The sequence below is a fragment of the Streptomyces sp. NPDC046939 genome (assembly GCF_040644575.1).
GTDB lineage: Bacteria > Actinomycetota > Actinomycetes > Streptomycetales > Streptomycetaceae > Streptomyces.
Map to the genome: position 1 here is coordinate 1 of NZ_JBEYWV010000047.1, position 56,318 is coordinate 56,318.

Below are 56,318 nucleotides of genomic sequence, written 5' to 3' on the forward strand. Positions count from 1 at the left end.
CGACGGCGCGTCGTTCTCGCGGAGCGAGACGCGCGCCGTCGCTACGCGACGGATAGGCAGTCCGCTCCGCGGACTGCCGGCCACTCCGTGGCCGGGGTGCTCCACTCCGTGGAGCACTTGGTGGGTCGGTGATGGTCGATCGCTCCGCGATCGACCATCACCTTAGGCTTCAGTAACCTTCAGCTCTGCTAGTGACAAGGACGGTTGGGAAGTTGCCCGCTCCGCGGTCATCTTTTGGCTGGCAATGGGTCGCGGGGGTGGCGCTTCTTGATCCCGTGTTTCTCACTCCGCTCCTCCAAGGAGTGAATGACGCACTTAAGGAAGCAAAAAACTATGGGATCTTCGAGGGATCGGCCTCCTCCTCTTCAGGAGGAGCGAGCGGCTTCAACCCAGTTTCTTCCGAGGATCTCTTGCATCAACTGTCTGTGTTCTTCTGCTAGTTGACCGGATGTCTGCTTGGTGCGTGTCTTGCAGAGCCACGGGCCGATCATGATGCGCTCGTCGTCCACCTCGATCCACTCCCGGGCGCCTGGTGGGCGTCCGTGACGCTCGACGAAGGCGCGCAGCAGGGTCGTTGTCTGTTCGAAGGTACGGCGTGTTCTCCGCCTGGGCTGGCTCGCGTTGAGTGTGGGCTTGTGGGCGGGCAGCGGGATGCGGTCAGGGGTCAGGCCGAGGCGGGTGAGGAAGTCGCGCTGCTGTTGAGCGAGTTGGTTCCAGGCGGTGAACTGACGATGGAGCCAGCCGCCGGCCTTCGCTCCGTCGATCACGGTGTCGCGGTGCAGCGTGGCGGGGTCATGGCCGGCTTCGATGTAGCGGCGCAGCAGGTGGTATTTGCGGTGCCAGTCGGGGCCGTGCGGGAGTGTCCAGTGGGGGTCGAGGGCGGTGAGTTGGGCGTTGCGGTCGGGCGGGAGACGGTCTTTGCGGGCCAGGGCACGTTGGTCGGTGAGGAATTGGCCGCCGGGCTCGGTGGTGGGGATGGCGAGGTGGCCGTGTTCGGCGTGGAAGGCCTCGACGGTGGTCATGTGGCCTTGCCAGGCGGCTTTGCTGTCGTCCCAGACCATGCCGAGGTTCTCGAGCTCGGTGATCCAGTCGGGAAGGAGGGCTCCTTGGTGGTAGGCGGTGCGCTGGCCAGTGATGAAGGTGCCGAGGCGGTAGCCGTAGGCGTCTTCGTAGTCGAAGGGGACGCGGAGGTGGCCGTGTTCGGCGTGGTAGCGCAGCGCGGCGGCGAGGCCGGCGCGGCGGGGAGCTGAGAGGGTCGCGCCGTCGGAGGGCCAGGCAAGCAGGTCCATGGCGCGGGCGATGGAGTCTGGGTCGAGGGTGAAGTCGAAGTGGAAGCGGCGGGCGAGGAGTCGGTGGGTGTCACGGTCCAGCCGTCGGGGGGTGGTGTTGCGGGGGGCGCGGGCTGCGATCGACTGGTCGTGGTGGCGCAGCGCCGCGGTGACCAGCCAGAGTGCCTCGTAGGGGGTGCCGAGCAGGTCGGTGGGGTCGGCGCCGGGTGGGACGTAGGCGGGGATGATGAGGCTGGCGGTCTTGGTGTCGAGGGTGGGGGGTTTGCGCAGCGCCCGGCCGAGGGCTTGGACGATCTTGCGTACGCTCGCCGTGCGGTCTGCGAACATCACGGCGTCTACGGCGGGTAGGTCCACTCCTTCGCCGAGGACTTGGGCGTTGGTGATTACGCTGCGGTTGGCTTGGGCGAAGCGGGTCAGGATGCGGGAGCGTTGGTCGGGTGTGTGGGTGCCGTTGATCGACTGCACGAGGAGGTCTTGGGCCCAGGCGGGGCGCTGCTGGGCGGGGAGCGTGCGCAGGGTGTGGCCGAATTGGCGGGCGAAGTCGGCGGCGTCTGCGATCTGCTGGAAGTAGACGATCACGTGCTTGAGGTCGTGCTCGGTCATGGACCTGAGGACGGCCAGGTGCAGGGCAGTGGTGCGGCGGGTTATGGCGGTGTGGGCGTCGGGGTCGGTGAGGTGGGTGCGCAGGTCGGTGTCGGTGATCGTGGGCACCAGCAGCTGGTAGTCGGCCAGGACGCCGTCGTCGATCGCGTCCGCGTGGGAGTAGGTGTGCAGGCGGGGGCCGAAGACTCGTCGGTCGTCCATCGACGCGATCAGGGAGGGTGCCTCCCACTGTGGTGCGGTGGCTGCGGTCCGCTTGGACAGCGGGCGCGTGTCGGGGGCCTCGGTCAGGCGGGGAGCTTCCCACTCATACGGTGTGGCCGTCAGGTACAGGCGCCGGGCGGCCCGGATGCGGGCCTGGTCGTGCAGCATCGTCCAGGCCTTGTCCCAGCTGCCGGCCGTGCGGTGCGCCTCATCCACTACCAGGAGATCGAAGACGGGCGCGGTGAAGACCGAGTGCTGTGTCTCTTCGATCCTCGGCAGGGAGTCGAGGGTGACGAACACGGTCGCCTTCTTGTGGCGGGACAGCCAGTAGGCCAGGTACTCCCCCGAGCCCGTGCTCACCGCCCCTGCTTCGGCGAGCAGGGGGTGCTTGTCCGCCTGCAGTGAGGAGACGGCCATCAACGGCTCTGTGCGGCTGTCTGCGCGGACTGCGGCTGCCCACTGGGCGATCAGGTCCAGTGACGGGACAGCGACCAGCAGATGGCGGGCGCCCAGGGCCTCGGCGGTGCGCAGCGCGGTCAGGGTCTTGCCCGTGCCGCAGGCGGAGACGATGTGGCCGCGGGTACGCGGGCCCTTCAGATGGCGCACCGCCGCATCCACCGCGTGCTGCTGGTCAGGGCGCAGCGTGCGGCGAGCAGCAGACGTCAACGACATCGCAGCCGCAGACTCAGAGCTGGTGGACATTCGCGTACAACCTCAGGCTCGCGGCAGATGGGCTTTTGCCATCCTTCCGCACGGAAACGGGACGAGGGCGTGGGCCGTCGGAGCGGATGCGTCAGGGTGATGCGGGGCTGGGCGAAGGCTGGGCGGGTACCGGTTGGTTGGCGGCAGAGGTGGTGGTCTGTTCGGCGAGTTTGCGGTAGCCGGTCACGGTGAGAGCGCGCCAGGCACGGTAGAAGCCGAAGGCGGTCACCATGCCCAGGGCCGTGGTGGCTCCCAGGATGAGCAGGCGGTGGTCGAAGGCATAGCGCAGCATGGCCAGGTCTGCGGTAAGGGTCAGGGCCAGGGTGTTGAGGGTCCATCCGCGGCAGATCCGCATACGAGAGCGCGCGTAGTCGGCCCGGGCGGCCAGGACCGGGAAGTCGGCCAGGCGCAGGCGGGCTTGGGCGTAGGCGGTGCTGGAGGGGAAGAAGCGGGTGCGCAGCCGGCGCCGGTGAGGTGTCAGGGCGGCGTCGGCTGCTCGGTCGATGAGGATGCCCAGGGCGTAGGCAGTGGCGAGTCCTACTCCTGCGGCCGCGGACGTGCCTGCAAGTGGGGCGAGTTTGGCCGTGGTGGCTGGGCCGACAAGTGCGATGAGGAGCAGTACGGCTGCGGTGAGTGCGCCGATGCCGACGACGAGGACCTCGACGAACATCGCGGTGGCAGCTGCCAGGGCTGGGGGTTCTGGCTGCGGTGGGTTGGTCATAGTGCAATTCCCCATGCTTGTGCCATGTCGGTGAGCATGGTTTCTGGTAGTTGGCCGTCCCAGGTGCCTTCCAGGAGGAAGCGGGCGTTGGTCAGCCGTTCAAAGATGATCAGGCTTTCTGGCTGGCTGGCCAGCAGGTAGCGGCCGTGTTCCAGGAAGTGATCGCTGGTAGGGCCGTAGTCGGCGTAGGCCCGCTGGAGACGGTCGTGGAAGCGTTCGGCGAACTCGGTCAGTTGCTCACCGTAGGCAGTGTCGTCGTCGATGGTCTCTGATAGAACATCGACGACGTCGTGCGACAGTTCTCTGCTGTAGGGGTGATCGGTGAAGGTGCGATAAACCTGTTCGGTCATGTCGAGGAGGTGGTTGCTACGGGCGAGTTCGGGGTGCTGTGCCATCGCTTCTACCCCCCGTTCAACCTCGAGGTCGTATAGCTCAACCAGGGCAATCAGACGGTACAGCGAGCGACTGACATTGGCAGGAGGGGCGACACCGGGTTTGTACAAGAGCTTGTGGGACATGCGCGACCACAAGTCGACTGCTTCGGTGCGCAGTTGGATCTCGCACTCGTACGGGGTGCCGTCCGGGTCTTTCTCTCCCCCGACCATGCGCGCCTGGATGTGCAGACGTGGGTAGCGCAGACGGTCCTCGTGGCCGGGAGTGTGGCGGTCGTCCTGCACCTCGACGACATCGAGGCACTCCTTGATCACTTCTAGAGCAGGGTCGAGCAGTCCTGTGTGGGGCACGATGACGCGTACCCCGGCTTTGTCGGTGATCTGTTTCCAGGGGTCGGTGTAGCCCTTGCGGTACACCTTGGCCGTGAAGCTGCTGACCTCTTTGGCGCGCGAGGTCACCTGGCAGGTGACTCCCTTGCGGGCGGTACGGCGAAAGAGGTGGGCCGCAGTCACCTCGGCAGCTTTGCCGATGCGAGGCTGTTCCTGGCGGTAGCGCTGGAAAGCCTGGTCAGCGGTCAGCGGCATGAAGGCCTACCGAGAGTGTGCGGAAGGCGGCTCGGCCGGGAGATCACGGCTGTGCCGGCGGCAGCTCATTACCGCTGCGCGCCTGCACTGCGCGCGGAGGGTCGAGCGCGACGGCCAGAGGGCCTGAGTGTCCGAGCGTGTCCGTTGCAGGCTCTGCGACGGGCAGCTCGTTCTTGGGTTGGGGACGGCGCCCTTGCACAGCAAAGCTGCTGGTCTTGGTGAGGGTTCCAGTGACGGTGACGGTAGTTCGTCCGTCCCCAAGGTCCTCGACCGCGACGGTGCCGTCTTGTACGGCTTCCAGCGGTGCGACGAGGAAGGCGCCGCTGGAGAGCTCCACTCTCATCTTCTGGAGCCGATTGCCGACCAGTTCGGTGTTCTTGTCGAAGGTACGGACGGGAACGTCGTTCTCCGTCAGGAACTCGGCGAAGTCGTCGCGGTGCGGGGGCCTCAGATGGGTCCGTATGAACGTCGCGGGGTCCAACGTCGCAGTGGAGCTCTGGAGCTCGACCAAGACGGCCATGACGTAATCCACGCGCACATCGGGGTCTGTGAAACGGTTGTTGACCCACTCCATAGCTGTGTCGTGGAAGCGTCGGGTGAGCTCTCGGGGGTCGTTCTTGTGTCGGCAGCCCAAGAACTTCTCAAGGAAGAATCGGGCCACGGTCTTGCCGGACATTTGGGCGTCCGCGGCCCAGCCTTCCAGTCCCTGCTCGGTGACTCCTTCTTCGGAGAAGAGCGCCACCTTGTACACCTTGGATTTTTCGGTGAACAGCAGATTGGCGAAATACTGCACATCAAAGGTCCGCAGGCCGTCGGTGACGATCTCGTTGGCCTGCATGCCGGTCTCCTGCTCCAGCTTGACCATGAGCAGCGCGCGCTGGTCGTCCAGGCGGGCAGTGGCAACCAGGAGAAGGCCGGCGGGGCTGGATCCGGTCTGGTTATCGCGGAGCAGATGGGCCAGTTCCCCTGAGACCTGCACAAGGTCCTGCTCGTCGCTCAAGAAGCTGCGGACAGCGTCGGGCAGGTCAGATTTAAGTTCGGGATCTTCCACGACCTCGCGGCCCAGACGAGCGAGCACCTCGCGCAACTTGGCCTGCAGCGCTGTGCGCACGGCATCGTCGAGACGGCACACCGTCTGGCTGAGCTGAAGGGGGCCAAGATCCTCTCCACGAATGCGCTTGGGCACCACATGGACGATGGCCTGTTCAACGACAAGATCACCGAAGTCGGTCCGCACTTCCCACCCCACGCATCCCCGCCCGCACCCCCCAAGGCCGGACGCACTGTCGCCAGACGTGGTCCGCGCAGTAGTCCGTCCCTGTCCGCGGCGCACATCTGTGCTGCATCGCCTGGCACACAACATGACGGAGGCCCACGGGCCAACTTGTCTGTGTCACATGCCAAAACCGTGTCGCTCATCGTAATAGAACGCATGAAGGATGCGGTTGGGTTCCGACGAGTGGTGGCCGAACTTCAACGGTGAGCGGGGCGCAGGGCCTTCCCTAGCCCAGAGCAGCCCTGGTCACGACGACCACCGGGTCGGCGCCCGCACAAGGACTCTGTAAGCGTGACTGCTCTGGTCGGCCGACTACTTCAGCCGGCCTCGGCCACACACTTCTGGCACGATCTGCCCGAACAGGCCCCAGACGGCGCTTCGATGACCGATACTGGTGAGCAGGTCTGGCGTGCCCGCAAGAGGATGCACGCGGCCGACGAGCAAGAGAAAGGTGGCGCGGAAGAGGCTAAATGAATTGGCTTAAGGGTTTTATCAGCAGTCTTTTTGTTAACTGCGACAGTTGACCCACCCTGCCCAAAAAGCCGAAGAAAAGCTCCTCCGCAAAAACCGCCGAGCCAAGCCTTTGAACCACCCCACGGGACCACCGAACCGGTTTCCAAGGGGGCTAGCAAGCCTGCCGTAAAACACCACCGGCCCGCCCCGATGCGGCGCCGGACCTCGGCATGCCCTCACACGGCGCACCTGTGCCGCCTCACTCCGTCCCAGCCGCTCTCCTGCGGCTCGTTCAGGCATGAGGCGGCCCAGCCGTCACGTGCTGGAAGGGCATCCACGCGATGAACTCGTCCTCCCTCGGGCCCATCGGCGGCATCCTGGCCGGACTTCCCGCTGTCCTGGCCGGTGCCCTGGGGGGCGCACCCTGGTGGGCGGTCGGAGCGATCGTCATCGCCGCGTATCTCGCCGTCCCCCTCACCAGTCTGATCCTCGACCACAACCGCCAGCGAAAAGGAAATCTCGTCGACGAGAAATTCGCGGCCACCCTCGATCAGATAGCAGACCCGGAAAAAAGAATCCAAGCCATCATCAACTACCGTCAGGCCGCAGCCTCCACGGCCGTTCCGCAGCCACCACCGGAACCGCCACCGGGAGCGCTGCCGCCCCCGGGCCCGGACGGCACCAGCCAGTCAGCGGCATCCGCCTAGACGACCGGGGAGGGGCTGGCGGGGCGCGTCGCTCACCGAGCAGTCTGCGGGACGTCTCTCCTTGGCCTTGGTCGAGCACGGGATGAACTGGGCTTGTCGGTCGGCGTGGTGGCGGGCAGGTGTCGGCAGCAGGCGGTGGCGTGCCAGTCCTGTGCGGGGTGCGGGTGTGTGACGGCCGGGATGTCGAGGCCGGCATCGCGAATCAGGTTGTCGAAGCGAATAGGGGTGCCGAAGCAGCCGGCGAACAGTCCGAGGTGGTCGGTGGTGCGCGGGGTACGGCGGCGGAAGGCGAGCGCGGCGTCGAGCAGGGGGCGGGCGCGGGGTGGGATGGCGTACATGTGCCTCGGGCCGGGCGGCATGCCGATGTGGATCCGCGAGTCACGGTCGATGGCCAGGCGGGTGGTGTGCTCGTCGACGCTGACGATCTGGGTCATGGACAACAAGGACTGATCGGTGCCGGTGAACAGCAGGGCGGCCGCTGCGGCGGCGCGCAGCGGATTGGGCAGGTGCGTGGACAGGACGTGGGCCACGTGCGGGGTGATCGGCACGGTGGTGATTCCGGGGCCGCCCCGTTCGTTGAGGTCTTCAGGGACGTCGAGTTGGAGGTGGCGGCTGAGGAACCCCCTCTGGGCTCCGCGTATGCGGGCGAGTGTGTGCTGAGGGCTGGGGCTCGAGACGGTGAGGCGGGCCAGGAACAGGCGCACCCCCTCCATGTCCGGCCCGGCCTCGGGTTCTTCCTCGGCGGCACCTGTGGCCAGTGGCCAAGGCGTGTCGGTCGAGGCATGGTGGCGGGCGAGCCAGGTGCGGGCGGCGGCGCAGCCCGCCTGGTACTGGCCGTCGATGCGGGCGAAGTCAGCGTCGTTGAGATGGACTCGGCACTCGTCGCGGAAGGCGGCAGGGTCGCCGCCGGGCAGGTCGGGCAGCGGATGGACCTGGTCGGGCGGAGGCGGGCGCAGGGGCGGGGTGGTGACAGGCGGGCCGATGGCCTCCGCGATGGCCGATGTGCCGGTTGCGGTCCGTAGATCGGTGAATCGGGCGGCGGTGAGTAGGTCGCGCAGGCGTTGCTCGGCGGCCTGGTGGGGTGTGTGGGCGATGAGGACGAGGCGGATGCCGGTCTCCACGCGCCAGGTGGCAAGACGTCTCAGTCGCTCGGGCGTGAGGCGGTGGGTGCGCAGCACGATGGCCTCTTTGAGTCCTGTGGTCAGGGTCCAGCAGGTCACCGCGCGCCAGGCCGCGTCGGTGGACATGCGCTCGGCGTCGGGGTGGGCGAAGCTGTCGCGGCCCATGGCGCGCAGCAGGTCCAGAGCCAGGTAGGCGAGGCTGTTGGTGTGCGGGGTGGGATCAGCGGTGATGCGGCCGCCCTTGGGGTGAGCGCGCTGGCGGGCGGCGTGCTGGATGGCACGGTCGTCGCCCTCGTCCAGGAGCAGCAGGACGGGCGGCAAGGTGGCCGGTGTGAGGGCGGCGGGGGCGCGTTGGATCATGGGCGGCGTGAGGTGTCGATGCGGTCGAGGGTCTGCCGCAGCAGATCAGGGTCCGGCTGAGCGCGCCCGGTGGCGGACAGGGATCGCTGCACGTGATGGGTGAGCAGGGCCCAGCGGCGCAGGCTGCCCTGGGCGAAGTGGCCGTCCAGGACGCGGATTTGGTCAGGAGCGACGGTCTGCCACACCGGGTGCAATGCCCGGGCGGCACTCGGAACCGACACACGGGCGAGCGGTCTGAGGGTCAGCCACTGGGCGGTACGGGTGGCCAGCATCTGCCAAGCGCGCAGGGCCTTCTCGCCGCGCTGGCCGGCGATCAGGACCACGCACAGGCCGTCAGGGGTGTCGTCGTGCAGGAACCGCAGGTACTCCAAGCACGCCTCGGACATGCGGTCGGCTTCGTCGACGACCACGATGTACGCCTGTGCGGCGAGCGCGCGCCGGATGAGCGCATCGGCGAGGGCGGGCGCTGCAGGCAAAGCGTCGTGGAGGCCGAGAGCGTCGTGCAGGTGGGCGCGCAGATCGGCCGGTGTGGGCCTGGCTCCCAGACGCAGCGGAACGTGGGAGCGGGGGAAGCGGGTACGGGCGACATAGTGGACGGCGAAGGTCTTGCCGACCCCCGCGTCGCCCAGCACGCACAGAAAGCGCCGCTGCTGGTGGGCGGCGGCGAGGGCGTCATCGGCTGCCCTCAGGCCGGGAGTGACCACGGTGCGGGCGCCGGCCAGGTGGAGGAAATGCAGGTGCCCGGGCGCGGCTGTCCCGGCCAGGGACACCAGCTGCGTGGCAGCACCGCCGGGCGGCCCTGGACCGGTCAGCACCGGGCCAGGGCCCAGTCGACGACCTCGTCATCGACCTGTTCGGCGCCGAAGTACTCTATGCCCTTCAGGACGTGTTTGGTCACCTTCACCCACTCACGGAAGGAGCCGAGTGCGTACTGGGTGTCGATCCGCCTGAGCAGCGCCTCGTCGGCACCGCGCCACACGGGGTGGGAGTCCGGAACCGTCTTGAGGATCTCGTCCTCGGTCATCGCGAGGATCTCCAGACGGATGTAGATCCTGGAAGCGAGTGCCGGGTCGCTCTGCAGCGTCTCGTAGGCCTCACGGCCGCCGACGAACACGATGGCGGGCTGAGGAGCACAGTTGTCCCACAGCTTGCGCAGGAACTCGAAATTCTCCCTGCGGTACTGCTGCGCCTCGTCGCACACGATCACGTACGGGCGGCGCGGCAGGGCTTCGCGCAGCAGCTTGTCGAACGCGGTCGGTGTGCCGGGCATCCTGCAGTTGAGCCGCATCTGGTGGAACAGCTCCTCGCGCAGGTCCTTGGGTCCAGGACGGGAGCGGGCGAAGTCGAGGGGGAGGATCAGGTCCGGGTTCATCTCCTGGATCGTGGCGCGGGTGGAGAAACTCTTGCCGAGCCCCGGGTCGCCGTAGATCACGGACATGGCCCTGGACTCGACGGTGTCGATGACGGTGTCCTTGATCTGCAGCAGGGTGTCCGTGGCGACCAGCGTGGAGTCCTTCAGGCCGAGAAAGTGCTGCGGGTACAGGTCGGGACGGCGCCTGGACGTCTCGCTCGCCGGCGCGGCCGACTGACGGCGCTCACCAAGATGTTTGCGCTTCGGGGCAGTTGTCACCAGGTGCCGTCCTTGGGTTCGGTGTCAGTGGATTCCCTGTCGGTGCGGTCTTGGCCGGGGCGTTTCCAACCAGCCGGGACGGGAGTCAGGGGCCGGTACGGCTGGGTGCGGCGCCGCGGCGTGTCGGGCGCCTTCGTGCCGTCGAGTTCGGCACGCGCCTCCTGCTCGGTCATCCGCAGAGCCCGAACAGGCACTTCGGGCCGGGTGGACGGCAGGTGGCGTTCCCGCCGGCGCTCGCCGGAGCGCTTCAGGGCCGCTCGCAGCGCCTTGCTGTGCTCGTCGCGTTCGCGGAGCACCTTGGCGCGCAGGTCCTCGCTGGCCTCGTTGCTGAGGAAGGCCCGGCCGAGGTAGCGGTTGCCGCGGAAAGTGTACAAGTCGATCTCGTGGGTGTGGTGCGGCATCCACCGCACCCGCACCTCAAGCCCGATGCGGCCCACCCCGTTCTCGGGCATGTAGGCGCGGCCCGCGAACTCCACCCCGTGACTGGTGATCTTGTGGACCTTGTGGTCGCTCTCCAACATGAAGGCGCGCAGCTCGGAGGCGCTTGGCTCGGGCCGGATCTCGGTGGGATCTCTCTGCCAGGCTTCAAGCGGCGTCACCCCGGTGCGCTCGATGACGTGCTCGGTGTTGTGCTTGGCCACCCACTCCCCCAGCACAACGACGAACGCCTCGAACGTCAGCGGCGGATCCGCATCACCGAGGCGATGGCGGTGATCGATCCGGGGCGCCTTCGTGTAGCGGGGCAGGTCAGCAAAGAACCGGGTCATGCTCGTACGGTTCAGGCGTTCGATGCCGCCCTTGTGCCGGGCACTGCGCACCCGGTGCACCGGGACACCGAGGAGCCCGAAGGCCCGTCGGACGGTTTTGGACAAAAAGTCGGCGCCGCCATCCACGCGCACCAGGTGCGGCAGCCCCCCGGTCGGGCCGTAAGGATCCTCGCGCAGCACCGACATGCGCACCGCGGCCAGGACCGACCCCCGGTGCGCGGACCCCGCGGTGACCGCCCAGCCCATCACATAGCCCGTGCCACGGTCCTCGAACCACGTCACCCACACCCTCGACGGCTTACCGTCCGGCATCATCACCACGATCTCGGCCTGCTTGTGGTCGCCCTCCCACACCGCGTTCCGCGCCACCTGCGGCCGCTGAAAGCACGGGTCGAAGCCGCGGGCCGCCGGAATTCCCTCACGCAGGCCCGCCATGAAACCCGGATCGAGATCCCGGGCGATCGCATCATGCAGCGTCGTCAGCCCCGGCGGCTTCTCCCCTGCCGCCACCGCCATCTCGGCCAGGCGCTCGTGAGCACGCTTCACGTTGCCCTGAAAGTCAGCGAGGACATCAATGACCTCGTCAGTGACCCTGAAGCGGCGGCGTTCCGGCTTCTCCGGGCTACCGGTCTCCTCCGCACGGGCCAGCCAGCTCCACACCGTCCTCTTGTGCACACCCACCGCGTCAGCGACCAGCCGCACATGCGCCGTCGTCAACTCCCCCGCCCCGCGCAGCCGCAGCAACTGGGCCACCGCAGCGGGCCGCAGCTCATCCCGATGCCGCCCCAACCCGTCCACGGCCACGGCGTCACCCGCCGTCACCGGAGCCGACAGGCGCACACAGAACAGACCGGTATCCGCGCAGCGATCACAGCACCAACCTCCAGGACGTCAACTACCGCCCCACACAGGGAAGTTCACAATGACGCCCGCGACACAGGGCGACGGATAAGGACGCTAAAGCCGACACCCCGACACAAGCCCCCTCGACCACCTAGACGGATGACAGATCCCCCGCCCCGCCACCATCCCGCACCCCCATCCGCTATAGAGCACACCGCGAAGGAGGATCGAGGAACCCAGCACCAAGCGATCCGGGACCACGCCACCACAAATCCGGAACACCACCACCAAGATCAACCATCCGAAATACCCACCCACCAGCACAACAACGAACTCGCATCAATGGCGAGAAACCCCGAACACCTCAGTGACCCCCTCCCCGAACCTCACATCTGATACGGATAAGGCGCCCAAATATGGGTGGCGTCTACTCTGGCTCAGCCGCGTACACGGATTTCTGTCGTACTTACTACCTTTTGCGCGCCTTACTCACCAGGAAGGCCACCCCGACGATTACGACCAGGATGATTGCGATGATCCAGAAGCTAGGGGTTCCCTGCCCTGCTCCCTTAGCCAGAAAGAGCGCGTCCATCTTGCCTGTCTCCTCTTCTCATGAGTGGTCCTCCGTATTAATTGAGGACGCTGCTGGCAGCCTTTTCGCCGAATTCACCGGCCGCGTACCCGACTCCGAAGCAGGTGGCGCCGACCGCCAGTCCGCCTACTCCTGCGGTCGGTGCGCTGACCGCGGCGGCCACTGCGCCGCATCCGGCCTCGGCGGCGGCGCCGGCGGCCATGCCGACTCCCGTGGCAAGGGCATCCTTGTAGTTGCCCTCGTCGATGTCCTTCGCCATGCTGCCTATGTCGTAGATGTCGAATCCCTTGCCGACAACGTCGAAGAACGACAGCCCGCTCGGATCGGCATTGTTGACGGGGTCCCCAGCCACGTAGGCGTACAGGTTGCGCTCCTTGCCCGACGGGTCGGGCTGGGTGAAGCGGCCGAGTTGGGGGTCGTAGTAGCGGGCGCCCATCTTGTACAGGCCGGACGGGTCGAGGTAGGTGCCCGTGTAGCGGTAGGGCTGGTCGGTGCCGGTCGACGTGCGGGGTTCGCCGTAGGGGCCGTAGCTGTAGGTCGCGGTGCGCTTGCCGGAGGCGTCGACCAGGCCGATGACGCTGCTCTGGACGTCGGTGAGGTAGTACTGGCTGCTCCCGCCGGTCGTCATGGCGGTCAACGTGCCCGTGGCTTCACGGACGAAACCGGTGGTGTTCTCGCGGGTCATGCCGGTTGCCGCGTTGGTGAAGGTCGAAGTTCCGCGGGTGAGGCGGTCGTTGTTGTCCACGCCCGCGTAGCTGTACGACGACGCCGTGCCGGATGCCGTCAGCTCGGACAGTTGCGTGTACGGGGTCCACGCGCCTCCCGATCGGGTACCGGTCGGCGAGGCGGCGGAGGTCTCGTTGCCGTCGCCGTCGTAGGTGAAGGCGGTGTTGCCGCCGAGGGAGGTGAGTTCGTTCGCGTTGTTGTACTTGCGGACGGACTCGGCGTTGTCACAGGCGGGGAGGGTGGTGCCGGTCGAGCGGCCAGTCATGTTGCCGGCCTTGTCGTAGCAGTAGGCCCAGCCGGCCGTGGTGGAGCCGTCCTTGGTCTCCACGGCCTTGGTCAGGCGGCCCTTGGAGTCGTAGGTGTAGGCGAGCGCGGCGCCGTCGGACGTCCGCTTGTAGATCTTGTCGCTGTCCTTGCCGGACTTGTTGTAGTCGTAGGTGATCGTGGACAGGACGGTCGAGCCGTTCTTGACCTCGATCTTCTGCGTGCGGCTGGACTTGTCGTAGTCCGTCTTCTGCACCGTGTTGCCGGGGTAGGTGGTGGTGGTGCGGTCGCCGTTCTTGTCGTAGTCGTAGGTGGTCTTGGCGCCGCCCGGCTGGGTCAGGGTGGTGAGCTGGTTGGCGTCGTTGTAGTCGTAGGTGAGGGTGCCGCCCGTGTCGGTGGCGGTCTTCACGTTGCCGGACGCGTCGTAGGTCACCGAGCTCGCTCCGCCGGCGGGCAGGCTGCGGGTGCGTTCGCGGCTCTGCTCGTCGTAGGTGTACGTGCTCGTTCCGGTGGGTGACGTACGGGTTCTGATGTTGCCGTCGGCGTCGTAGACGAAGGTCGTGACCTTGCCGTCACTGGTCTGCGTCTTCAGTCGGTCCCGCTTGTCGTACGTGTAGACCGTCTTGACACCACGGCCGTCTGTGACGGTGTCGGTCCGGCCGAGGTCGTCGTAGGTGTAGGTGATGTCTTCCTGCGCCGAGGGGCGGTCGACCTTGGTCAGGTTGCCCTTGGAGTCGTAGGTGAAGGACGTCTTGTTGCCTTCGGGATCGGTTGCCGCGCAGCGCTGGCCGGGCAGCCCGTCGCAGTCCATCGTGCCGGACTTCGGGTTGTAGTCGTAGGTCCACTTGGCGCCGTCGGAGCCGGTGGTGGTGTCGGCCTGCGACGTCATGTTGCCCGAGGTGTCGTAGCCGTTGGTGACCTTGTCCCCGCTCGCGGAGGTGAGGGTCTCGGGGTAGTGGCCGCCGGACTTCTGCGTCCAGGCCGCGGTCGACTGGGCGCCGGTGGGCTGGGTCGCCGACTTCGGGTTGAAGGAGTCGTCGTAGTCGAACTTCACCGTATTGCCCGGAGTGGAGCCCGTGCCCATGCCGTCGACGGCGCTGGTGACGTTGTTGTCCGGACCCCAGGTCTTGGAACGTTCCCGGTCGAGAGGGTCTTTGGTCTTCGTCACGCGCCAGCGGGCGTCGACCGTCTTCTCGGTGTTCTTGCCGCGCGGGTCGGTGATCCGGGTGACGCCTTCGCCCTCGCTGCCGGGCTGCGGCAGGATGTAGCGGAACGCGGTGGTGGCGCCGGTGCCGGCGGTCTTGTCGACGACCCTGGTGATCGACGCGAGGAGGTTGGTGTTCCAGGTGAACCGGGTCTCGCGGCCCTCGGCGGTGGTGACCTTGGTGAGCCGGTGCGAGGTGTCGTATTCGAAGGCCGTGGTCTTGCCGTCGGTATCGGTGAACGTCTTCAGGTCGTCGCCGGACCACGTGTAGGAGACGGAGCGGCCGGTATTGTCGGTGACCTTCGTGATGTTCTTGGCGTCGTTGGTGAAGGTCAGCGTACGGCCGGACGCCGCGGTGATCTTCGAGGTGAACGCGCCCGAGTACGTGATCCTCGTGGCGTTGCCGTTTTTGTCCTCGACCTTGCTGACCTTGGCGTCACCGGTCGTGCCGGAGCGGGTGAAGGTCGTCTTCTGCCCGTTCTTGCGGGAGGTGAGCGTGAAGGACTTCTTGTCGTCCGCCTCGGTGAGGTCCTGCTTGTAGCCGGGCGCGGGCGTGAACTTCGAGCCGTCGCGCTCGAACACGGCGATCGTGCTGGAGGGGCCCTGCACATAGACCGAGGTGGTGTTCGGCTCGTGGATCAGGTAGTCGCTGCCGGTCGTCGCCTTCCAGCTGGTGTTCAGGCCGTTGTAGGCGTGGCCGAGGGAGAGGCCGGGGCCCGCGTCGGCGATGTCGAAGGCGTTGACGCTGATCAGTAGGTTGCCGTTGCCGTAGTTGACCTGGGCGCCGACCGAGTCCGACAACGGCGCCTTGTGGAACTCCGACCAGGGCACCTGGCCAATGCCCAGGCCCTGGAAAGTGGACTGCAGGATGCCGGGCTGCACCAGCTTGCGGTCCTTGCCGGCGGTGCCGATCGGGGTGCTCTCGGGGGCCTTGGTCTGTCCCACCGGTGATGCGGACAACCGCGACGGGGAGGGGTTGTCATCGGCCGGCGCAGCCGAGGCGGTTGCCGGGATCATGGTGACGAGCAGTGCTGTTCCCGCGGCCGTGGCGACGGCGGCCGCGGTGGCGGAGCGTTTGTTACGTCTGGTCCGCCGGTTTTCGGGCATGACAGAGTGCACGAGGAAGTCTCCTTGGATCGATCAGGCTTCGGAGGCCGTTCGGTTGAGGAGCGGGAGCTGGCGGGTGGCGGCCGGTGGGCGGCCGCCACCCGCACTCGCATATCGGTGACGTGCACGACGGACGGGCGCGTCATCCGGTGCGTGAAGCTGCGGGGCCCATCAGGTCGGCCGGTGCGGGGTAGGCCCGCACGGGCGCTGGGTCAGCAGCGCTTGGACGTCCTGGCGGCGTAGCTGCCCTGTTCGTCGGCGATGGTCAGGGTGCCGTCACCCGAGGTGCAGTCGGCGACCGAGTCGGCGCCGTTGCCCCAGAACTCCTGTGCCGATGAGTCGTATTCACGGCGTACGCCCTGCAACGTGGACCGGTCGTAGTTCCAGACGCCGACCTGAAGATCGAACTTGATCTTCTTGTCCAGGAACGACTTCCACACCCACACGTAGCCGTAGTTCTCCTTGCACTTCGGCGAGTAGAACTGCTTCACCGAAGCGATCTTCTCCGTGCCCCGATAGGCGTACGAGGTGGTGCCGATCTGGTAGGCGTCCGAACACACTCCGGCCGCCAACGCCCGGGCTGTCAGCGGATTTCCGTCCTCGGACGGAACCGTGGAGGCCGGCGGCTGCTGCTCACCCGGGACGGGCGAGGGGCCGGAGCCCGCCGCCGCCGTCCCCGCGCTCATCAGCGTCAATGTCGCGGCACCGACCGCAGCCGCGGCGACCAGGGTGGATCTGACCTGCTTCTGGGCGCGCGGAATCCGCGCACCGATGGTGCGTCGCTTCAAGACTTCCCCCCACAGGAAGACAGACCTCGCAGACCCCAGCGGTCACGAGGAGCCCACAACCTGTCACGAGAACCACACAACTCGGCCGCGGTGCCCGCGAAGACGCGCACTATACGGGCCGGAACAAGCCCTTCCGTAAGGGATCGCTTAGGCACCCCTCGCCACATTTGATCCCTTGGGTCAACAGTTTCCGGCGGGAAACTGAATGACGGTTCCGCAGAAAGTGACCGAAACTGATCGCTTGTCGCGACACTCTTGCAATTGGCCGCGTTCAGCCGCATAGTTCACGCCAGGTTTAGACCATCTAAAAGCGCCGTTTGCCCGTTAAGCCATCCTCTTTTTGCCGTATGCGGCCTATGCCGCGAGGACAGGAATGGCGCCCGCAATCGGTCGCGGCCGGAATACAGTTGACAAGCGCTTTCCGTACGTGGGCATGGCGGACGAGGCCGCGGGGACCGGCGGACGGGTCACCCTCCTCGTCGCGGCCGACGACTGAGCCGACGGCACGACGGCCACGCCGGCGCAGGAACTCGCACGGGCCGCGCAGTAGCCCGCGGCCCAAACCACAGTTGCTTACCGCAGGTGCGGATGGCCTGCCTGGTGGAGACCGGCACGCGTCTGGTGCTGGACGCGGAGTCGGCCGGCTGCCGCACCGGGGCGACCCTGGTTGGCCGCCTGTCCCGCTCCTGCGGCCCCGGTCAGCTGGTGCTGGCCGACCGCGAGTTTCTCGGCGTGCCGTTGTGACGGGCCTTCACCGGCAGTCGCGTCGATCTGTTGTGGCGGGTGCCCACCAACCGCGTCCTGCCGGTCGACCGGGTATTGCGGGACGGCTCCTGGTTCTCCCGCCTCCATGCCACGACCGACCGCGCGAGGCAGGATCCGGTCACCGTTAGGATCCTGGCCTACCGGTTCGAGCACGCCGGGCGGGCGGCGGCCGACCACCGGCTGGTGACCAGCCTGCTCGCTGCCGGCCGCTTCCCGGCCCGGCAACTGGCCACGCTCTACCAGGAGCGCTGGAAGGTGGAGTCGGTCCTCGCCGAACTCAAGACCTGCCGGCGCGGTGCCCACGCCGTGCTCAGCAGCAAGACCCCGGACGGGGCTGCAGCAGATCTGGGCCCACCTGCTGGTCCACCGGTGCCCTGCGCGAGCTGATGTTTCGCACCGCCGCCTTCGGCGGCCTGGATTCGGACCGGATCTCCTTCACCGAGCGCTGGTCATGCTCGAGCGCGACCTGCTGAAGCCGCTCCTGCCGCCCAGACGCCTGCGCAGCCAGCCGCGCGTAGTCAAACGTAAAGATCACCGACTAGACAGGACGTCACATGGCTCTGCTCGCTGAATACAGCGTCGCCGCCACTCCCGGCCGAGGTGTGCTTGAGGTCTATGACGCCGACGCCTATCTCAGCGATTCAGCAGCCCTGGACGCCGCGGAGCGGCAGGTGGTGGCCGGCAACGGCTACCACCTGTATCTCCTCAGCCTCCAGCCCGCCATGCAGGCCCAGGTCACCATCCGGGTCTGGGACAGCATCCCCGAGGTGCCCGCCCACGCCGAGGGTCACGTACCGGTCAGCATTGAATCCGAGACCGGCATCCTCGTCGTCAACCAGCTCGAGTCCGGCCCCGCCGGTGAAATGACCCTGCCCCGCCCCGGCGTCTACGAAGGCCATGCCTGGTGGGGCGGCCGCCGAGCCGCAGCCGACTACTACGACAGCTACCTCCGCCAGGACATCGCCGACTGGACTCCCGAACAGACCGCGCACTACCTCGCCCAGTGCCCCGCCCAGGAACGCTACGTCCTGGAGTTGGCCTACACCCGTGAACCGGAGCCCCTCGACGAGGACGACGTCGATCTCTGACCTGTTCACGGTGACAGCGAACACGAGAACGGTGGCTGCACCAGTGCCGTCCAGGCCGGACGTCAGGCGCGGTGGCACGTGTGCGGCACGGCAATTGGCCAGCACACCCGGCCACATCCCTCCCATGGGTGAGGTTTGTCGCAGCGGAGGTCGACTGCCAGGGTTCGTGGTGCGGCGCCGCGAGGGCGTCGGGGGTTTCGTAGAGTCGTCTGGCGGTCGGAGGGAGGACCATGCGCGTCGTCATTGACGGGGAACATGTCGGTAGCCAGGCGGATTTGCACCGGGTTCTGGCCGGGTGTCTGGACTTCGGGCCGTACTACGGGCACAACCTGAGCGCCCTGTGGGACCGGCTGAGCAGGGATGTCGAGCGCCCGGTCGAGATCGTCTGGGAGAGCGCCGAGGCGAGTCGCAGTCGCATGGGTGACGCCGCGTTCGAGGCGGTCGCGTCCGTACTGGTGCGGGCAGCCAAGGGAGATGAGTCGAGTGCGTTGGACATGAGGCTGACCGTGCGTTTCGCGTGATTCGTAGTCCAGCCGGGAGGGGCGGCGAGCGAGAGAGTCCGGAGGCTGCTGCAGCACGCCGCGGTCACGCTTATCACGGGGCGTGTGGTTTGGTCCGTCCCGTTGTTCAACACTGCCACTTTCCCTAGCCCTGCGTCCCCATCCGCTTCTGCGCGCGTGGCCCGTTCTTGAACCGGCCATCTTGCGTCGCGGGGTGGCCTGTTATGTAGGTGTCGCCTCTCCGGCTCCTTGTCGCCGCGGCAAGTCTGCGTGTGGCGCGTTGAGTTGCTGAGCTGCGGCGTTTCGGAGGTTTGGCCTCCGCTTCGGGCGGGGCGCGGGGTGTGTGCTCCGGGTCTCCACCTCGCCTCCACATCGCCCTCACTGTCATGGACACGAGTTTCTCGCCAACGTTGCAACGGCGTGGCGGACTTGACAGAGGCTCATGATCGTCTGGTGATACGCTCTCGTGCACATGCCACATGAGCTTTCGCCTCGGCATGACAACAGCCAGGGGGGCTCTCCGGGCGGTGAAGTCTGCCCACAGCGAGGGTCCGCTTGGACAGATTCCGAGAGCTGGACTCCAGCCGCTCAAAGAGAGTCACATGACGAATTTTTGGCAGAATCCGGCAGTTTGGGCGCTTGTCGTCGGCGTCGCTGTCGCCATCTGGGTAATCACTCGCCAGCGAAAAACGATCAATGCGCTGCGCCGCGAGAAGCTGAGCGTGCAGGGTGAGCTGACCGAGTCGCAGGGCACGGTCGCTCACCTCGAGTCCACCGTCACCGATCTGCGCAACGGCTATGACGAGGTGGTCCGTCAGGCGAAGGAAGAGGCGGAGGACGCCACCAACACCGTACTGAAGTCCGCCATGCGAACCCTCCAGGGCCTCGCCGCCGAGCAGCAGCGGGCCATCTCCGGCCTGCAGAAGAAGTACGGCGACTCGGCCGTGTTGCGGGACATGCTGGACATCGACCACATGAACTCGCAGTTCAACCGGCGTGCGCAGTCCATCGCCGTGCTGTGCGGTGGGTGGCTCGGCCGGCAGCGGGAGGCCGCGTCGGTCTATGACGTGATCCGGGGCGCGCAGGGCCGTATCCGGCACTACCAGCGCGTCGACATCGCCTCGCGGGTCGACTTCGCGGTGACCAGCCGTGCCGTCGAGCCGATCGCGCTGACGGTGGCCGAGCTGCTGGACAACGCGACCAGCTACTCCGAGCCGTCCACCACCGTCGACGTCGAGGTGCGGCCCGTGCCCACCGGCATCGTCATCGTGATCGACGACGCCGGTGTGGGCATGAGCGAGGAGGAGAGGACGCACGCCACCGCTCTGCTGTCCGGCGGGTCCACGGTGAGCGTCTCCCAGCTCGGCAATCCTCCCGCGTTCGGTTTCGCGGTGATCGGTGCCCTGTGTGCCCGGTTCGGGTTCACGGTCACCATCGACAGCACCTCTCCCTACGGCGGCGTCCGCGCGGTGGTGAGGGTGCCGAAGGAGTTGCTGACCGAGATGCCGGAGCCCAAGAGGCCGACCACCACGCAAGAGGTCAGTGCCGCCGCGGTGAGCCGTGGTGCGGCTCCCGTGACGACGGACGGCGGGCTGCCCAGGCGGCGCAGCAAGCGCGGCATGGCGCTCGTGGCGGACAGCAACAGCAGGACCGACGAAGCGCCGCCGGCCCGGTCGGCCGAGGCGCGGGTGGCGGCCATGGGCGCTTTTCAGCGCGGCACTCTGAGCGGCCGAAGTGCGGGGGTACCGGCCGCCGATCGCGATACCACTGCCGATTCACACGAAGGATTCGATGCCCCGTGAGTAGCGACGAGCTGTCCTGGATGCTCGAGGACGCGCTGAAGATCCCGCACGCCCTCCACGCGGTCCTGATCTCCGCCGACGGTCTGCAGATGTCCCGTACCGCCGAGATCGGCCGGGACGACGCCGACAAGGTGGCCGCCGCCGTGAGCGGACTGCAGTCGCTCAGCCGGTCCGTCTCCTTCTTCTGCGGGGACGACGCTACGAACTGGCGCCAGACCCTCATCGAGTTCGACGGCGGCTGGGTGTTCCTGAACGCCGCGGGCGGTGGCAGCTACCTGGCCGTGGCGGCGTCGGCCGAGGTCGACATGCAGGACATCACCTACCGGATGCAGCAACTGGTCAGCAGGCTGGGCAAGGCCATGTCGACCGGCCTGCGCAGCGACGCGGTCACCTCATGACGGATCCCGGCCGCGTCGAGCCCGAGTTCGAGTCGGAGGCCGGCGAATTAGTACGGCCCTACGTCATCACCCGTGGCCGTGAGCTGCCCGATGAGGGCGAGTTCGCCCTCATCACCCTCGTGACGACGTCCACCGACGAGCAGCAGCGCTCTCAGCGGCTGTCGCCCGAGGAGCAGCAGATCCTGGACATGTGTTCCAGCGGCTACCTCTCGGTGGCTGAGATCGCCGCGCATTCCCAACTGCCGCTGGGTGTCGTCAAAGTGCTGCTCAGTTCCCTCGCCGAGGGGGGCTATCTCGTCACGCGGGCGCCGGTGCCCTCGGCCCGTCTCGCCAATAAGGCCTTGCTCCAGGAGGTGCTCGATGGCCTCAAGGCTCTCTCTGTCTGAGGACGCCTATGTGCGCAGCGGCGCACAGCAGACCGCGGTGAAGATCCTGGTCGTCGGGCACTTCGCCGTCGGCAAGACCACCCTGATCGGCTCGTTGTCCGAGATCACTCCGCTGTCCACCGAGGAGCAGATGACGACGCTCTCGGAGCGTGTCGACGACCTCAAGGGGGTTCAGGGGAAGACCACCACCACGGTCGCCCTGGACTTCGGTCGCCTGACGCTCAGTGAGCGGATCGTCCTGTATCTGTTCGGCTCGCCGGGCCAGCAGCGTTTCGTGAACCTGTGGGACGACATGGCCCGCGGGGCGCTGGGGGCCCTGGTCCTGGTGGACCCCGAGCGCCTGGCCGATTCCTTCGAGGTCATGGATCTGGTCGAGAGCTACGGCCTCGACTTCGCCGTGGCCATCAACCAGTTCGACGGCGGTACGGTCCACACCCCGGAAGCCGTCCGGGAAGCGCTCGACCTGCTGCCCGACACCCCTGTCGTCACCATTGACGCGCGCGACAAGAAGTCGAGCGTGGATGCCCTGATCACCATGGTCCGCTATCTGCAGAAGCGCGCCGCCCTGGAGCACGCATGACAACCCCTCCTCCCGTACCTCCGCCCGGCTGCCCCGCGCACGGCAGCGGGCAGCGCATACCCCTCGACACACCGGAGTTCGCGGCCAATCCGCACGCGTACTACCGCTACATGCGCGAGCTCGGCCCCACCGCGCCGGTCACCATCGCCCCCGGCGTGGAGGCGACGCTGGTGACCGACTACAACGCCGCCCTGGAACTGCTCCAGGACTCGACCACGTTCCGCAAGGACTCCCGTCGCTGGCGTGCGTTGAACGAGGGCCGCATCAGCCCCGACAGCCCGGTCCTGCCGCTGCTCGCCTACCGGCCGAACGCCATGTTCACCGACGGTGCCGAGCATGTGCGGCTGCGCCAGGCCATCACCGACTCCTTCGCCCGCGTCAGCGACAAGCGGCTGTCCCGGATCGTCTCCCAGGCCGCGCAGTTCCTCATCAACCAGTTCAGCGGGCGCGGCAGCGCCGACCTGCTCAGGGACTACGCGCAGCAGCTCCCGCTGTACGTGTTCAACGAGCTGTTCGGCTGCCCGGCGGAGATCGGCGACCGGGTGCTGTTCGGCATCTCCGGCATGTTCGACGGCGTCAACGCCGAGCAGGCCAGCCAGGTCTTGCTCGGGGCGGTCGGCGAACTGGTGGCGCTCAAGCGCGCGCAGCCCGGGGAGGACATCACGTCCTACCTGATGCAGCACTCGGCGCAGCTCAATGACGAGGAGCTGGCGCACACGCTGGTGCTGCTCCTCGGCGCGGGCGGTGAGCCGGAGGGCAATCTGATCGGCAACGCGTTCTACACGATGCTGACCAACGAGGAGTTCGCGCGCCTGGGCCAGTTCGACAGGGCCCTGGACGACACTTTGTGGCGCAATGCGCCGATGTCCAACTACGCGCCTCACTATCCGGTGGTCGACACGGACGTGGCCGGTGACAAGGTGCACGCCGGTGAACTGGTGCTGGTGTCCTTCGGCGCCGCCAACACGGCGCTCGCGGACCGTGGCGCCGACACCCGAGGCCACCTGGCCTGGAGCGCGGGCCCGCACGCCTGCCCGTCGAAGGACCCGGCGCGGCTGATCGCCCTGACCGGTCTGGAGACGCTGTTCAACGCGTTGCCCGATGTCGAACTCGCGGTCCCCGCCAGCAGTCTCGCCTGGCGTCCCGGCCCCTTCAACCGGGCCCTGGCCTCCCTGCCCGTCCGTTTCAGCGCGGTGACCCCGCGCCCCGCGGCCGCGCCGGAGCCGACCGCCACGCCCCGCGATCAGGCGCCTCCCGCGGCCACCGCCGCCGCGCCCGCGGCCTCTCAGCCCGCCGGCAAGCCGGGGCGCTGGAGCAACTTCATGAGGTGGCTGACGGGCCAGTAGCCCGCACCCCCTGTGACGCATGTGACACAGGCAGTTGATGTAGTCTGCATGAAAGATCAACTTCCTGGGTAGGACGGCGCGGAGTGTCTGGAGTGACACAAGTTGAAGGAGAGGCAGTGGACCTCGCAAGCACCTCCGCGCCCCGTTCCACCGGCGACCGGCCGGGCCAACGACGCACCACCCCCAGCAGACGCAACCTCTGCGGGGGCGGTGATCCCGAGCATGCGCCGGACCGAATACCCGCCGCACTCGACGGTGTTACGGCCCTCGTATCCGCCCTCGACGGCGGTCCGGCCCTCGGTTTCCCCCTCGACGGCGGTCCGGCTCTCGTCCTTCCCCTCGACGGTGGTTACGTTCTGGGCTCCTCCCTTGTCGGCGGAACCCATTCCCGTACGCCCGCACCGTCCGGACGCTCGCCGCGCCGCACCATGCGAGGTTCGCGATGACCCCCCGGCCGGGCCCCGGTACGCCGGCAGCCGGGCCCGGTGAGAACACGCTCGGCGAGCACGTGCTCGGTCAACTGCGGCGCCTCGGTGCCACGGTGGGGCTGAGCGAGGCGGACACCGCGCTGTACGGCGAGGTTCTGCTCGACTCGCTCGCGGGCGCCGCCCACCGGCCGCTGTCCCTGCCCCCGGCCTCGCCCACCTTCCTGAGCGACGACCACAGCCCGGTGGAGTTCTCCCTGGCCAGCACCCCGGGCGCCGACCCGGCGCTGCGCGTGCTCGTGGAACCCGGGTGGGCCCACGAGGACATGGGCGACAGCGGGCGCGCCGGACTCGAAGCCATCCGGGCCATGGCCGCCCGCTGGGGCTTCTCCACCGGGCAACTCGACGCCCTGGCCGACCTGTTCTTCCCCGCCGACGCGCGGGGCCCCCTGGCGCTGTGGTACGCGCTCGACCTGCGGGCCGGAGGAGTTCCCGGGGTCAAGGTCTATCTGAACCCCTCCGCCTCCGGCGAGGAACACGCGGCCCGGACCGTGCGCGAGGCGCTGCGGCGGCTCGGTTACGGGGAGGCCTTCGCGCATCTGCCCCCGACGGCGGCCGGTTACCCCTTCCTCGCCCTGGACCTGGGCGCCTGGAAGTCCCCGCGCGTCAAGGTCTACGTACGGCACCCGCGGATGTCGGCCGACGACGCCTGCGCGCTCAGCCGCACCTCCGAGGCCGCGCCGTCCGACATCCGCGCCTTCTTCCACGCGGCCGCGGGCTCCCTGGCGCCGTCCGGGAGCGGCGGGGACGACACCCTGCGGCTGGTGCGGCGGCCCGCGCTCACCTGCCACTCCTTCACCGGGGGTGACAGCGCCCCGAGCGGCTTCACGCTCCACATCCCCGTCCGTGACTACGTGCGCGACGACGAGGAGGCCCTCGCCCGCGCGACAGCGCTGCTGACCCGGGTCGGCATCGACCCCACTGTGCTGACCCGGAGCCTGGGAGCGCTCACACAGCGCCCCCTCGCCGACGGCGTGGGGCTGATCGCCTACCTGGCCCTGGTGTACGAGCGGGGCCGGCCGCCGCGGATCACCGCCTACCTCAGCTCCGAGGCCTACCGCGTCCGGCCGCCGCAGGAGCAGTACCCGCGGGGCACCTGGATGCCCGCACAGCGCACCCAGAGCGTCCTGAACCCCGGGCACCAGGCCGCAGGCCACGTCAGCCCGCACACCGCACAGAAGGAAGAAACGTGGAGCCGTACCGCATCAAAGTCGTAGAACCCATCGCCTTCACCACCCGGGAACAGCGCGAGGCCGCGCTGAAGCGGACGGCCTACAACCCCTTCGACCTGAAGGCCGACGAAGTCACCATCGACCTGCTCAGCGACTCCGGGACCGGGGCCATCTCCGCGGACCAACTGGCCGCGGGCATGCAGGGCGACGAGTCCTATGCCGGCAGCCGCAGCTTCTACCGGTGGCACGAGGTCGTCTCCGAGCTCACCGGCTACCCGCACATCCTCCCGGCACACCAGGGCCGCGCCGCCGAGCGCATCCTGTTCTCCGCGTTGCTCAAGCCCGGCGACCGCGTGCTGTCCAACACGCACTTCGACACCACCCGCGCCAACGTCGAACTCACCGGCTGCACGGCCTACGACATGCCCTGCGCCGAGGCGAGCGACCTCGACAGCGACTACCCCTTCAAGGGCAACATCGACCTGGTCGCCCTCGAGGAGGCGCTGCGGAACGCGGACCAGGCGCCGGTGGGCGCCGTGCTGATGACCATCACCAACAACGGTGGCGGCGGTCAGCCGGTCAGCATGGAGAACCTGCACCGCACCGCCGAACTGTGCCGTCGCCACAACGTGCCGATGATCCTGGACGCCGCCCGGTTCGCGGAGAACGCCTGGCTGGTGACCCGGCGCGAACCCGGCTACGCCGACCGCACCCCGCGCCAGGTCGCCGAGGAAGCCTTCCGCCTCGCCGACGGCTGCGTCATGAGCGCCAAGAAGGACGGCATCGTCCACATCGGCGGCTTCATCGGCCTGAAGGACCCCGACCTCGCCGAGCGGTGCGGTGGCCTGCTCATCGCCACCGAGGGGTTCACCACCTACGGCGGTCTGGCCGGTCGTGACCTCGAGATGATGGCCCGCGGCCTCCTCGAAGTCACCGAGCCGTCCTACCTCGCCGAGCGCGCCGACATAGCCGCCTACCTCGCCGCGCGGATCCGCGAGGCCGGGGTCGACATCGTGGAACCCGTCGGGCTGCACGCCCTCTACGTCAACGCCGGCCGGCTCCTGCCCCACATCCCCCCGCACCAGTACCCCGGCACCGCCCTCGTCTGCGAGCTCTACCTGCGCGGCGGCATCCGCTCCGCCGAGCTCGGCTCGCTGTACCTGGGCGAGGAGGACGAGCACGGCAACCCCGTCAAGAGCGCGCCGTACGAGCTCGTACGGCTCGCGCTCCCGCGCCGGGTCTACACCCGCAGCCACTACGACCACGTCGCCGCCACCCTGGCGGACATCGCCAAGAACCCTGAGTCGGTCCACGGCTACCGGGTCACGGGCCAGTCGCCGATCCTGCGGCACTTCAGCATCAGGCTGGAGCCCGTGGGGGCCGGGGACTGAGGTCCGGGGGCTGAGGTCCGGGGGCTGAGGTCCGGAGGCCGAGGTCCTGGTCGCGATCCTGGATCACTATGGGTCCGTCCTCCGCTGTGCCGGTTCAGGGGCAGTGCGGGGGCGGGCCTCCTGGCTGCGTGGGGGCTCCCAGCGTGGTCGGCCTGGCGCGGTCGAGGCGGGCGAGGGTGAGACGGGCGAGGGCGCGGTCGTGGGCGCGGGTCAGGAACAGCAGGGCGCAGGTGGCGCCGATCAGGGCGCAGAACATGTCCCACTGGGTGTCCCAGACGTCTCCTTGCGTGCCCAGGAAGGCGTCCGCGGCATCGCCTCCGGTGACCGCCGCGAGCCACTCCAGCATCTCGAAGACGGCGCTGAAGGCCAGGCACGCACACACGGTGAGCGGGGCCAGCCAGCGGCTGCCGCGCAACGGGGAGGTACGGACGAGGAGTTCGCGTACCAGGACCGCCGGGACGAAGCCCTGCATGAAGTGGCCGAAGCGGTCGTACGGGTTGCGGTCCCAGCCGAGCCAGTCACGCACCCAGTCCCCCACCGGTACCTCCGCGTAGGTGTAGTGACCGCCCACGATGAGGACCAGCGCGTGCGCGGCCAGCAGCCCGCACAGCAGGCCACTCAGCGGGAAGCGACGGCGCAGCAGTATCGCCAGCGGCAGGCCCGCCATCACCCACGCGGTCTCCAGCACCCAGGTCGTCGGATCGGCCGCCCCGAAGCGTGACACGACGAGCGCCGCGCTCACCGTGACGGCGAGGGCGGCAGGCAGATGACGTCGAGACGACGGGCTCGCCTCCCGCGTCGGGGCGGGGGCTGGGTGGGTACAGGTCATCGCCTGCTCCTCGTGCTCGGGGGCGGACCTCCACCTTCGGGCCCCAGCGGGGCCGGGCCCATGAGTACGCGTACTCAAACCAGTCGCTGGGTCACCCTGGTCGGGGTGGGGGCCTTGACCCTCGTGTTCTCACCTTGTTCGCACCGCACTCAGTGGGGGGCGGTCGAGGCCCGGGGCCGTGAAGCTCCGCGCGCGTGGGGCTAGCGTGGCGGTTTTGCGGGCGCGGGAGGGGTTCGTGGTGCTGGTCATGCCTGGGCGGCGGACGTCGACGATGGAGCTGTTGGCCGTGGAGGCGGCGGGCCGGGGGATGTCGGTCAGGGCGGCGGAGGAGCCCGGCCTGACCGGCCCCGTGCACTGGTACGGCGGGCCGGTCGCGGGGGCGCGGCTCGCGGGACGGCTCGGGTTCGCGTTGCTGGAGCCGACGGACGGCTGGCTCGCAGAGTTGCCGCGCGAGTTCACCGGCCGCCAGGTCAGGGCGGGGACTGTCGCGGACGCGCGGTCGATCGACCGGCCGACGTTCGTCAAGCCGCCCCGGGACAAGTCCTTCCCGGCCGGTGTGTACTCCGACGGGTCCCGGTTGCCCTCCTCGCTGGACCCGGCAACGCCGGTGCTGCTGTCCGAGGTGGTGACCTTCGCGGCCGAGTACCGGCTGTTCCTGCTGGAGGGCCGGATCGCCACGGCGAGCCGGTACGCGGTGTTCGGCCGGCTCGATCCCCGGCCGCTCGGCAGCGACCGGGCGGACCGGATCACTGCCGCCCGGATCACGGAGTTCATCGACCGGCTGGTCGCCGCGGCCGGGGACACGCTGCCCAGCGCCGTCGTCGTAGACGTCGGTCAGCTGCTCGATCCGCGGCGTCCAGGCCGCCGCTGGGCCGTGGTGGAGGCCAACATGGCATGGTTCTCGCACGCCTATGCCTGCGACCCGGCGCGGGTGCTGGACGTGGTCCTGCGGGCGGCGGGCCCGCGTGACTACATGCGGCCACGAGATGCGGTGTTCGAACGGTGCTGATCCGCACTGTTCGTACTGCTCACGGCGTCGCGGGGGCCGGGACCGGCTGCTGACAACCTGCGCGGTCTGGCACGGCGATGTACTCCCAGCTCCCTCGTCGAACGGGCACCTTGCTTCCGTGTCGCGTGCGTACTGTGCACGATCTGGGGGTTCACGGTGCGCGCATTGGTGCCCCTGGAACGCCGCTCCCGCCTACGGTCGTCGACGAGCGATGCACCGCCTGAGCGTGCGGGAGGTATGGGGGAGGTACCCGGCCCGCTGCTCAAAGGTCCTGGCACCACTCGAACACTCATCACGGGGGAACTCCATGAAGTCATCACGTCACCTCGCCTCGGCCGCTGTCCTGGCCGCCGTCACGCTTGGCGGGGCGGTCGCCCTGGCCGCTCCGGCGGGCGCGGCGCCTCGTACCGCCACCGCCGTCGCCTCGGCGGAAGCCGCCTACAACGGAGTCTGTGGCTCCGGCTACACGGTCATCGACTCCACGCCGGTGGAGGACAAGGGCACCGTCTACGTCACCTACAACAGGTCGACCGGCAAGAACTGCGCGGTCACCATCCGCAACACCTCCGGTGCACCGGTACGGATGGCCGTGACGCTGGCCATCGACGCGGGCCGCGGCGCCCCGTCCGTCATGGACAACGGCCTCTACACGTCGTACGCCGGTCCGGTGTACTTGTCCGCCCGCGGCCAGTGCATCCTCTGGCTCGGCTCGATCGACGGTGCGCTGGGCAATGGGCACGGTCACTGCGGCTGAGCCCGCCCGCACGGTTTCCGTGCCCGTGAAGGGCGTCGATCCCGAAGTGGCGGGCGCCTCAGTCACCTTGACGTGCGGCGGCCGCGCGCGAACGCCGTAACCGGTGCTGCGGCCTCGGCCGGGATGCTGCTCAGCGCACCGGCTCAGCGGCCAGGACAGGAGCGCTCGCCCTCGTAGGGCCGGCCAACGTGAGGAACGGCGCCCAGTACACCTACACCACCGGTCGGAGCGACCCTGCGCTCCGACCGGCAGGGACCGTGCCGCGCGCCCCGCGTGGCGGGGTCAGAACTGGTTTTCGCCGCCGTTGACGTGCAGGGTGGTGCCGAGCATGAAGCTGCTGTCCGCGGAGGCGAGGAAGGCCACGGCGGCGGCGACCTCCTCCGGGCGTCCCCTGCGGCCGATCGGGACTCCCGCCGCGAGTTCGGCCTTGATGGCGTCCGCGTTCTCCTCGCCGATGGCGATGTCGACGCCGGGGGTGTCGATCGCGCCCGGTGCGACCGTGTTGACCCGGATGCCCCTGTCCTTCAGCTCGTTGGCCCACGTCCGCGCGAGGGACCGGATCGCGGCCTTCGACGCCGCGTACAGGCCGAAGGTCTCCCGGCCGTCGTCGGCTCGGATGGAGTCGTTGATGATCACCGAGGCGCCCTCGTTGAGCAACGGCAGCGCCTTCTGCACGGTGTGCAGCGTGCCCCGGACGTTGATGCCGAAGATCTGGTCGAACTGTTCGTCGGTGGCCTGCTCCAGGGGTGCGAGCGTGGCCATGCCCGCGTTGGCGAAGAGCACGTCCAGGCCCCGGCCGTGGTCGCGGACCGCTCCGTACAGCCGGTCCAGGTCGGCCGGCTCCCTGATGTCGCCCGGCACCGCGGTGACGGAGCCGCCGATCGCCTCGACGGCCCTGTCGAGCGCGTCCTTGCGCCGGCCGGTGATGAACACATGGGCGCCCTCGGACGCCAGCCGCTCCGCGGTCGCCAGGCCGATTCCGGTGCTGCCGCCCGTGACGACGGCGATCTTGCCTTCTAGCTGTCCCATGACGTGAACTCCCCAAACTTCGATACCGGTCGGTGCAGAAGTAGACCGTAGCACTTCTGCACCGATCGGTATCGAAGGTAGGATGAGATCGTGGAGAATCCCCGGAAAGCACCTCTCGGCCGGCCCAGAGGCTTCGACGCCGACGAGGCCCTGGAGCGGGCGATGGTCGTCTTCTGGGAGCAGGGCTACGAAGGCGCCAGCCTGACCGACCTGACCCACGCCATGGGCATCACCCGCAAGAGCATGTACGCGGCCTTCGGCAACAAGGAGGAGCTCTTCCGCAAGGCCCTGGAGCGCTACACCGAAGGCCCCGCCTCCTATGCGGCCCGCGCCCTGGAGAAGCCGAGCGCCCGCGAGGTGGCCACCGCGTTCCTCGCCGGCTCGGTCAACGCCACCACCCGCCCCGGCTGCCCCGCCGGGTGCCTCGGCGTACAGGGCTCGCTGGCCGCGGGCGACTCCGGCCGGGTGGCCCAGGACACCCTGATCGCCTGGCGCGACGACGCCCGTGCCCGCCTCCGTCACCGGTTCCAGCGGGCTGTCGACGAGGGCGACCTGCCGCCCGACGCGGATCCGGAACTGCTCGCCCGCTACCTCATGACCGTGGCGAACGGCATCGCCGTCCAGGCCGCCGGCGGCGCCACCCCCTGTGAACTCCAGCGGGTGGCCGACGCGGCGCTGCGGAACTGGCCGCCCCTCTGACGGAGGGCGGTGTCTCGACTCAGCCGCGCTCCCTCGACGCGTCGCCCTCGACGGCTTCGACGACCTTCTTCGCTGTGGCCTTGGCCGAGGCCGGGTTTTGGCCGGTGACGAGGTTGCCGTCGGTCACGACGTAGGGGACGAAGGGCAGGGTCGCCTTCTCGTAGAGCGCGCCGCGCCGCTTGGCCTCCTCCTCGGCGTTGTATACGCCCAGCTCATCGGCATCGCAGGCGAGGTCACCGGCCGCAGGATCGGCTACACGGTGCTGCCCATGCCCGCCTTCCGTCTCGGGCGCCGCTTCGTGAAGCCGCTCGACGAGATGTACGAGCTGCTCGCCCGCTACCGGGACGACAACGTCTTCGACAGCTCGAAGTTCGCGGCCCGCTTCCCCGACTTCCGGGTCACCGGCTATCGGGAGGGAGTGGAGCGGATCCTCGCCGGATGAGTCGTGCCGCGATGCCGAACCCCCGATAGTGGTGGGGTCAGGTTCCCGCTTGCAGGCGCAGGCCCGCCAAGGTGAGGTCCAGCGCGGCGAGGAACTGATCCCGGTCGTCGTGACCGGCGAACTCGTCGGCGATCTGGCGTACGAAGGGGAACTCCTCCGCGTCGAGGGAGCGCCAGGCCTCGGCGAAGCGGTCGAGGTACTCCTCGCGGCCCACCTCGCCGTCGAGCAGCTCCTGGGGGATCTCCGCGCCCAGGTCGGCGGCCGTCCCGACGACGACGCCCGTGATCGCCGAGACGGCGTGGAAGCGCTGGCGCGGGGTGAGGTCGAGGCGCAGCGTCTGGCGGCCGAGGCGCTCGTACAGGCGCAGCGAGTTGCCCTGGATGTCGGTGTTGCGCATGAAGTACGCGGACAGCCACGGCCGGTCCACGATCGCGTCGAACAGGGTGACGGCCATCGCGCGGAGGTCGGCGATGGGGTCGCCGCTGTCCGGCAGCTCCTCCACGGCGGCCAGGACGCCGCTGATCGCGTGGTCGGTGGCGCGGTCGAGGAGCTCGTCCTTGTTCTGTACGTACCAGTAGATCGTGCCGACGCCCGTGCCGAGCCGGGCGGCGAGGGTGCGGAAGGTCAGCGCGGTCCCGCCGGCTTCGTCGAGCACGGCCACGGCCGCGTCGAGGACGGCCTCCATCGAGTGCGAAGCACGTCGGCGTCCCCGGGAAGGCCTGTCGGCGGCGTCGGAGCGTGCGCGGGTCGGGGGCGGTGTCATGGCATCCATCCAAACACAGCTTGCCTCACTATCGAACGACGTTCTATGGTGGAACAGCGTTCGAGAGTCGAACCATGTTCTATGAACGAACGCCGTTCCATAAGTGACGGCGTTCCCCGTTCAGAAAGGAGGCCGGTCATGACTGCCACCACCGACACCGGGCCCGTTTCCAACCGCACCTACGGATCACTGCGGGCGGCGTGGATTCCGCTGGCCGCGCTCTGCCTGGCCTTCTTCGTCGAGATGGTCGACAACACGCTGCTGTCCATCGCGCTGCCCACCATCGGCCGCGACCTCGGCGGCGGCACGACCGCCCTGCAATGGGTCACCGGCGCCTACTCGCTGACCTTCGGCGGCCTGCTGCTCACCGCCGGGTCCATGGCCGACCGCCTCGGACGCCGGCGCGTGCTGCTCGTCGGCCTCGCCGTCTTCGGCCTGCTGAGTCTGGCCGTCATCGCCGTCGACTCCACCGGGCAGCTCATCGCCCTGCGGGCCGGGCTCGGCATCGCCGCCGCGGCCATGGCCCCCATCACCAACTCGCTCGTCTTCCGCCTCTTCGACGACCAGGCACTGCGGATGCGCGCGATGACCCTGATGATCGTCGTCGGCATGTCCGGGTTCATCCTCGGTCCGCTGCTCGGCGGCACCGCGCTCGCCCACGTGAGCTGGCAGTGGCTGCTGCTGATCAACGCGCCGATCGCGCTGATCGCGGCCATCGGCGTCCGCCTCGGCGTCGCGCCCGACCGGCGCCAGGACCTCACCGACGACAAGCTCGACCTGCCCGGCGCCGCCCTCAGCGTGCTCACCATCGGTCTGGCCTGTTACGCGCTGACCAGCGGCGTCGAGCACGGCTGGCTCTCCGCCGCCACCCTCGCCTCGGTCCTGGGCGCCGCCGCCGCGGGCATCGCGTTCGTAGGGCACGAGCGCCGCAGCAAGGCCCCCATGCTGGACGTGAAGATCTTCTCGAACGGCACCGTGCGCGGCGCCACCCTCGCCCAGATCGGCACGTCCGTGGCGATGGCCGGCGTGATGTTCGGGCTGATCCTCCACTTCCAGTACGCCTACGGGTGGAGCCCGGTCCGGGCCGGCCTGGCGAACCTGCCGCTCATCGTGACCATGCTCGTGGCGACTCCGCTCTCGGAGGGGCTGGCCAAGAGGTTCGGCCACCGCATCGCCTGCCTGGTCGGCGCGGGCTGCCTGACCGTCGCCCTCGCCGGCCTCGCCTGGGGCGTCGGTCACGGGTACGTCGCCATCGCGGCCTGCATGGTCGTGATGACGATCGGGCTGCGCACCGTCATGACCATCTGCGCGATCGCCCTGGTCGAGGCGATGCCGGCCAACCGCACCTCGATCGGCACCGCGCTCAACGACACCGCCCAGGAGGTCGGCTCTAGCGTCGGCACCGCCGTCGTCGGCACCCTGATCGCCGCCCTGGTCACCAACCAACTGCCCGCGGGCGTCTGGGGCAGCGGCCTCGTGCAGTCCTTCTTCCACGGCGAGCGCATCACGTACGCCGTACTCGCGGTGCTCGTCGGCCTGATCGCCACCGGCGGCGCGCTCACCCTCACCGACTCCCACTCCACCGAGGAGCCGGCCTGAGGGGAGCGCGGCGGGCATCGAACATGCGGGTGCGCTCTCGCGCAGGCCGCCGGCCACCTCCAAGAGCAGTGGCCGAAGCGCGATGCACCTCGCTGTAAGTCGGTCCTCCCGCCACGCCAAATGACCCGTCCAACGGACGGTCGCGGGGCCGTAACGGGGGTCCGGGATGCTCCCGTCGTGGACGGGTGGGTTCAGCACGTCTTCCGATAGGGGACGTGCGGAAGGTACGTCTGCCAATGCGGACGCGACAGTCCGGAGCCGACACGTGCACAGACTCGGTGCACCAGGCGGTCGGGTTCCAGATCAATGTGCTCGACGGGGGCCCTGGAGCCGGCCACGTATAGGCTTTCGCCGTCGTCGGAGAAGGCGACAGCGTGCACGTCCTGACCGGATGTGGGCAACTGGGAGCCCAGGCGACGCCCGGAAGCGACGTCCCACAACTGGACGGAGCCGGACGCACCCGCCACGCCGAGGGTCCGGCCGTCGGGCGAGAAGGCCAGCGCGACCACGGCCTGCTGTTCGGTCTCACGTTCTCCTGTGTAGGCGCCGTTGAACACGCCGAGACGGTGACGCAGATCGCCGTCCCACACGGTGACGCGTCCGGTGATGTCGCCGACGGCGAAGCGGGTGCCGTCGTCATTGAACGTTCCGGCGAAGAGAGTGTCACTGTCGCTGAGCATCAGCGGGCGCACCCGTCGTGTTCGCAGTTCGGAGACCTCATTGTCACTGGATACGAGGATGTCGTCGCCGGCACGTGTGTCCAGAATCGCGCCCGAAACGCGCGTCAGGGTACTCGTCCCTCTTCCGGTGCTCAGGTTCCAGCGCTCCAGTGGCGAGGCCTCAGAGCTGCGCGTCAGCAGCAGGGCGCGGCCGTCAGCGCTGAATGCCATGCTGCTGATCTCGCTCTCCAGGGTCCTGCCGGCATCGAGGGAGGCCACCTGGCGGTGTGCCGCGATGTCCCAGACGGTGATCCGCTGCCGGTACCCGCTGACTCCCCAGACCCGCACGAAGGCCAGGCGGCGGCCATCGTGGCTGAACGCCATCAACTCTGAGCAGTCCAAGGGGTCCGAAGGGCCGGAGGCCCCGTCGGCGATGTCGGAGGCTGAGGAGCCGTTGTCCGGGGGACAGGGCTGGTCGGGCAGCGTGGCGAGGGTTCGGTGGCTGCGGGTGTCGAGCAGGCGAAGGTCCGTCCGGCCCGGGCCGCGCCGGATCACAGCCGCGGTGCGACCGTCGCGGGTGAGGAGGGACCGGTCGGCGGCGTACTGCTGCCAGTTGGCGCGGGTGTACGGCTTCAGGTCGAGCGTGGTGACGGAGGTGCCGCTCCATCGCACGTACCGTACGGCGCCGGTGTCCGGGGTGAGAGCGAAGCCAGTGATCATTTCACCGATGAGCCGGTACCGGAAGACGGGTCGGCCGGGCTGGCTTTGCCGCCACAGCACGATCTCCTTGCCGGACGTGGCGGCAAGGAAGTCGCCGTTCGCGCTGAACCGCAGGAATGATGTCTCCGCAATGTTCAGCCGAGGCAACTCGCGGCCTGTGTCCACCGCCCAGCGGCGAATCGCCCCACCGGGCGTGACGGCTGCCAGGACGTCACCCCTCGGCGACAGCTCGAACATCCCAGCGGAGTCCTGACCCTCGCCGGGGCAGGCCACCGTTGCGGCCCGGTCGATCCGAGGAAACTGACGGGACCGCCCGGTGCGGAGGTCGCGGAGCTCCAGGCGATGGGCGTCCCGGCACAGTGCGAGTGTGCGGCCGTCTGCGCTGATGCTGGTGAGTCGTTCATCCCGTACGGGAGTGCGCACACTCACCAGCCGCTGTCGGCTGCGTAGATCCCAGACCTGTGTCTGCTGGGATTCCTCCCGGACCCGGTTGGCGACCGTCAGATGGTGCCCGTCCGCGCTGAACTGCGCTGATATCGCGGTGTCGCCGGGCAGGGTGGCCCTCACCCGGCCGCCCCTGACGTCCCACAGCCGGACGCCTCCTTCCACAGGCAGGGCGAGCATCCGTCCGTCCGGGCTGATGTCCCAGTCCGGGTCCGTTCCTGGGCCCAGATCCCCCTCTGGCAACAGGCTGCCGGGTCCCGGGTAGGAGCCGACATGCCGATGGGTGTGCATGTCCCGGACCACCACGCGCCGCGCGGAGACGGTCAGCAGGGTGCGACCGTCCATCGCGAGCCGGTTCAGGGCCCGGCCGGACCGCGGTGCGGGGATGGGGAAGACGTCCTGCTCCGGCTGGGCCATACCACTCAGCAGCGCCGACCGGCTCTCGCTGGTGGGCGCCAGCCGCCACGCCGCGACGCTGAGCCGCATGGCCATCGCCGGATCGGCGGACCGCATCGCGTCCGCGACGGCGGCGATACGCCGCGCCTCGGCTTCGACGTGACGACGTGCGCTGGTCAGGCTCTGTTGCCACGCGGCAACGCCGGCGACCAGAGCGAGCACCACCAGCACGGCCACCGCCGCCAGCACGCCGCGCCGTCGGCGCACTGCGGAGGCGCCGGCGGCGCGGCTCGCGGTGAGGAAGTCCCGTTCCAGATGGGTGAGTGCGTCCTCCACCAGATGTTCGCTCGCCGCGGCGAGCCGCGTCCCGCGGTACAACGCGCCGGGCTCGCGGCCCAGTTCGTCCCAGGCGCGGGCGGCGTCGGTCAACCGCCGGTGGATGAGCAGGCGCTCGCGGGCCTCGTCGATCCAGGCCCTCAGCCGGGGCCAGGCGGTGATCAGAGCCTCGTGGGCCAGGTCCACCGTCTCGTCGTCCAGGATCAGCAGCCGGGCGGAGACCAAGCGGTCCAGGACGGCGTCGACGTCCCTCGCGGGCGCGAAGTCCAGTTCTGCGCGGTGCGCGGGGCGGCGGGTGTCCTGCGCGCCCTCGCCGGGCGTGACCAGGCGCAGCAGAACGTTCCGGGCCACCTCGGTGTCTTCGGGCGCAAGAGAGGAGTACACGTTCTCCGCGGTCTGGGCGATAGCGCCGTGCAGCCCGCCCGCTGCCTCGTACGCCTGCACCGTCAACGCCCGCCCTCGGTGGCGGCGCCAGGTCTCGTGCAGAACGTGCGACAACAGCGGCAGTCCGCCCGGCTCCCCGTCCACCTCTCGGACCAGCCGAGCCGTCAGCTCCCGCTCGACGATCAGTCCGGCTTGCTGTGCCGGCTTGACGATCACCTCGCGCAACTCGGATGCACTCATCGGCCCGACCAGCAGGCTGGACGCAGACACCGCCGCGGCCAGGGCACGGTGCTCCGCCAGACGCCCGTAGAAGTCCGCCCGTACGGCGATGATGACACGCAGCCTGCTGTCCGGCTCCCGGGCGGCCAGCAGCCGGTCGACAAACCCAGCGCGCTGCGCGGGATCGTGGCAGAGAGTGAAGAGTTCCTCGAACTGGTCGACGACGATGACGGTGTCACCGTCCGCGTCCTTCGCCCGCAGCACGGCGGCATGGGTGCGCAGGGGCTGTTCGCCCGGCGTCAGGATCCGGATCGCCGCCACCTGTTCCGGTCCGTGCGCGCGCAGCACCGGTATCAACCCGGCGCGCAGCAGTGAGGACTTCCCGCTGCCCGAGGGGCCGAGGACCGCCGAGAAGCGGTGCTCGGCCGTCATCCGCCGGACCTCGGCGATCAGTTCGTCCCGGCCGAAGAAGCGGTCGTGATGGTCAGGCTCGAACCGCGCCAGTCCTTGATACGGCGACTGGCCCGTCTCGTGCAGACCCAGGGACGCCGACTCCTCGCTCGCCTCCTTCCAGCGCCGTTCCCACTCCTCCAGGTCGCCGCCGCAGGCCTTCACATAGGCCAGGGCGACAGCGAGCGAGGGCAACTGCTCTCCCGCTGCCGCCTGTGACAGCGCGGTCGCCGAGTAGTGGGCCCTGCGGGCCAGCTCCCGGTAGGTGAGCCCTCCCGCTTCCTGCCGCAGTTTCCGCAACTCGTAAGCGAACCTCTGCACCGGGCCCTCGTTCGGATCAACCGGCCGCTCACGACGCCCCACGACTCCCCCGCTCCCCCGCACTTTCCCTCGCGCAAAGTCCGCTGCGCTCAGGGCACGCTACGAGCACGTCCAACGGCCTCACAAGGCGATCTTGCGCCGACGCCGCCCCCGCAACCTGGGCGCGCCTGACTGTTCAGTGCACGACGGATGGCAGGGGCGTTCTCAGGTGCGGCCGTTGAGCGTCGCGGCTGTTTCCAGTTCTGTGACCGAGCCGGACATGATGGTCCGTACATGGGCGGTGATGTGTTCGGCGGGCCAGTTCCACCAGGCGACGGCGAGGAGCCGGGCGATGGTCGGCTCGTCGAAGCGGGTGCGCAGGAGGCGGGCCGGGTTGCCGCCGACGATGCCGTAGTCGGGGACGTCGGAGGTGACGACGGCGCCGGTGGCGATGATCGCGCCGTGCCCGATGCGGACGCCCGGCATGACGGTGACGCCGTGGCCGAACCAGACGTCGTTGCCCACGACGGTGTCACCGCGGCCCGGCAGTCCGGTGATGAGGTCGAAGTGGTCAGCCCATGAGCCGCCCATGGTCGGGAAGGGGAACGTGGAGGGGCCGTCCATGCGGTGGTTGGCGCCGTTCATGATGAACTTCGTCCCCGTGCCGAGCGCGCAGAACTTGCCGATGACGAGCTTCTCGGGCCCGTAGTGGTAGAGCACGTTGCGTGTTTCGAACGCGGTCGCGTCGTCCGGGTCGTCGTAGTACGAGTATTCACCCACCTCGATCAGGGGGGACGTCACCAGCGGCTTGAGCAGGACGACGCGCGGCTGGTCCGGCATGGGGTGCAGGACGGTGGGGTCGGCGGGGACGGGCGGCATCGGGAGGAGGGCGATGGCGGTTCCTTACGGCGGGGGCGGACTTCTTTTGGATGGGGTGCGGCTGCCTTACGGCCGACAGTTAGTGCGACAGACGTTGCGTTAAGATGCTGGCACGGACGGGGACCGCGATCAACCGGATACGGGGATCTCGATGGCAGACGCGACGACTACGACAGCGGACCGCCGCCGCCCGGGTGGCCGGTCCGCCCGCGTTCGCGCGCAGGTTCTCGACGCGGTGCGCGCCGAACTCACCGAGAACGGTCATGAGGGGCTCACGGTGGAGGGCGTCGCGACCCGCGCGGGCGTGCACCGCACCACCGTCTACCGGCGATGGCGCGACGTGGGCGGTCTCCTCGTCGACGTCATCGATGCCGCCGGTGAGATCGACTGGCAGCCGCCCGACACCGGTTCCCTGCGCGGTGATCTGACCGCCCTCAACGAGGAGATCCAGGAATCCCTGCTCGTACGGCCGTCCCTCGCACTCGCCCTGATGGCCGCCTCGTTCCACTCCGAACAGGCCGCGCGAGCCCAGACACGGCTGTGGGACGAGCGGTACGCCCAGTGCGAGATCGTCGTCGAACGCGCCGTCGAACGCGGCGAACTCCCCGCGCGGCACACGGATGCGCGGAGTCTCCTGGTGGCCGCCACGGCGCCGGTCTACCACCACCTGGTCCTGCAGCGCGCCGAACCCGACCCGCGGCTCCCGGAGCGGTCCGCGGTGGCAGCGGTGCGGGCGGCCGCCGCCGGCGCCTTCTCCGCCGACTGACCGGAAAGGATGGTTCTGCGGCTCCTCCACCGCCACACCGCGCACCGCACGTGATGATGGCGGCACGGGCGGGCATCATCCGGGCAGCACCCGGCACGCACGGCGAGGAGCGCCCGCATGCTGCACGGCCTCGACCTCAGCGCCTACCAGCCCACCTCCTACCCCACCGACAACGTGGCGTTCGTCTTCCTCCAGGCCACCGAGGGCCGCACGTACACGAATCCGCGGCTGGAGGCGCAGGCGCGCACCGCCCGTCTCGCCCACCTCGTCACCGGCTTCTGCCACTTCCTCCTGCCCGGTCATCCGGCCACCCAGGTGCACCACTTCCTCTCCCGCATCCCCGACCAGGACGGGGACGTGCTGATCGTGGACTGGGAGGCCACCGCCGACGGGCGCCGGGCCACCAGCCAGGACAAGGACCGCTTCATCCGCCGGCTGAAGAAGCTCCGGCCGCGTCGCCGGATCCTGCTGTACGCCACGTACGACACCTGGTCGCAGACCAACTCCGGTGCCTACGACGCCGACGGGCTCTGGATCGCCGACCACACCACCCCCGGCGCGCCCCGCATCCAGAGCCACTGGCTCTTCCACCAGTACACCCGCTACCCCTGCGGCAAGAGCGTGGCCCGCTTCGACGACGTCCAGGCCCTGCTCCACTGGGCCACCACCCCCGGTCCGCTCGCCGTGCCGCCCACCAATCCACGGGCTCTGTGACGTTCGATCACGATGCGGCGCAGGTGGTCATGGCCTGCGGGAGCGGCGTGCGCCGGGAGCGCGCGGAAGCACACGTCTGGACGCGGGGCGTGCGGCGATCAGACAGTGGGCAGGGGTCGAAAAGCCGTCCGGCGCTCAGCCCTCTACGGGCTGCCGGACGGCCACACCCGCATGCCGGTGGCACCGGGACGCAGCAACCGCACGCGGGACATCCGCCCCGGACGGGCAGCACGTCCGGGGCGGGCTCATACGCCTGAGGCGCCCTGCTGCGTGGGCCGGGGCCGGTGCGGCCCGCGCACACATCCCCGTACGCCCCGTACACGGTCAGGTGTTGGAGCCCGCGTCGGAGTGCCGGCGGCCCGAGTCGCTGCCGTGCCAGTCCAGCACCATCACCGTGGCGTCGTCGGGCAGTTCGTTCCGGTTGGCCTCGCGTACCGCCTCGATCAGCGCCCGGACCGCCTCGCGCGGATGCTCGTCAGCGGTGTGCTTCAGGAGGGCGAGCAGGTCGACGGCGGCGCTGTCGCGCTCCTGCATCCCGTCGGTGAGCAGCACGAGACGGTCCCGCGTAGCCAGGCGCAGGGGTTGGACGGCGTAGTCGGCGGGGACGGGGATGCCGAAGGGCCGGTTGATGGCCAGGGGCACCTCCCGTACGTGTCCGTCGCGCAGCAGCAGCGGCCAGGGGTGGCCGGCGTTGACGAGGTGGCACTGCCCCGTCTCCAGGTCGATGCGCAGGAGTTGGCCGGTGGTCAGGCCGCGGTCGTAGGAGATGAGCGCCTGATGGGCGGCGTGCGCCTGTTCGAGGAGGGTGGTCTGGGCGCGGCGGGCCTGGCGCAGGGCGTTGACGGTGAGCGTGGCCAGCAGGGCGGATTCGGTGTCATGGCCCATCGCGTCGGTGATGGACAGGTGCAGGGTGTCCTGATCCAGGCTGTAGTCGTAGGTGTCGCCGCCCACGCTGTCGGCGGGGGCCAGCGCGCAGGCCAGGGTGAACTGGGCGGCCTCGCAGGACGACGCCGTCGGCAGCAGTTGGTGCTGGATCTCGGCGGCCAGACTGGTGTGGGTGGTGCGGCGGCCCCAGTGGTAGAGGTCGGTGAAGCGCTGGTCGGTGACCACGATGTAGGCGAGCGCGTGTGCGGCCTGCGCGACCGCCTCGCGCACCGTGTCGTCGGCGTGCGGTACGACGAGCTCCAGGACGCCGATGCAGTCGCCGCGGTTGGTCACCGGCGCCACCAGCCGCACCCGGCCCCCGCCCTCGTCCTCCCGCAGGAGTTCCTGTCCGCGCAGCACGTGTTCGTAGCGGCTGCCCGGCAGCCGCAGCCGCTCCGCCTCACCCACCGGCTCCCCCGCCGACCCGGCGCGGGGCAGCCGGACGACCTCCTGACCGACCAGGTCCAGGAAGACGAACGACACCTCACAGGCGTCGAACCGGTCCTCCAGGTTCCGGGCGACCACGTCGACCGACTCGCACGGCGCGGCGTCCTCCACCGCCGCCAGCAGCTCCCCGAGGCCCGGCCCGTCACCCGGCATGACGGTCGCCTCCCACCGGTCCGCCACGGGAGGGCCGCCCGCGGCCGGCGCGCACCTGCCGCTCCAACTCCGCCTCGAGCACGGGCGGCAGGACGCGGGTGTGGCCCCACTGAGTGAGCAGGAACGCCACGCGCCGGAACTCGATGTGCGTGCGTACGGAGATGTCCCGCAGCATCTCCGCGGCCCGGGCGGGCGGAATCCGGGCGACGGCGACCAGGACGCCGAGCGCCCGCTCGACCTCCCGGTACGCGTCGACCGCCTCCTTCAACTGGGCGACCTCGCGCTGCAGCGCGGCCACCCGCGCCTCGAAATCGCGCAGCTTCGGAGCATCGGTCCGGGCCGCTTCCTCGCATGCCAACTCTTGCCTCCGGGGTCACGGGGGGCAGCAGTGTCAAAGACCACCACCATCCCCGCGGCCCCGCACCGAGGCAAGCACCCCCGCCCCGACCAGGCAGAAGTGCGCACCGACGGCCCATCGCCCGGCGTGCCGGATCCCGGTCCGGCCGACGTGCACGGACGGAGGCCGGACCACGGGACCACGGACGGAGGCCGGACCACGAGTGGGGGTCCTGCCGCCTCCCGCGACGGCAGGACCTGCGCGCTGCTAGGTGCAGCGCAGCTCCAGGGTGTCGAGCCGGTCCCAGCCGCGCTGCTGCAAGCGCAGGTGCAGTCGCAGGGCGGGGCTGGAGACGATGACGAGCGTCTGCGGCGGGCGCAGCGTGCGGGCGAGGCCGACCAGGGTGGCCAGCGCGCTGTTGGAGAGGTACTCCACGGAGGCCAGGTCGACCGTGATCTCCTGCGCGCGCTCGGCGCAGGACGCGACGGCCGTCGCCAGGGGGACTTGGTGGGCGCCGACGACTTCGCCGAACAGCCGCACGCCCTCCTCGCGCTGGAGCGGGGTGATGAGACAGAGATCGTCGACGAAGAAGTTCTGCATCCAGGGTCCAGGGAGGCGTGCCCCGCCCTCCCGCACGCCACAGGCCCCGGGGAGGCAAGGCCCGGCCGTGCACGGGTTCCGGCGGCGCGTATGAAGCGGGCGCAGGGTCCCGCGTGGCAGCCGCTGGCGTTGAGGACCCGTCCACGGGCCCGAGAGATCGCCGAAACAAGAACCCGTCGCGCTGACGACGAGGCACATTCACGGACTGCTTATGACGCTACTCCTCGTACGGGCCCGAACGAAAGCCCTTGCCGGGAGCAGACCCGAAACCTTGCGCGCCCCCGGGCTACCGGCGCTGAGAGCCTGTCTTTGAACCCCCGTGGACGCGGAGGTCGCCGTAGGTCGACAGAGCGGCGGACAGGTCGCCGGGTTTGTGCCGCAAGGTGGTGTCCAGGAAGGCGAGCGTGGTCGCGGCGACGATGTGCGGGCTCTCGGTGCGGCCCAGGGAGCCGACTATCGAGGGCACCGGCGGCAGGTACAGGGGGCCGTCCATGAAGGTGAGGTGGGCGGCGCCGGGGAGGGTGAGGCGGTAGCTCGTCGCGGTGTTGCGCTTCAGGGCCTCGGTGAGGCGGGGCATGTAGTCCGGGTCGGTTGTGTCGGTGATGGCCTGGGTGAGCGCGAGTGCCGGCTGGCGGAGGGAGGGGGAGGCGGGGCCGTGGGGGTAGCCGTCCAGGTCGATGACGGCGTCGAACCTGTGGTCCTGCCGGGCCGCTTGCAGGGCGGCAGCACCGCCCATGGAGTGGCCGGTCACCGCGACGCGGCTGATGTCCAGGCGACCCGTCAGCGGATCGGTGCTCCCGCCTCGGCCTCCCCGGTCCGACGGGGAGGCCGACGGGGACTCCGAGTGGGACTTCGACTGGGACTTCGACCGGGATTCCAACCGGGTGAGCACGAAGCTGAGGTCGGCGGCCCGGACAGCCGTCCAGTCGGCCGCCAGCCTGTCGTCCTTGTCCCGGTCGCCGGTGGAGTCGGTCCTGGTGCGGATCGTCCGGCCGTCGGCAAGGACGACAGCGGCGGAGTCGTACGGATGGTCGAGGGCGGCGACCACGTAGCCGTGGCTGGCCAGCTCCTCCGCCCAGGCGGTGTTCTGGGTGCGCACCCCGCCTGAACCGGGAGAGAACAGCACGACGGGGAACCGTCCGCCCCCACCGGCCACGGGGGCGTCGAAGACCGCGTGCGTGTGAGCGCGCGGGACGCCGTCGACCAGGAAGCCGGGCATGCCGACCTGGCGGGCGAGGCCGTCGGACACGGTGCGCGCCTCGTGCTCCGTACGTCCGAGGTACTGGGCCCGCTTCGCGCCCGCGGGGCTCTTGCGCGCGGGGTACCAGAGCTGGACCACGACCGTGCGCCGGTCGTGCTCGTCGGCGGTGAAGGTCTCGGGGCGGTGCGGGTCGGTCCACTGCACCACACGGGTGCCGACCGCGAAGGTGCCCGACGGTTCGGGGAACGCGGGCACAGGGAACGCCCAAGCGGCCACCGGGCCCATGGCGACCAGACCGGCACAGACCACCGACCCCGGCAACGCCAGCCACCACCGGGCCCGCCATGCCGGGCGGCCCGTACGGCGTCGCAGCAAGGGGAAGAGCGCGAACGCCAACGCGACGGCGGACGCCGCCAGTACCGGCACCATCTGCCAGCGGATTCCCACCACGAGCAGCACGGTCGCAGACAGCACGAGAACCGTTCCCGCCGCGATCGTCACGTGCGGACGGGCCACCGGGGGGGAGCCAGCGCGCCACCACCAGCGCGACGGCACCCACCACGGCAAGGAGTTCCGGAGGGGACATGTACAGCCCCGCGATGATCTCGGTCACCCGGCCATCCTCGGGGCGCGGCCTGTGACGCCGCATCACCCCGGGGTCGCCATCGCATGCAACCGGAGTCGCAATCCGGCACGCCAGGTCAACGGCTGTTTCGCTACCTCGGGATGAGCGGGACTCATACCGTGGTCGTACCTCGGCGCGGTGCCGTCGGGCGGGCGGTGGGCCGCGCCGGGACGGGCGGGGACTTCGAGCGCCCGTCCCGGCGGGGTGCTGAGGTACGCCGGAGCGAGGATCAGCAGGTGGTGCAGTCCGCGTTGCAGGCCGGGTCCTTCGGCGGCTTCGGCGGCACGATCTGCACCGGGTTGAGGTCACACGGCTGGCCGCCGGGGTTGTCGCTGGGGCGGTAGCAGCCGCCGTTGGCGCCCGGGTTCTTCCCCATGGGCGCGAGGTAGAGGTCCGGGTGCAGGGCCGGGACCAGGAGCTGGCTCCATTGGTCGAAGATCTCGACCGTCCACATCTGGGCGCGGGCCTCCTTGGTGGTCTCGTCCGCGGCGTGCGGCTTGGCGAACTGGATGCCGTCGAGGGGGTTGTCCTTGTTGATGCCCATGGCCAGTCCGGAGCCGTGGTTCTTGATCTGGTAGAGGGCGTTGCCGGCCTTGTCCACCTGGATGACCTGGAAGACCCACAGCGCCGCCTTGTCCGGCTTGGCCGGGTCGAAGGCGTCACCGACGAGTTGCAGGTCGCCGCCCTGCTTGAAGTGGCTGCCGGAGTGCTTGTGCACGATCAGCATCGGGTTGTCGGCACAGGCCGAGCGGACGATGCTGTTGATGGGGTTGTAGTACATGAGGTGTCCTCTTCCTTCGGCGGCCGGGGGCCTGTCGGCCCATCCCGGCGCTGACGGGACCGCCGATGTGGGCGGTCCCCGGTGCCGGGAGGATTGCCGCGGCCGGGCCGGGCACGCCGATCCCGGGTGAGGACCGGACCAAGTGGCCAACAGGGTTTACGGGTATCTCAGTTGTCGGTGAGGGTCGCTGTGCCGAAGCCAGCTCTGCCGCCGCTGTTCCGCCGGGCGCGGCAACTGTTGGACGGTGTGGCCCGCACTGTGCGGCGTGCGGGTTGCCGTGTCCGGGGCCGGAGCACCGTGCCCGTAACGGCGCCTTGTCACAGGGATCTCCCGTGCCGCCGTCCGCACAGACAGGAACACCCCCGCACACCTCCGCACCCCCGGCCAACTCGCCGCGCAGGTACGGGTGTTGGCCCGCCCGCGGCCGCCGACGGCGGCAGTCCGCCCGCCGCCGCCAACTGCTCCAGCAAGGAGAGCAGCAGACCTGCACACTGCTGACCACCCTGGACGGTGACAAGGAGACCCGGGGCAACGCCGTGGCCGTCACCAAGGACGGCCAGGTCCTCAAGGCCGACCTGAGCACACCGACCCCAGCTACGGCGGCAACGCGCCCGCGCCGGAGCAGGTGGCCAAGGTCGAGAAACCGTACGTCCTCGCCCTGGACGGCAAGGGCCACCTCTTCATCGCCGGCCACTACGGCACGCTGTACCGGCGGACACTGCAGAAGGGGTACCGGCCGCAGGAGTACGCCACCGGTCTGCTCAACATGACCGGCCTGCAGAGCGACGGCGAGGGCAACCTGCTCTACGCCTCCACCTACGGCGACCTGTTCACCGTCAACGAGGACCGCGAGGTGTACAAGATCACGGGAGCGGGCAAGCCGTACGACAGCGGCAACACCCCCGCCCCGCAGCCGGGCGCACCGACCGTCTCCCCCGGCGGGCAGGGCGACCTGTCGCAGGACGGGCAGAGCCTCACGTTCACCGGCGTCGACCTGCGTCTGCCGCGCAAGGGCGCCACCTCCGTGGCCTGGGTCGCGGTGGAGGCCGGCAAGGACGCCCCCACCGGGGAGACCGCGCTCACCTTCCGGATCGGTGACCAGAACGGGGCCTCCTCCCCCATCCACGTCACCTGACCACTCGTACGTCGCGTCGCGGCCCGGGGTCCCAGCTCAGGCCAGGGCGGCCGCCACCGTGAGATGCACGCCGATCACGGTGTCGACCCCGACCACGTGCAAGGTGGCCAGCACCTGTTCGCTCGCGCCGGCCAGACGCAGCCAGCCGCCCGCCTTGGCGGCCCGGTGGTGGGCGGTGAGCAGGATGTTCAGGCCCGCGGAGTCCATGAAGCCCACCTCGGTGAGGTCGATGACGATCCGCGGGGCGAACGCGGTGCAGGCGGCGTTGAGCAGGCGGCGCAGGCGGTCGCCGCCGGTGTGGTCGAGTGGGCCGCACACCGTGATCACCACCGCCCCCTGGAAGGCAGTGGCGGTCACGCTCAGAGGGTCGGTTCCGGAGCTGTCGCGGTTCTCGGGCACGCGTTCCTTCGGTCGCTGCCCGCCCCGCGCGGGCGAGCACGCACGGCAGCCTAGGCACACACTGTGCGGCACGTACAACAGTGTGTAGGGACGAGGGTTCGGGGCACACGTGGGGGTTTGTGTGTCTACGTCGGGTGACGGGGTGTCACCCGCCCGGTCAAATGGGTGTGCGGCTGGTCGCGACCGCCGTGGGGATCGACGTCGGGACCGGTGGTGGCGCGGGTGCGCGTGAGGGCCACCGTGCGCAGCCCGGACGCCCGTTCGTGAGCCCAGAGGTTCGTCTTCCGCCGCCGGGTCGTCAGGACGTATCCGCCGAGCACGACCGCGACGAAGACGAACAGCAGCACCTGCGGGAAGTACTCGATGAGCTGCCACTGAATCATGCGCGGGTCCGCCGCCGTCGCGTCCCGGACCCGGCGCACCACCCATGACGGCCCGTTCAGCAGGATCATCGACGCGGTGACGAGGGTTGCCATCAGCGGGAGGGTCACCACGGCGAGCAGCGCCGCGCGGACTGCGATCCGCCACAGCGCGGGCCGCCCGTCGCCCTCGGTGGGCGCCAGCTTTAGCAGGAGGAGCCGCTTGCCCGGGGTCGTCCTGGTCAGCCAGGGCAGTACGACGAACCACACGGCGAAGACCGCGACCATCACCCGCGGTACGGAACGGAACGCGCTGTAGACGTCCCCCGCCGTGACCAGAGCCCCCAGGACGGTGACGGCCGAGACCCCGATCAGGTCGACCAGCAGCGCCGTCGAGCGCCGCCCGGCGGTGACGGGCCGACGGGCCAGTGTCGCGTCGTCCGGCGCCTCCCCCGCCGGCAGCAGCCGGGCGAGCGGCCCGGCCATGTACCAGCCGAGGAGCGCTCCCGCGGTGTTGAGGATCAGGTCGTCGACGTCGAACAGCCGGTACGGGCACGGGTAGGCGCCCCATAGGCCGGTGCCCTGCGTGACCTCGAAGAACAGGGAGGCGCCGAAGCCCGCGACGATCGCGGCGGTGACGCCGCGCCGCAGGTGGTAGCGGACGAAGACACCCAGCGGGAGCAGCAGGGCCAGATTCAGGACCGCACCGCTGACCGCGGGGTTGTGGAGCACCAGCGCGTTCAGCGTGACCTTGTGGTGCGCCTCCTTCCAGATGTCGCCGAAGGTGTTGCCCGGGGTCCACTGCGGGTGGGCGACCGCCGCGAACCTCTTGCACATGTCCGCCGTCCGCGTCGGCAGCGGTACGAGCGTCATGCACAGGGCCGTGATCGCGTAGTAGAGGAAGCCGAGGAGCGACAGGACGCGCCACTGCGGCATGGCGCCGTGGCGGCGGTAGAGGACGACCGCCGTCGGGAGGAACAGCATCAGCGCGAGGAGGGGGAAGAGCGCTGCCGCTGTCTTCATCGGCAACAGGTAGGCGGAAGTCATGCGGGAACTATACACAACGCGTATACACGCAATGTATAGCTGTGTGAGCTGCTGGCTTGCGGTCGAGCTGGGGCGGGTGGTCAGGCGGCGATGCGCACGTAGTCGTAGTACAGGGGGTCCCCGTCCTCGTCGACCGGGTACTCATAGCTGCTCTGGTTGGCGAGGATGATCTTCAGGTCCGGCAGGATGTCGAAGCCGAGGTCGTTCTCCGTGATCGTGTGCCCTCGCTCGGCGAGTTGCTCGAAGAGGTCGGTGCCCGGGGTGCGGAAGACATCGAACCCGTCCAGCGGCACGCGCACGTCGGCCTCCTCGTTCGTGAACCGGAACAGTTCCACGCCGCTCAGCGTGCCCTTGGTGAACCCGAGGACGATGTTCAGCTCCGCCGGGTCGTGCGTGAGCGTGATCTGTCCCGGCTCCGGGTCGCTCAAGAGGACCCGGAGGGCTCCCCACTTCTGGACCGCGTCGCGCGCATCCTGTACCGACATGTGCAGCCGCAGCGGACCTACGCCGATCTGCGGCAGTAGTTCCAGTTGCATGTTCCGTTCCTCGTTCTCGGACCAGGGGTGGTTGCGTACGATCCGCTGGTGCTATTCCTTCTGCTCGCCACAACGCGGCGCCGCATCGGCGCCCTTGGCGTCCTCGTGGGTTTGTGTCTGTTCGCCTGGTGGGCGCTGCAGCCGGTCGGTCCCGTCTGCCCGGAGGGGCTGAGTCTGTCCTCAGATCCGTGGGGCTCCACATACGACCCGGCCGGCGACATCGCGTCCGAAGGCAGCTACAGCACCATCGGCTCCGGTGGTGACGAGCCGTGTGCGGCGGAGACCCGGCACCCGCGCCTGTACGGATGGCTCGGTCTGTAGGCGGCGTGCACCGCTCGGGCGGGCCGTCTCACCGCCGCCGGGTCATAGTTCGGTGGCCGTGCGGATCAGGTTCGCCAAGGGGACGGAGCGGCTGTGGGCGGGCCAGGCGATGTGGGTGATCACGGGGGGTGCGTCGGTCAGGGGGACGGCTGTGTGTTCCGCCCACAGCCAGGCGCGGGCCGAGTCGGGGAAGACGGCCGCCGTGCGTCCCAGGGCGATCAGTTGGGCGAGCTGGGTCTGGTCGTGGATCTCGGGGCCCGGGCCCGGCGGGTAGGCGCCGTCGCGGGACCAGCGGGCGAGCGGGAGGTCGGGGACGTCGGCGATGTCGGCCAGGGAGAGTTCGCCGCGCGCGGCCAGGGGGTGGCCGGCGGGCAGGATGACGATCTGGCCCTCGGTCATGAGCGCCTCGCTGTCGAATCCGGCGAGGGTGTTGAACGGGGTGTGCATCAGCGCCGCGTCCGCGCGGCCGTCGCGGAGCATCTCGCCCTGTTCGCAGGTGCCGCTCGGCAGTACCTCGATCTCGGCGGCGTCGGGCCGGGCCGCGTAGGCGTCGAGGAGCTTGTGCAGGAGTTCGTGGGAGGCGCCGGCCTTCACCGCGAGGACCAGGCGGTCGCGGGCGGTGCCGGGGGTGTCGGTGGCCGCGGCGCGGCGGGTGCGGCGTACGGCGGCGGTGGCCGCGTCGAGGGCCGCGCGGCCCTCGTGCAGGAGCATCTCTCCGGCTCCGGTCAGGGCGACGCCGCGACGGTTGCGGTCCAGCAGGCGTACGTCGAGTCGCCGTTCGAGCTGCTGGATCGCGCGGGAGAGGGGTGGCTGCGCCATGCCGAGACGCTCGGCGGCGCGCCCGAAGTGCAGTTCCTCGGCCACGGCGACGAAGTATCTGAGTTCGCGGGTCTCCAGCATGTCCTCCACGGTCACAGCGTACGTCAGTGATACCTGGCGGGTATCACAGGGTGCTGGGTCGGTATTGGATGCGGCGGCCGGTCGCGGGTGAGCATCGACGGTGTGGGGCGGCGCGACACCCCGTAACGGCTCAGGATCGGAGCGGTTTTCGTCATCGGTTCGCCATCGACCCTCCTCGGCCTGGTCCGCGGCCCCCGTCATGATTCCGATCAGCAGAGAGATTGCTTCTTCGTCATGGACACCACCTTCACCACCTCACTGCCCGGCGGCACCTGGAGCCTGGGCGATCTCGACGTCACCCGCGTCGGATACGGCGCCATGCAGCTCGCCGGTCCCGGTGTCATGGGGCCGCCCGCCGACCGGGACGGTGCGCTCGCCGTCCTCCGCGAGGCCGTGGATCTCGGGATCACCCATATCGACACCGCCGACGCCTACGGGCCGCACGTCACCAATGAGCTGATCCGTGAGGCGCTGCACCCCTACCCCGCCTCCCTGCACGTCGTGACCAAGGTCGGTGCCGTGCGCGATGAGCAGGGTGGCTGGCCGACCGCCCGGCGGCCCGAGGATCTGCGCCGCGCTGTGCGGGACAACCTCGAGGGGCTCGGCATCGACACGCTCGACGTCGTCAACCTGCGGCTCGGTGACGCCCAGGGGCCGCAGCCCGGCTCGCTCGCCGAGGCGTTCGGGGTCCTCGTCGAGTTGCAGCGTGAGGGGCTCGTCCGGCACCTGGGGGTGAGCAACGCGACCGCCGAGCAGGTGCGCGAGGCGCAGGCCATCGCGCCGATCGTGTGCGTGCAGAACATGTACAACCTCGCCCACCGCCACGACGACGAACTGATCGACGAACTCGCCGCCCAGAACATCGCCTACGTGCCCTTCTTCCCGCTCGGCGGCTTCACCCCGTTGCAGTCCGCCGCGCTGTCCGCCGTGGCGTCCCGGCTGGGCTCGACGCCGATGTCCGTCGCACTGGCCTGGCTGCTGCGGCGCTCCCCCAACATCCTGCTCATTCCTGGCACCTCGTCCGTGGCGCATCTGCGCGAGAACGTCGCCGGGGCGGGGTTGTCGCTGTCCGACGCGGACCTCGCCGAGCTGGACGAGATCGGGCGTTAGGCGGCGGGGCGGGGCGCCTCTGTACGCGCAGGGAACACTCCGGCTTCACCAGCGGAACAAGTGTCGTCCGGACGCACTTGTACCTTGCGCGTGCAAGGGCCTGTCCGGTTCGGCGGAGGAGTGAGCAGGAGCATGAGTTCCCAGATGAAGACGTTCGGATTCGGTGTGCCGTGGGAGTCGTCGTACGGGTACAGCCAGGCCACCCAGGTCGGTGACACGGTGTATGTGTCCGGGCAGTTGTCCCATGACCGGGACGGCGCGTTCGTGGGTGCGGGCGATTTCGAGCTGCAGGTGCGCACCACGTTCGAGAACCTGGATCTCGTGCTCCGGCAGGTCGGGGCCGAGCGTCGGCAGATCGTGGAGACCACCGTGCTGGTGCGGAATCTGCGGGAGAACTTCGACGCGGTGGCACGGTTGCACGCCGAGTACTTCGGGGAGCACCGGCCCGCCAGCACCGTCATGGGGGTGGTCGATCTGGCGTTGCCGGATCAGCTTGTGGAGATCGGTGCGCTTGTGCGTCTTGATGTGCGGCCGTGATTGGTGCTGCGCCCCCGGTGGGGTTCCCGCCGGGGATGGGTCATGTCGGGAGCCATGGATTACGTGGCCTGAATGATGGCCATGAACGCGACCATCGCCAGGAACAGCGCGCCCGTGATGCGCATCATGGTGTAACCGGTCGCCGTCGGTTCCGTCGCCTCGTAGTCCTTCACGAAAGGGCGCTGCAACGGGCGGTTCATTCTCCACGGCAATTGGGGCTTGACGAGCTGGATCAGGCCCATGACGGCGAACAGGCCGAGCAGTACGTAGAACATGGTTCCCTCTCCTGTCGGGGGTTCCGTGGGCGACGTAGGGCCCAACTACCCCGACAGGCAAGGTGTATGGAGCGCGCCGCGTTCTCAGGTGCGGGCCTGGCGGTCGCGGTGTCGTAGCAGGGCCAGGCAGGCGGCCGCGCCGATCACTACGGCTCCTGTGCTGAGGCTGACGGCGATCTGCTTCACGCCGTCGAAGGCGAAGCTGGTCGAGATGTTGGCGGCAGTGGCGGCCGCGAGCAGGAGCCAGAGCAGGGCCTTCATGGGGGTCCTTCCACGTGTGCGTTCACCTTGCGATCACCAGGATGCCGTCGCCCGCCCCCGGGAGCGAGGGGGCTTTCCGCCCAGTCGATGGTGTAGCCCGCTACACCATCGGTACGCCGCCGCGCTCCCCCGTCCGGCGTCGGGAGCGGTGGCTAACCTGATGACCATGGGATCGACAGTGCGGGACGCACGGGACGCGACGCAGCATCTGCTGAAGGCGGCCGGGCTCTCGCTCGCGTCCTATTTCTACCTCGCCGTGCTGGTGTTCGCGGTGGCCGTCACGGTGCTCGTCCTCGGCGCGGCCGTGCTGCCCGAGGCCGTGATCCTCCTGCGCTCGCTCGCCGGGATCAAGCGGCGCCAGGTCGAGGCGTGGACGGGGGTGGCCGTCCCCGTGGCGTACCGGCAACTGCCGCAGCCGCTCGTCGACCGGGTGCGGGTGGCGGCGACCGATCCGGCGACCCGGCGCGATCTGTGCTGGCTCGCCGCCCACTTCCTCTACGGCTGGCTCCTCGCCTACGCCGCGCTGCTGCTGTGGACCTTCGGCGTCCTCGTGGACGGCGTGTGGTGCGGGCTCTTGGGGCGCCGGGCGGTGGTGCTGCCGCAGATCGGCCGCCTCGCGGATCTGGACGCCTCCTGGTCGGCCAGGCTGCTCGCCCCGTCCGCGGAGGACCAGCGGGCCCAGGAACTCGCGGAGCGCGTCGAGGAGTTGACGGCGACGCGGGCGGAGGCCGTCGCCGCGCACGGTGCCGAACTGCGGCGCATCGAACGGGATCTGCACGACGGGACGCAGGCGCGGCTCGTCGCCCTGTCCATGCGGGTGGGGCTCGCGACGAAGATGTACGACGAGAAACCGGACATGGCCCGCAAGCTGCTCAGCGACGCGCAGACCCAGGCCGAGGAGGCGCTCACCGAACTGCGCCACGTGGTGCGCGGCATCCATCCGCCGATCCTCACCGACCGCGGGCTGCTCGGCGCGATCCGGGCGCTCGCGGCGGGCAGCGGCCTCGACGTCGACGTGCGCGAGGACGGGGTGGAGGAGTCGCCGCGGGCGCCCGCCGCGGTGGAGACCGTCGCGTACTTCGTCGTGGCGGAGGCGCTCACCAACTCCGCGAAGCACAGCGGCGGCCGGCGCGCCCGGGTGGAGGTCTCCCGTGCGGGGCGGGCGCTGCGGGTGGTGGTGCGGGACGAGGGGAAGGGCGGGGCGGACGAGAAGGGCGGCACGGGGCTGCTCGGGATGCGGCGGCGGATCGCGGCGCTGGACGGGACGATACGGGTGTCGAGCCCCGCCGGGGGGCCGACCGTCATCGAAGTGGAGCTGCCGTGCGCGTGGTGATCGCCGAGGACAACGCCCTGCTGCGGGAGGGTCTGGTGCTGCTGCTGACCTCCGCCGGGCACGAGGTGCCGGGGGTGGCGGTGAGCGGGCCGGAGATCGTTCCGCTGCTGTGCGAGCACCGGCCGGACGTGGCGATCCTGGACGTGCGCATGCCGCCGACCTTTCGCGGTGAGGGGTTGCAGGCGGGTCTGGAGGCGCGCCGGCTGATCCCCGGGCTGCCCATCCTCGTCCTGTCGCAGTACGTCGAGGAGACGTACGCGGCCGAGCTGCTGGGCGGGGGTGCGAGCGGTGTCGGGTATCTGCTCAAAGACCGGGTGGGCCGGGTCGACGAGTTCCTGTCCGCGCTGGAGCGGGTCGCGGCAGGCGGTACGGCGCTGGACCCCGAGGTGGTGGCCGAGCTGCTCGCCCGGCGCCGGGACGATCCGCTGGAGTCGCTGACGCCGCGCGAGCGCGAGGTGCTGCAACTGATGGCGGAGGGCCGGGACAACGCGACGATCGCGTCGATGCTCGTGGTCACGGAGCGCGCCATCAGCAAGCACATCGGCAACGTCTTCACGAAGCTGGGGCTGCCGCCGAGCGACAGCGGCCACCGCCGGGTCCTCGCCGTCCTGGCATATCTGCGACAGGACGGGGACGCGTCCGCGGCGAGGCGCTGAACGGGCGGCTCGTGCCCGTACGCGCGGGCCCGCGTCACTCCCCCACGGCCACCGCCTCCACGGGCCGGGTGCGCAGGGCCGAGCGGGTCGGGATGCTGATCGAGAGCCAGGCCAGGACGGTGATGCCGCCTGCGATGGAGAGCCAGATCAGCGGGTCGATGTGCGGGGTGGCCCGGCCTGTCGTCGCGAGGGTGGTGCCGATCGTCGGCGGGAGGGCGATGACCGCGCCCACGACGACGGCGGCGGCCACGACCACGCACGTCTCCATGGTCATCATGCGCCGGGCCTGGCGCCTGCCCGCGCCGATCAGCCGCAGCATCCCGAACTCGCGGGTGCGGGCCGCCGTCGCCATCACCAGGGTGTTCACCACGGCGATCAGGACGTAGAGCAGGAGCAGCACGTTGGCGATCAGGTTCGTCCAGGACTGCTGGGCGGCCTGGCCCTGCTGGGCGGCGGCGAACGCGTCGGGGCTGCGCACCTGGAGCGTCGGCACGCTCTTCGCCAGCCCGTCGAGGGCCCGGCGCAGCGGTGCGGGGTCGCCGCGGCCGGTGACGAGGAGCGCGGTGTCCAGGTGGCGGGTGGTGTGCCGGGCCAGCAGGTCGTGGGCGAACGTCACGTCGCCGAAGCCGAGCCCGTTGCCGTAGATCGCGACGACCTCGAACTGCCGTCGGGTGCCGTCGCCGAGGTCGATGCGTGCCGTGTCGCCCACCCCGAGACCGGTCGTGCCGGCGGCCATCCAGCTCAGCGCCACCGCGTCGGGGCCGAGCCGGTCGAGGCCGCCTTCGCGCACGTCGAGGTCGAGGGTGCGGTCCAGGCCCTTCGGGTCGACGCCCTGGGCGCTGAGGGGCGCGGTCGCGGGCTCGTCCATCTCGGTGTAGTCGATCAGCACTTGGGAGCGGACCACCGGGTCGGCGGCCTCGACGCCGGGCAGCGCGCGCACCCGCTCGGTGAGCCGGGGCGACAGTCCGGTCGCCTCGCCGGTGAGGACGTAGTCGGAGACGACGCCGTCGGCGGCCTGTTCCCGTGCGGTCGCCTCGACGGTGGACAGCGTCGACAGTTGCAGGAGGGCCATGGCGGCGCAGAGCGCGAGCGGCACGACCGCGCTGCTCAGGCGCCGGGTGTGGGCGGTGGTGTTGGCCCAGGCCAGATAGCCGCTGACCCGCGAGCGCCGCAGCAGCGGGCCGAGCGCGCGGGCGGTGAGTCCGACCAGGTGGGGGCCGGTCAGCGCGGCGCCGACCATCAGGATCACGAGGGAGCCCGCGGCGCCCGCGACGGCGAGTTCGCCGGGGATCGTCATCGGCAGCACGAGCGCGGCGACGAGGCCGAGCGCGATCAGCACCAGACCGGCGGCGCGCCGGACGGGGCCGAGCGCGGCGGGCTCCACCTGCGACTCCTGGAGGGCCTCGACCGGTTTGATGCGCGCGGTGCGGAACGCGGCGACGAACCCCGCGAGGCGGGTGCCGAGCACGCACAGCAGGACGGCCAGGGCGGCGGGCGCCGGGTTGGAGGAGAGCTCGAAGTCGGCGGGAAGCACGCCCGTCTTGGCGAACGCGTCGCGCAGGGCGTGGGCGAGCAGGAAGCCGGGCACGGCGCCCGCGACCGCGGCCGTGACGGAGACCAGCAGCACCTCGCTGCCGATGAGCCGGTGGATCTGGCGGGGGGACGCGGCGACGGCCCGCAGCATCGCGAGTTCCTGCCTGCGCTGGTGGATGGCGAGGCCGAGGGTGGAGGAGACCACGAAGACGACGACGGCCAGGGCGGTGCCGCCGAACGACGCGGAGAGCGCGATCAGGAAGCCGCGTGACGCGCCCACGTCCAGGAACTCCAGGTCACCGATGTCCTGGCCGGTGTAGAGCGTCACATGGGCGCCCGCGAGCGCCTGCTCGACGCGGTGGGCGAGGTCGTCGGCGGAGGTCCGCGCCGTGCCGAGCACGCCGATCGCGGTGAACCGGTCCGGTTCCGGCGTGAGCCGGGCGGCCCGCTCGTCGGAGAAGAACGCGGCCGACTGCCGCTCCAGGCCGTTCGGCACCTCCTTGACCAGCCCCACCAGCTTGTACGCGACGGTGTCGGTGCCGATCGCGAGGCGCGCGGTGTCGCCCACGGCCAGACCGGCCCGGCGCGCCGTACCGGCGTCGAGGACCACTGTGCGCGGTCCGTCCGGCCGTTCGCCCTCGGCCAGTTCGAAGGGGCCGAGCGCGGCGGACGCCCAGCCGTGCCCGTACAGCGGACGGTCGGAGGGGGCCGCGCGGCCCGTCTCGTCGATCAGGTTCATCTCGACGGTGCGGTCACCGATCACCCGCTCGACGCCGTCGACGGCGGCGATCTTCTCCGTGAGTGCGGCGGGGACGGTGACCCGCTCCGCGTAGTACGGGTCGAAGTCCTCCTTGACCTTCTTGGTCTGCTGTCCGCCGACCATGACGGTGGCGCCCGCGTACCGCTCCGGGGCCGCGCCGGAGGTCAGTCCGGAGACGAGCAGCACACCGCACGCGGTGACGACGGCGGAGCCGAGCAACACGGTGAGGAACGCGGCGACGAAGCCGCCCCTGCGGTGCTTGATGGTGCTCCAGGCGATGTCGAACACGTTCACCAGCTCCCGAGACTGGTCATGCGGTCGGCGACCTGCTCGGGCGTCGGCCGCTCCAGTTCACCGGCGAGGGCGCCGTCCGCCAGGAAGACCACCGAGTCCGCGTAGGAGGCGGCGACCGGGTCGTGTGTCACGAGGAGCACGGTCTGGCCCGTCTCATCG

At 69.7% G+C, this 56,318-nt stretch carries 52 protein-coding genes and 2 pseudogenes (1 of these 54 running past the window's edge); 26 read left to right on the top strand and 28 right to left on the bottom strand.

All coding sequences use genetic code 11. The annotated features are described in order from the left end of the window. Positions 1–365: 365 nt before the first annotated feature. The 4 genes from ABZ877_RS36295 to ABZ877_RS36310 all read right to left on the bottom strand — a co-directional run bounded on the left by ABZ877_RS36295 (position 366) and on the right by ABZ877_RS36310 (position 5,730). Positions 366–2,765, bottom strand: a complete 2,400-nt coding sequence (locus ABZ877_RS36295; RefSeq protein ID WP_361080254.1) for a Helicase associated domain protein — start codon at positions 2,763–2,765, stop codon at positions 366–368. 121 nt (positions 2,766–2,886) lie between these two features. Beyond that, complete coding sequence (locus tag ABZ877_RS36300) at positions 2,887–3,516, bottom strand: hypothetical protein (protein WP_361080256.1); 630 nt, start codon at positions 3,514–3,516, stop codon at positions 2,887–2,889. Next, positions 3,513–4,493, bottom strand: a complete 981-nt coding sequence (locus tag ABZ877_RS36305) for a hypothetical protein (RefSeq protein ID WP_361080258.1) — start codon at positions 4,491–4,493, stop codon at positions 3,513–3,515. Before ABZ877_RS36305 ends, ABZ877_RS36300 begins: the two co-directional genes overlap by 4 nt. A 43-nt stretch (positions 4,494–4,536) precedes the next feature. Further along, positions 4,537–5,730 (bottom strand): nucleoid-associated protein, encoded by a 1,194-nt coding sequence (locus ABZ877_RS36310; protein WP_361080260.1) that lies wholly within the window; start codon positions 5,728–5,730, stop codon positions 4,537–4,539. 330 nt (positions 5,731–6,060) lie between these two features. On the opposite strand from ABZ877_RS36310, the gene ABZ877_RS36315 reads away from it, so the two are divergent. Beyond that, positions 6,061–6,243, top strand: a complete 183-nt coding sequence (locus tag ABZ877_RS36315) for a hypothetical protein (RefSeq protein WP_361080262.1) — start codon at positions 6,061–6,063, stop codon at positions 6,241–6,243. Between the two features lie 320 nt (positions 6,244–6,563). Then, entirely contained in the window at positions 6,564–6,929 is a 366-nt protein-coding gene (locus tag ABZ877_RS36320; RefSeq protein WP_361080264.1) for a hypothetical protein, read from the top strand. 32 nt (positions 6,930–6,961) lie between these two features. Here ABZ877_RS36320 and ABZ877_RS36325 read toward each other — a convergent pair whose 3' ends face one another. The 6 genes from ABZ877_RS36325 to ABZ877_RS36350 all read right to left on the bottom strand — a co-directional run bounded on the left by ABZ877_RS36325 (position 6,962) and on the right by ABZ877_RS36350 (position 16,331). Next, entirely contained in the window at positions 6,962–8,410 is a 1,449-nt protein-coding gene (locus tag ABZ877_RS36325) for a hypothetical protein (RefSeq protein WP_361080266.1), read from the bottom strand. Next, positions 8,407–9,225, bottom strand: coding sequence for an ATP-binding protein (locus ABZ877_RS36330; RefSeq protein ID WP_361080268.1), 819 nt, complete (start codon positions 9,223–9,225; stop codon positions 8,407–8,409). The genes ABZ877_RS36325 and ABZ877_RS36330 overlap by 4 nt, the downstream gene beginning before the upstream one ends. Further along, positions 9,219–10,040: an ATP-binding protein gene (locus ABZ877_RS36335; RefSeq protein ID WP_361080270.1), complete on the bottom strand. Its 822-nt coding sequence runs from the start codon at positions 10,038–10,040 to the stop codon at positions 9,219–9,221. The genes ABZ877_RS36330 and ABZ877_RS36335 overlap by 7 nt, the downstream gene beginning before the upstream one ends. After that, entirely contained in the window at positions 10,037–11,611 is a 1,575-nt protein-coding gene (locus tag ABZ877_RS36340) for a Mu transposase C-terminal domain-containing protein (protein WP_361080272.1), read from the bottom strand. The genes ABZ877_RS36335 and ABZ877_RS36340 overlap by 4 nt, the downstream gene beginning before the upstream one ends. 668 nt (positions 11,612–12,279) lie before the next feature. Continuing rightward, on the bottom strand, positions 12,280–15,381 hold the full coding sequence (locus ABZ877_RS36345) for an RHS repeat-associated core domain-containing protein (RefSeq protein ID WP_361080273.1): 3,102 nt from the start codon (positions 15,379–15,381) through the stop codon (positions 12,280–12,282). Positions 15,382–15,755: 374 nt separating this feature from the next. Beyond that, on the bottom strand, positions 15,756–16,331 hold the full coding sequence (locus tag ABZ877_RS36350; RefSeq protein ID WP_361080275.1) for a hypothetical protein: 576 nt from the start codon (positions 16,329–16,331) through the stop codon (positions 15,756–15,758). 588 nt (positions 16,332–16,919) lie between these two features. Here ABZ877_RS36350 and ABZ877_RS36355 point away from each other — a divergent pair. The 11 genes from ABZ877_RS36355 (at position 16,920) to ABZ877_RS36405 (ending at position 26,244) form a co-directional block, all read left to right on the top strand. After that, complete coding sequence (locus tag ABZ877_RS36355; protein ID WP_361080278.1) at positions 16,920–17,075, top strand: hypothetical protein; 156 nt, start codon at positions 16,920–16,922, stop codon at positions 17,073–17,075. Positions 17,076–17,114: 39 nt separating this feature from the next. Then, the gene (locus ABZ877_RS36360; RefSeq protein WP_361080280.1) at positions 17,115–17,483 is read left to right on the top strand and encodes a transposase; all 369 of its coding nucleotides are present in this window, start codon (positions 17,115–17,117) and stop codon (positions 17,481–17,483) included. A gap of 167 nt (positions 17,484–17,650) precedes the next feature. Further along, positions 17,651–18,184 (top strand): hypothetical protein, encoded by a 534-nt coding sequence (locus ABZ877_RS36365; protein WP_361080282.1) that lies wholly within the window; start codon positions 17,651–17,653, stop codon positions 18,182–18,184. A 230-nt stretch (positions 18,185–18,414) separates the two neighbouring features. Beyond that, positions 18,415–18,705 carry a barstar family protein gene (locus ABZ877_RS36370; protein WP_361080284.1) on the top strand — a complete coding sequence of 97 codons (291 nt, stop codon included), beginning with the start codon at positions 18,415–18,417 and terminating at the stop codon, positions 18,703–18,705. Positions 18,706–19,286: 581 nt separating this feature from the next. Beyond that, a complete protein-coding gene (locus ABZ877_RS36375; RefSeq protein ID WP_361080374.1) occupies positions 19,287–20,486 on the top strand; it encodes an ATP-binding protein in 1,200 nt (399 codons plus the stop codon). A 20-nt stretch (positions 20,487–20,506) separates the two neighbouring features. Next, a complete protein-coding gene (locus ABZ877_RS36380) occupies positions 20,507–20,884 on the top strand; it encodes a roadblock/LC7 domain-containing protein (protein ID WP_361080376.1) in 378 nt (125 codons plus the stop codon). Next, positions 20,881–21,270: a DUF742 domain-containing protein gene (locus ABZ877_RS36385; protein WP_361080286.1), complete on the top strand. Its 390-nt coding sequence runs from the start codon at positions 20,881–20,883 to the stop codon at positions 21,268–21,270. Before ABZ877_RS36380 ends, ABZ877_RS36385 begins: the two co-directional genes overlap by 4 nt. Then, positions 21,245–21,850: an ATP/GTP-binding protein gene (locus ABZ877_RS36390; protein WP_361080288.1), complete on the top strand. Its 606-nt coding sequence runs from the start codon at positions 21,245–21,247 to the stop codon at positions 21,848–21,850. The genes ABZ877_RS36385 and ABZ877_RS36390 overlap by 26 nt, the downstream gene beginning before the upstream one ends. After that, complete coding sequence (locus ABZ877_RS36395; protein WP_361080290.1) at positions 21,847–23,196, top strand: cytochrome P450; 1,350 nt, start codon at positions 21,847–21,849, stop codon at positions 23,194–23,196. Before ABZ877_RS36390 ends, ABZ877_RS36395 begins: the two co-directional genes overlap by 4 nt. 442 nt (positions 23,197–23,638) lie before the next feature. Beyond that, on the top strand, positions 23,639–24,898 hold the full coding sequence (locus ABZ877_RS36400) for a tryptophan dimethylallyltransferase family protein (RefSeq protein WP_361080292.1): 1,260 nt from the start codon (positions 23,639–23,641) through the stop codon (positions 24,896–24,898). After that, positions 24,871–26,244, top strand: coding sequence for a tryptophanase (locus ABZ877_RS36405; RefSeq protein WP_361080294.1), 1,374 nt, complete (start codon positions 24,871–24,873; stop codon positions 26,242–26,244). The genes ABZ877_RS36400 and ABZ877_RS36405 overlap by 28 nt, the downstream gene beginning before the upstream one ends. A 94-nt stretch (positions 26,245–26,338) precedes the next feature. Here the strand turns inward: ABZ877_RS36405 and ABZ877_RS36410 are convergent, their stop codons facing one another. Then, positions 26,339–27,073, bottom strand: a complete 735-nt coding sequence (locus ABZ877_RS36410; RefSeq protein ID WP_361080296.1) for a DUF2238 domain-containing protein — start codon at positions 27,071–27,073, stop codon at positions 26,339–26,341. Between the two features lie 271 nt (positions 27,074–27,344). Here ABZ877_RS36410 and ABZ877_RS36415 point away from each other — a divergent pair, with 271 nt between their 5' ends. Next, entirely contained in the window at positions 27,345–28,082 is a 738-nt protein-coding gene (locus tag ABZ877_RS36415) for an ATP-grasp domain-containing protein (protein WP_361080378.1), read from the top strand. A gap of 307 nt (positions 28,083–28,389) precedes the next feature. Continuing rightward, the gene (locus tag ABZ877_RS36420; RefSeq protein ID WP_361080298.1) at positions 28,390–28,836 is read left to right on the top strand and encodes a spore-associated protein A; all 447 of its coding nucleotides are present in this window, start codon (positions 28,390–28,392) and stop codon (positions 28,834–28,836) included. Positions 28,837–29,118: 282 nt separating this feature from the next. Here ABZ877_RS36420 and ABZ877_RS36425 read toward each other — a convergent pair whose 3' ends face one another. After that, entirely contained in the window at positions 29,119–29,865 is a 747-nt protein-coding gene (locus tag ABZ877_RS36425; protein WP_361080300.1) for an SDR family oxidoreductase, read from the bottom strand. Positions 29,866–29,955: 90 nt separating this feature from the next. On the opposite strand from ABZ877_RS36425, the gene ABZ877_RS36430 reads away from it, so the two are divergent. Next, complete coding sequence (locus ABZ877_RS36430) at positions 29,956–30,564, top strand: TetR/AcrR family transcriptional regulator (RefSeq protein WP_361080302.1); 609 nt, start codon at positions 29,956–29,958, stop codon at positions 30,562–30,564. A gap of 202 nt (positions 30,565–30,766) precedes the next feature. Next, positions 30,767–31,006, top strand: a pseudogene (locus tag ABZ877_RS36435) (NAD-dependent epimerase); the annotation flags it as partial. 37 nt (positions 31,007–31,043) lie between these two features. On the opposite strand, the gene ABZ877_RS36440 reads toward ABZ877_RS36435, so the two are convergent. Beyond that, entirely contained in the window at positions 31,044–31,691 is a 648-nt protein-coding gene (locus ABZ877_RS36440; RefSeq protein ID WP_361080380.1) for a helix-turn-helix domain-containing protein, read from the bottom strand. Positions 31,692–31,907: 216 nt separating this feature from the next. Between ABZ877_RS36440 and ABZ877_RS36445 the strand changes: the two genes are divergently transcribed. Further along, complete coding sequence (locus ABZ877_RS36445) at positions 31,908–33,368, top strand: MFS transporter (RefSeq protein ID WP_361080304.1); 1,461 nt, start codon at positions 31,908–31,910, stop codon at positions 33,366–33,368. Positions 33,369–33,559: 191 nt separating this feature from the next. Here the strand turns inward: ABZ877_RS36445 and ABZ877_RS36450 are convergent, their stop codons facing one another. Continuing rightward, positions 33,560–37,297 carry a helix-turn-helix domain-containing protein gene (locus tag ABZ877_RS36450; protein WP_361080306.1) on the bottom strand — a complete coding sequence of 1,246 codons (3,738 nt, stop codon included), beginning with the start codon at positions 37,295–37,297 and terminating at the stop codon, positions 33,560–33,562. 204 nt (positions 37,298–37,501) lie between these two features. After that, positions 37,502–38,155, bottom strand: a complete 654-nt coding sequence (locus ABZ877_RS36455; RefSeq protein WP_361080308.1) for a CatB-related O-acetyltransferase — start codon at positions 38,153–38,155, stop codon at positions 37,502–37,504. Positions 38,156–38,306: 151 nt separating this feature from the next. Between ABZ877_RS36455 and ABZ877_RS36460 the strand changes: the two genes are divergently transcribed. Together ABZ877_RS36460 and ABZ877_RS36465 are read left to right on the top strand one after the other, a co-directional pair. Further along, the gene (locus tag ABZ877_RS36460) at positions 38,307–38,921 is read left to right on the top strand and encodes a TetR/AcrR family transcriptional regulator C-terminal ligand-binding domain-containing protein (RefSeq protein ID WP_361080310.1); all 615 of its coding nucleotides are present in this window, start codon (positions 38,307–38,309) and stop codon (positions 38,919–38,921) included. 117 nt (positions 38,922–39,038) lie between these two features. After that, on the top strand, positions 39,039–39,635 hold the full coding sequence (locus ABZ877_RS36465; RefSeq protein ID WP_361080312.1) for a GH25 family lysozyme: 597 nt from the start codon (positions 39,039–39,041) through the stop codon (positions 39,633–39,635). A 324-nt stretch (positions 39,636–39,959) separates the two neighbouring features. On the opposite strand, the gene ABZ877_RS36470 is transcribed toward ABZ877_RS36465, so the two are convergent. The 5 genes and pseudogenes from ABZ877_RS36470 to ABZ877_RS36490 form a co-directional block, all read right to left on the bottom strand. Then, positions 39,960–41,159 carry a PP2C family protein-serine/threonine phosphatase gene (locus ABZ877_RS36470; protein WP_361080314.1) on the bottom strand — a complete coding sequence of 400 codons (1,200 nt, stop codon included), beginning with the start codon at positions 41,157–41,159 and terminating at the stop codon, positions 39,960–39,962. Further along, positions 41,149–41,517 carry an ANTAR domain-containing protein gene (locus tag ABZ877_RS36475; protein ID WP_361080316.1) on the bottom strand — a complete coding sequence of 123 codons (369 nt, stop codon included), beginning with the start codon at positions 41,515–41,517 and terminating at the stop codon, positions 41,149–41,151. Before ABZ877_RS36475 ends, ABZ877_RS36470 begins: the two co-directional genes overlap by 11 nt. A 246-nt stretch (positions 41,518–41,763) precedes the next feature. Then, the gene (locus ABZ877_RS36480; protein WP_361080318.1) at positions 41,764–42,096 is read right to left on the bottom strand and encodes a hypothetical protein; all 333 of its coding nucleotides are present in this window, start codon (positions 42,094–42,096) and stop codon (positions 41,764–41,766) included. Between the two features lie 286 nt (positions 42,097–42,382). Next, a pseudogene (locus tag ABZ877_RS36485) lies at positions 42,383–43,946 on the bottom strand (hypothetical protein). Between the two features lie 205 nt (positions 43,947–44,151). Then, positions 44,152–44,703, bottom strand: coding sequence for a hypothetical protein (locus ABZ877_RS36490; protein WP_361080320.1), 552 nt, complete (start codon positions 44,701–44,703; stop codon positions 44,152–44,154). A 625-nt stretch (positions 44,704–45,328) separates the two neighbouring features. Here ABZ877_RS36490 and ABZ877_RS36495 point away from each other — a divergent pair. Next, the gene (locus ABZ877_RS36495) at positions 45,329–45,838 is read left to right on the top strand and encodes a hypothetical protein (protein ID WP_361080322.1); all 510 of its coding nucleotides are present in this window, start codon (positions 45,329–45,331) and stop codon (positions 45,836–45,838) included. 36 nt (positions 45,839–45,874) lie between these two features. Here the strand turns inward: ABZ877_RS36495 and ABZ877_RS36500 are convergent, their stop codons facing one another. The 3 genes from ABZ877_RS36500 to ABZ877_RS36510 form a co-directional block, all read right to left on the bottom strand. After that, a complete protein-coding gene (locus ABZ877_RS36500) occupies positions 45,875–46,195 on the bottom strand; it encodes an STAS domain-containing protein (RefSeq protein WP_361080324.1) in 321 nt (106 codons plus the stop codon). Positions 46,196–46,362: 167 nt separating this feature from the next. After that, entirely contained in the window at positions 46,363–47,643 is a 1,281-nt protein-coding gene (locus tag ABZ877_RS36505) for a VanZ family protein (RefSeq protein ID WP_361080326.1), read from the bottom strand. An 80-nt stretch (positions 47,644–47,723) separates the two neighbouring features. Continuing rightward, complete coding sequence (locus ABZ877_RS36510) at positions 47,724–48,179, bottom strand: hypothetical protein (protein ID WP_361080328.1); 456 nt, start codon at positions 48,177–48,179, stop codon at positions 47,724–47,726. 48 nt (positions 48,180–48,227) lie between these two features. On the opposite strand from ABZ877_RS36510, the gene ABZ877_RS36515 reads away from it, so the two are divergent. Next, positions 48,228–48,500, top strand: a complete 273-nt coding sequence (locus tag ABZ877_RS36515; RefSeq protein WP_361080330.1) for a hypothetical protein — start codon at positions 48,228–48,230, stop codon at positions 48,498–48,500. 42 nt (positions 48,501–48,542) lie between these two features. On the opposite strand, the gene ABZ877_RS36520 is transcribed toward ABZ877_RS36515, so the two are convergent. Then, positions 48,543–49,400: a LysR family transcriptional regulator gene (locus ABZ877_RS36520; protein WP_361080383.1), complete on the bottom strand. Its 858-nt coding sequence runs from the start codon at positions 49,398–49,400 to the stop codon at positions 48,543–48,545. Positions 49,401–49,634: 234 nt separating this feature from the next. Between ABZ877_RS36520 and ABZ877_RS36525 the strand changes: the two genes are divergently transcribed. Both ABZ877_RS36525 and ABZ877_RS36530 read left to right on the top strand, forming a co-directional pair. After that, a complete protein-coding gene (locus ABZ877_RS36525; protein ID WP_361080332.1) occupies positions 49,635–50,510 on the top strand; it encodes an aldo/keto reductase family oxidoreductase in 876 nt (291 codons plus the stop codon). A gap of 132 nt (positions 50,511–50,642) precedes the next feature. After that, positions 50,643–51,047 carry a Rid family hydrolase gene (locus ABZ877_RS36530; protein WP_361080334.1) on the top strand — a complete coding sequence of 135 codons (405 nt, stop codon included), beginning with the start codon at positions 50,643–50,645 and terminating at the stop codon, positions 51,045–51,047. A 59-nt stretch (positions 51,048–51,106) separates the two neighbouring features. Here ABZ877_RS36530 and ABZ877_RS36535 read toward each other — a convergent pair whose 3' ends face one another. Both ABZ877_RS36535 and ABZ877_RS36540 read right to left on the bottom strand, forming a co-directional pair. Next, on the bottom strand, positions 51,107–51,322 hold the full coding sequence (locus tag ABZ877_RS36535) for a DUF6199 family natural product biosynthesis protein (RefSeq protein WP_361080336.1): 216 nt from the start codon (positions 51,320–51,322) through the stop codon (positions 51,107–51,109). An 84-nt stretch (positions 51,323–51,406) separates the two neighbouring features. Then, positions 51,407–51,583 carry a hypothetical protein gene (locus tag ABZ877_RS36540; RefSeq protein ID WP_361080339.1) on the bottom strand — a complete coding sequence of 59 codons (177 nt, stop codon included), beginning with the start codon at positions 51,581–51,583 and terminating at the stop codon, positions 51,407–51,409. Positions 51,584–51,749: 166 nt separating this feature from the next. On the opposite strand from ABZ877_RS36540, the gene ABZ877_RS36545 reads away from it, so the two are divergent. Next, a complete protein-coding gene (locus tag ABZ877_RS36545) occupies positions 51,750–52,916 on the top strand; it encodes a sensor histidine kinase (RefSeq protein WP_361080341.1) in 1,167 nt (388 codons plus the stop codon). After that, on the top strand, positions 52,904–53,572 hold the full coding sequence (locus tag ABZ877_RS36550) for a response regulator transcription factor (protein WP_361080343.1): 669 nt from the start codon (positions 52,904–52,906) through the stop codon (positions 53,570–53,572). The genes ABZ877_RS36545 and ABZ877_RS36550 overlap by 13 nt, the downstream gene beginning before the upstream one ends. Before the next feature lie 34 nt (positions 53,573–53,606). Here the strand turns inward: ABZ877_RS36550 and ABZ877_RS36555 are convergent, their stop codons facing one another. After that, positions 53,607–56,159 (bottom strand): FtsX-like permease family protein, encoded by a 2,553-nt coding sequence (locus tag ABZ877_RS36555; protein ID WP_361080345.1) that lies wholly within the window; start codon positions 56,157–56,159, stop codon positions 53,607–53,609. After that, on the bottom strand, positions 56,156–56,318 hold the 3' portion of the coding sequence (locus ABZ877_RS36560) for an ABC transporter ATP-binding protein (protein WP_361080347.1). It continues 608 nt past the right edge of the window; only the last 163 of its 771 coding nucleotides appear in the window; its start codon lies beyond the right edge, outside the window; the stop codon is at positions 56,156–56,158. Before ABZ877_RS36560 ends, ABZ877_RS36555 begins: the two co-directional genes overlap by 4 nt.

Coding starts and splice junctions, on each gene's coding strand:
- ABZ877_RS36535 (WP_361080336.1), bottom strand. CDS start 51,322: ATGTTCTACGTACTGCTCGGCCTGTTCGCCGTCATGGGCCTGATCCAG.
- ABZ877_RS36375 (WP_361080374.1), top strand. CDS start 19,287: ATGACGAATTTTTGGCAGAATCCGGCAGTTTGGGCGCTTGTCGTCGGC.
- ABZ877_RS36390 (WP_361080288.1), top strand. CDS start 21,245: ATGGCCTCAAGGCTCTCTCTGTCTGAGGACGCCTATGTGCGCAGCGGC.
- ABZ877_RS36455 (WP_361080308.1), bottom strand. CDS start 38,155: ATGCCGCCCGTCCCCGCCGACCCCACCGTCCTGCACCCCATGCCGGAC.
- ABZ877_RS36480 (WP_361080318.1), bottom strand. CDS start 42,096: ATGCAGAACTTCTTCGTCGACGATCTCTGTCTCATCACCCCGCTCCAG.
- ABZ877_RS36445 (WP_361080304.1), top strand. CDS start 31,908: ATGACTGCCACCACCGACACCGGGCCCGTTTCCAACCGCACCTACGGA.
- ABZ877_RS36545 (WP_361080341.1), top strand. CDS start 51,750: ATGGGATCGACAGTGCGGGACGCACGGGACGCGACGCAGCATCTGCTG.
- ABZ877_RS36370 (WP_361080284.1), top strand. CDS start 18,415: ATGCGCGTCGTCATTGACGGGGAACATGTCGGTAGCCAGGCGGATTTG.
- ABZ877_RS36540 (WP_361080339.1), bottom strand. CDS start 51,583: ATGAAGGCCCTGCTCTGGCTCCTGCTCGCGGCCGCCACTGCCGCCAAC.
- ABZ877_RS36505 (WP_361080326.1), bottom strand. CDS start 47,643: ATGACTTCCGCCTACCTGTTGCCGATGAAGACAGCGGCAGCGCTCTTC.
- ABZ877_RS36320 (WP_361080264.1), top strand. CDS start 6,564: ATGAACTCGTCCTCCCTCGGGCCCATCGGCGGCATCCTGGCCGGACTT.
- ABZ877_RS36295 (WP_361080254.1), bottom strand. CDS start 2,765: ATGTCGTTGACGTCTGCTGCTCGCCGCACGCTGCGCCCTGACCAGCAG.
- ABZ877_RS36325 (WP_361080266.1), bottom strand. CDS start 8,410: ATGATCCAACGCGCCCCCGCCGCCCTCACACCGGCCACCTTGCCGCCC.
- ABZ877_RS36465 (WP_361080312.1), top strand. CDS start 39,039: ATGCTGCACGGCCTCGACCTCAGCGCCTACCAGCCCACCTCCTACCCC.
- ABZ877_RS36355 (WP_361080278.1), top strand. CDS start 16,920: ATGGCCTGCCTGGTGGAGACCGGCACGCGTCTGGTGCTGGACGCGGAG.
- ABZ877_RS36410 (WP_361080296.1), bottom strand. CDS start 27,073: ATGACCTGTACCCACCCAGCCCCCGCCCCGACGCGGGAGGCGAGCCCG.
- ABZ877_RS36425 (WP_361080300.1), bottom strand. CDS start 29,865: ATGGGACAGCTAGAAGGCAAGATCGCCGTCGTCACGGGCGGCAGCACC.
- ABZ877_RS36525 (WP_361080332.1), top strand. CDS start 49,635: ATGGACACCACCTTCACCACCTCACTGCCCGGCGGCACCTGGAGCCTG.
- ABZ877_RS36510 (WP_361080328.1), bottom strand. CDS start 48,179: ATGCAACTGGAACTACTGCCGCAGATCGGCGTAGGTCCGCTGCGGCTG.
- ABZ877_RS36300 (WP_361080256.1), bottom strand. CDS start 3,516: ATGACCAACCCACCGCAGCCAGAACCCCCAGCCCTGGCAGCTGCCACC.
- ABZ877_RS36400 (WP_361080292.1), top strand. CDS start 23,639: ATGACCCCCCGGCCGGGCCCCGGTACGCCGGCAGCCGGGCCCGGTGAG.
- ABZ877_RS36395 (WP_361080290.1), top strand. CDS start 21,847: ATGACAACCCCTCCTCCCGTACCTCCGCCCGGCTGCCCCGCGCACGGC.
- ABZ877_RS36460 (WP_361080310.1), top strand. CDS start 38,307: ATGGCAGACGCGACGACTACGACAGCGGACCGCCGCCGCCCGGGTGGC.
- ABZ877_RS36440 (WP_361080380.1), bottom strand. CDS start 31,691: ATGGAGGCCGTCCTCGACGCGGCCGTGGCCGTGCTCGACGAAGCCGGC.
- ABZ877_RS36380 (WP_361080376.1), top strand. CDS start 20,507: ATGCTCGAGGACGCGCTGAAGATCCCGCACGCCCTCCACGCGGTCCTG.
- ABZ877_RS36530 (WP_361080334.1), top strand. CDS start 50,643: ATGAGTTCCCAGATGAAGACGTTCGGATTCGGTGTGCCGTGGGAGTCG.
- ABZ877_RS36365 (WP_361080282.1), top strand. CDS start 17,651: ATGGCTCTGCTCGCTGAATACAGCGTCGCCGCCACTCCCGGCCGAGGT.
- ABZ877_RS36420 (WP_361080298.1), top strand. CDS start 28,390: ATGAAGTCATCACGTCACCTCGCCTCGGCCGCTGTCCTGGCCGCCGTC.
- ABZ877_RS36385 (WP_361080286.1), top strand. CDS start 20,881: ATGACGGATCCCGGCCGCGTCGAGCCCGAGTTCGAGTCGGAGGCCGGC.
- ABZ877_RS36305 (WP_361080258.1), bottom strand. CDS start 4,493: ATGCCGCTGACCGCTGACCAGGCTTTCCAGCGCTACCGCCAGGAACAG.
- ABZ877_RS36415 (WP_361080378.1), top strand. CDS start 27,345: ATGGAGCTGTTGGCCGTGGAGGCGGCGGGCCGGGGGATGTCGGTCAGG.
- ABZ877_RS36520 (WP_361080383.1), bottom strand. CDS start 49,400: ATGCTGGAGACCCGCGAACTCAGATACTTCGTCGCCGTGGCCGAGGAA.
- ABZ877_RS36470 (WP_361080314.1), bottom strand. CDS start 41,159: ATGCCGGGTGACGGGCCGGGCCTCGGGGAGCTGCTGGCGGCGGTGGAG.
- ABZ877_RS36490 (WP_361080320.1), bottom strand. CDS start 44,703: ATGTACTACAACCCCATCAACAGCATCGTCCGCTCGGCCTGTGCCGAC.